Origin of the sequence: Polynucleobacter sphagniphilus (genome assembly GCF_029892205.1) — a bacterium.
GTDB lineage: Bacteria > Pseudomonadota > Gammaproteobacteria > Burkholderiales > Burkholderiaceae > Polynucleobacter > Polynucleobacter sphagniphilus.
The window spans coordinates 1-48,153 of record NZ_JARXVX010000007.1 but is presented as its reverse complement, the minus strand read 5'-3'; the positions used below and the strand labels follow the sequence as shown (position 1 = coordinate 48,153).

Below are 48,153 nucleotides of genomic sequence, written 5' to 3'. Positions count from 1 at the left end.
GCGGTCACGCTGATTCTGAAACAGGTGGTCACGCTCACTCTGAAATGACCGGTCATTTGCCTGAAATGGGTGGTCACGCTGGCCTGAAATACGCAATCGCTTTAGTTTTAATGAAATCAACTATGTCAAGCCGTAAATATGCGCTCCTGAAATTTACATTTCTTGCCTTTATATTGGAGGCGCCTTTACTCATTGCCTATTTATGGATGATGGGAAATGTTTCTCAAGCTCGTTTTAATCCACGTCAGATGTCTGAATGGTTGATTAACTATCAAGGTGGTTTTGTAAGGCGGGGCTTAGTGGGCGAAATCATTCTAAAAATAAGTTCGGTTTTTCCAATCACTACCTCAATCTATGCCATTGTTTTTTGGGCATTTGCAGCCTATGTGGCCCTGTTTCTAGTCATCTATCTAAAGGCAAGAATCCAAGATTGGAGCGTACTGGCCGTAGCAATATTATTGCAGGGCGGTATCTTCCACATGGGCAGCGGCGGTATTTTTTATATACGTAAAGAAGGCATTTTCTTGGTCTTTTTTTCAATCCTATGCCTCATATACTTAAACATTCAAGCCAGCTCCTTAAGGCGGCGATCGATATGGATTGGTTTATTGACCTTCCTCCTGTTAACGATTTTTCACCCTTAATGGTCTTGATGCATGAGGCTTATCTCTTTATGGGCTTTCCTGCTGCTTTCTTATTGCTATGGATTGTTCAAAAGGAAAATCCAGATCTTGGTTATTTAAAGAAGGCCTTAATTTTTCTCGCTCTAGAAGTCGTGGGGCTTTTTGTGTTGTGCTCTATGTTCCATGGAGATGCGTTGCAAAGCCAGGCGATCTGGGATGCCTTGCCATTTCAAGATCGCCTTTTTCTGTCACCCACAGCGCCATACACCCCTCTTGGGCCGATTGATTCGGTGGCATGGTCCTTGGGGCAACATTTAGCTACCATCTACGGCATTTTTAGTACTGGGGGTATTTTTGTTTGGATTTTATTTATCCCAGCAAACGGCTTGGCTTTAATGTATGTCTTGTCGCGCCTTGAGACTGCCAAGACCTCAACGGCTTATGTTCAATTCACCCGTTTAGCGCTGATTGGCTTACTAAGTTCTTCGGCCATGTTTTTCATTGCCAGCGATTGGGGTAGATGGTTAGCTTATCTATCGAATCAAACGGTGCTATTAATGTTCATCCTAGATGTGAGGTTATTCACTGCGCTACCAACAATCCAACCAATTTCGGAAAATTGATAAGTAACGGTTACGGTGACAGTAGTGCCTGAGGTCCCAGTGCCTGTTGCGGATGCAGAAGAGTTTGCATTACCACCAAAAGTAATTAGATTGGCATGTGTGTAATTGTTGGCAATCTGACAGGGATTGCCAGTACCGGTAGCCGTGCCTGAGCAGCTAATGGCCGCTGATGTATTAATAGCCCCCCAGCGAGCTCCCTCGCGGGCAGCATTGGTGATAACTGCCTGGTCATATAGCAGAATGCCATAGTTAATGATGCCAAAAACCAGCACTAAGAGCACTGGCAGAATAAGCGCAAATTCGACTGTCGCAACGCCGTCTTCATTTTGCTTAAAGCAAATCATGGGTTTTTTCATGTCCACCTCTTCATCCATCTAATAGTAGCCTATTTAAGCGCTAGTTCATGAGATGATATTAATTAAATCTTAATAGAGTTCCATCATGAATAAGCCCTTAGGCCTCAATTTACCGACTAACCAAAGTCCTTTAATGAAAGGCATGGATACTACGCACCAGTTGAATGCTTTGGTGCTCAATATCGCCAATCATATTGAAACCAAACAGCTTAAGTCATTACCGTTAATTTCATTAGCGCCTCTGACAGTGCGTTTGCCGTCATCAGGCGCTGCAGTTATTTTCCGTTTTGGCTGTGTAGTGCTTTTTGCCTCCACCGAGGATGATAGGAAGTGGTTACTAGAATTATTAACACCCGCCTGCTCCGGAATGATTGAGGGTTTTGCAGAAGAGTCTTTGCTGATTGTTATTGATCCTGAACATGAAGAGGGTCCGGATGGAGATGACATCTATCTCCATTCTCCCGATCTAGACCGTATCAAGATCGTTGCAGAAATTTTGGCTAAGTCTAATCAGATTGATTTTTTAGAGAGTCGTATCAGTAGTGAGTTCGATAAGATTGAACCGCTTGCGCTCGATTTAGCGGATGATGGCGCTTTCTCAATCAATACGCGCAATCTCATGAAAACCGTTGGTACCATGCTTCTAGCAGAGCAGCGCATGGCCAATCGAGGTGATGTGACCGATCGCTTTAATTCTCTTCTAACTAATCCAGAGTTGCAATTACTGCATGCACGTTTAGAGGATGAATACGAGTTAACTGAGCGATCTTTGCAGATTGAAGCAAAGCTAGCAGCAATTGGCAGAACCGCCAGCACACTGCTAGAAACGATTCGTTACACTAGTTCTCATAAAGTAGAGATCTATATTTTGGTACTGATTTTTATTGAGCTCTTACTCTCGGTCTATGGCTACTTCTTTCACTAGTAATAGTCATGCCGAGTATCTTACTTTCATGAAACAATAGGGCTATGAGCAGTCCTGCAGCCCTCGATTCTTCCGAAATAGAAATTACCCCCGACTATCAGGCGGTGATTGATGCAATTGAGAGGGGCGACCCCTATATCTTTGTGAGTGGCAAAGCGGGAACTGGTAAAACCACCTTAATTGGCTATCTTCGGGAAAATATTCCAGGTAATGTGGTTGTAGTTGCGCCTACTGGGGTGGCTGCTTTGCAGGTTAAGGGGGTAACTATTCATTCCTTCTTTCGCCTGCCGCCGCGCCTCATTTTCCCGGAAGAGGATATTAAGCCCCTCAAAGACAGGCGACTATATAAAGATATCCGCTTATTGATCATCGATGAAGTATCGATGGTCCGCACGGATGTAGTCGATGCGATTGATTTATTTTTACGTGCTAATGGACCCCACAAAAACCAAGCCTTTGGCGGCATTCAGGTCATGTTTGTGGGTGACCTTTTTCAGTTGCCCCCAGTTGTATCGGGCGCCGATATGGAGGTGCTAGCAGGTCGAGGTTACGAGGGGCCTTATTTTTTCTGTTCCATGGCTTTGCATCGTAAGGATGTGACCATGGTGGAGCTCTCAAAAATATTCCGTCAAAAAGACGAGCACTTTGCTGGATTGCTTAATCGCATTCGGATTAATCATGATATTGATGGGGCGCTTGAGACCCTCAATACCCAATGCTTTCGACCGGATCAAGAACAAGATGAGCAAACGATTACCCTAACAACAACCAATGCAAGGGCTGATCAAATTAATGGTGCAGGACTCCGCGCTTTAGCGGTGGACGCCAAATTCTATATTGGTAAGACGACAGGGAAGTTCAATATTGATGAACGCAATTTGCCATCTCCAAACAACCTCGCCCTGAAGGTTGGGGCACGTGTCATGTTCACTGCAACGGATAGTGGTTTTCCAAAGCGCTGGGTCAATGGCACCATTGGTATTGTGCGCGAGTTATTGCCCGATACTGTTAAGGTGACTGTCCAAAATGGACCTTACTCCAATACGGTAGAGGTAAAAGGCCATCAGTGGGAATCCTATCGCTACGACCATGACATGATGAGCGGCAAGATATCCCCACAAATTATTGGTACGTATGTGCAGATTCCTTTGATGTTGGCTTGGGCTGTCACTATTCATAAGAGTCAGGGCAAAACACTTAATAAGGTCAGGGTAGATCTTTCGTCGGGTGCTTTTGCATCTGGGCAGGTTTATGTGGCTTTGAGCCGTTGTACCTCGATTGAGGGAATCAGCTTGCAAAGGCCGATAGAAGCAAAAGATATTAGCTGCGATCTCGAAATTAAGCGCTTCTACCTCAATTGCTTGCCCTCAAATAGTGCAAATAAGCTATAAATACAGTATTGTGCCTATTCAAGTTCGGGTTAGTACAATTTAATTGGTCAAACTTTTTTATTTCGAATTACTAAACTGCATTTAAGCCAATCATGAAAATTCAATTATCTAAAGCTTTATTCTCCATTCTTGCCCTTGCTGGGCTTGCAAGCGCTCAGGCGCAGTCTGTCACTGTCAACCCTATACCAGTTGTGAATGACGACTGGCGTGTTTCTGCATCAATTAATGGATGGGGTAGTGCTTCTTCAGCAACGCTCACCGAAGGTCGTCGCTCAGTAACTAGCACAAACTCAATCAGTCAAAATCTGAGTGATGCCACTGCTGGTGCGCTCTTTAGTGCTGAAGCTCACAAGGGAGATTGGGGCATGATGGCTGACTTGGTGTATTGGTCGCTTAAGGACGGCAGCTCTAGCCGCGCCGCCTATACACCAAATGGTGATGGCACAATCTCGGTTGGTGATAATGCGGCTACTACTCAAACTGCTTTAACCGGTGCTGCCACATACACCGCATATAAATCCGCCAGCCTCTATCTAGATGGCTTGCTTGGTTTGCGCTACATCAGCTCTACTACCGTGATCAATAGCCAAGCTATTGTCAATATTGATGGCACTACTACTGCAGATCGCAATAGAAGTCGCAGTTCCGATCTTCATACAACTGACGCCATTGTGGGTTTCAAAGGCCGTTACCGCATCGCCGATACATCCTGGTTTATCCCTTTCTATGCTGATGGCGGTAAGGGCCCTGGCTCTAATGACACAACCTGGCAATTGCAGGCCGGTGTTGGTGATGCATTCTCGTGGGGTGATGTGACTTTGACCTATCGTGCGTTGGGTTTTGTATTGCCTGATAACCATGGTGGAACCAATTACACTAGCTCGGGCCCTCAGTTGGCGGCTACCATCAATTTCTAATACTGTCGTTGGATTAAGATAAATAAAGCCACCTAGGTGGCTTTATTATTTTCTGGTTTCAGAAACCAGCAGCGAGACCATCGCGACGGTGATCACTTCCGGCGATATAGCCATCAGCGGGATCATCACCTAAGCAAGCAATAGCCTGCGCGCTACCAAAATCCAAGCTATTGGCTGGCATCACTAAAACATCATGACCCATTTGGCGCAATCCCTCAACCACTGCATTGGGCATCGACGTCTCAACGGTCAGTTCGCCAGCATCATCAATCCGCCAACGGGGTGCATCTGAGCAAGCTTGCGGGTTGAGGTATTCATCCACAAAGCGCATCACAAATTGTAGATGTCCTTGCGGTTGCATATTGCCACCCATCACGCCAAATGCCATGCTGGGTTTACTGTCCTTAGTGAGAAACGCCGGCAAGATGGTATGAAAAGGGCGCTTACCAGGGGCAACTTGATTAGGGTGGCCATCCATCAAACTAAAGCTCATGCCGCGATTATGAAACGCTATGCCGCCAGGAGCGACAACTCCCGAGCCAAAGCCCTTGAAATTCGATTGAATATAAGAAATCATCATGCCCGCTTCATCAGCGGCGCACAGATATACGGTGCCACCAGTGTGTGGGTCACCTGCAGCATAGTCACCCGCTTGCTCGTGATTGATTAAGGCAGCGCGACTTGCTAGGTAATCTGGGTTAAGCAATTGAGAAGGGGAAAGACCCATTGTTGCTGGCTCAGAGATAAACGCATATGCATCAGCAAAGGCCATTCTCATTGCTTCAACTTGTAAATGAATACGCTTGGCAGAGTTTGCGGGGTATTGCTTTACATTGGCCGCTTGCAAAATACCCAAGGCCATTTGCGCAACAATGCCAGAGCCATTGGGTGGAATTTCATGTAAGGTGTATTCACCATAATCAAATGCGAGTGGTTCAACCCACTGCGCTTGGTAATTAGCAAAGTCTTCCAGAGTAAATACGCCACCCGTTTTTTGGGCAAAATCGACCATGCTTTTAGCAAGAGAGCCTCTATAGAATGCTTCACCTTCAGTGTTAGCAATCTCTTTTAGGGTTCTAGCTTGTTCTGGATAGCGCCAAATTTGCCCGGCAGCGGGTGCCTTGCCATCAATTAAAAATGATTCGGTAAAGCCGGGCTGATTTTTTAATATCGGAATTGCCTCGCGCCATTGACGTGCAATGACAGGCGAAACCGGAAAACCACTTTCTGCATAAGCAATAGCGCGCTTAAATAATTGCGCAAATGGCAACTTGCCAAATTTGCGCGAAAGTTCAATCCATCCAGCGATCATGCCGGGGACTGTGACTGTATTCCAGCCAATCAATGGCATAGCAGATTGACCGGCAAAATACTCTGGGGTCCAAGCTGCAGGAGCACAACCAGAAGCATTGAGGCCGTGTAACTTTTTGCCATCCCAAATAATGGCAAAGCCATCACCACCGAGGCCATTCATGGTGGGTTCAACTACGGTGAGTGTGATGGCCGTTGCTAGAGCAGCATCAACCGCATTACCACCATTTTGCAAAGCTTCTATGCCCGCCTGGGTTGCTAGTGGTTGTGAGCTGGCTACAGTATTGCGAGCCAAAACTGGGGCGCGACCACCACCAAAGGGAGGAGAAATAATCATCAAGGCTTTCGTTACTTTTTAATCGATCTTCAAATTAGCTAACTTCACTATCTTGGCCCATTTTTCGAATTCAGTATTTGTAATCACCGCTAAGTGCTCGGCATTTTCATAGTGCACACGAATACCTTGGGAAGCGAGGCGAGCCTGATTGTTCTTGTTGGCTGCAATCTTTGCAAGTGCATTGTCTAAACGGTCAACGATTGCTGGTGGAGTGCCCTTGGGTACATACACGGCATAGAGGTTTTCAACATCAAAGTTTTTCATGCCCTCTTGACTTAGTGTGGGCACATTAGGCAACAATGGTGAACGCTCAGCTGATGCCATTGCAATCGCCCTCAGTTTGCCGCTTTGGATGTGTGGCAGTGAAGCAGTCACGCTATCAAACATCATGAGGGTATTGCCGGCAATCAGATCAGGTAAAGCAAAGCTACTGCCTTTATAGGGAACATGCGTGCCGGTTGCGCCAATGCGCTGCATAAATAGAGTGGCCTCTATATGGGATAGGCTGCCATTGCCTTGTGATGCGTAATTGAAATTACCGTTTTTTGATTTTATAAAGGCGATTAATTCGGTTAAATTTTTGGCGGGAACAGAAGGGTTCACCACCAGTAAATGAGGGATAGTTCCCATCAGCGCTACCGGTGTTAAATCCTTGCGCATATCTACTGTTGCATTGGCAAAAAGACTATGTGAGATTGCTTGATTGGTTAGTGCTCCAAAAAAGATCGTATAACCATCTGGGGCAGCTTTTGCAGCAGCCTGCAAGCCGATCATGCCACCAGCACCGGGCCTATTGTCAACCATGACTGATTGCCCAAGTGCTTCACCTAAGTTGGAGGCAATATTTCGTGCAAAACTATCAGTAGAACCTCCGGCTGGAAAAGCAACAATTGCCACGATGGGTTTTTTGGGCCAATCTACATCAGCTCCAATAGCAATACGATAAAAACTAAAGAGTAGGGCGCAGCCTATGAGGGCTGATTTGAGGATTTTCATAGGGATTACTGATTAAATAGGTGATATAGGATGGGAATTGCAACCGCACTCAAGATACCATTCATGCCCATCGCCAGACTGGCATAGGTACCAGCTTCAGGGTGAATGCTAAATGCTCTGGAGGTGCCAATACCATGTGCGCCAATGCCGATGGCAAAGCCACGCTGCCACCAGGCCTTCATGCCTAGGGCATTGAGCACAAAGGGTGCCAAGATGGCTCCGAGAATTCCGGTAGCCACTGCAAAGATTGCCGTTAAAGTAGGTGATACGCCAATCCGCTCTGCAATACCCATGGCAATAGGCGCAGTAACTGATTTAGGGTACATACCACCAATAATGCTGTTATCAGCACCTAATAATTTGGCGATATTAACTGCGCTAAAAATGGACATCAGTCCGCCAGTGACCAGAGCAGCGAGCAATGGCAAAGACCTGCCTTTTAAACTGCTCAAACCTCGATAGATTGGAATGGCTAAAGAAACTGTGGCAGAGCCTAATAGAAAGTGAATAAATTGCGCGCCTTCAAAATAGGTTGAATACGGCATATCAATTAATTGAATGGTGCATGCAACCAAAATGATAGCGATGGCTACTGGGTTGGCTAATGGATTTTGTTTGAAGTGACGATAGATGGTTAAGCCGATTTGGTAGGCGGTCAAGGTTAGGAAGAGTGCAAAGAGTGGGCTACCGGATAGATAAACCCAGATCTCGAAGATGGTGTGTTCTTTACTCATCTCGATCCAATTTCGCATGGAGAAAACGAACCACTACTGCGCTGGAACCAATCGTCAATATGACACTACCAACTAGGGCGCATATGATGGCCAGGGCATTTTCTCGAAGCTGGGGCAGGTACAGCACCACACCTACTGCCGCCGGAACAAATAAGAGGCCAAGATATTGGCTAAACCCATCAGCGACGATTGCTAAGTCAGAGTTAATGCCCTTACGCAAGACCAGCCAGCCCAACAGAAGAATCAAGCCAATCACTGGGCCTGGGAGGGTGGGGAGAACCGACTTTGAAACGAGCTCCCCCAGGCTTTGAAAGAAGAGTATTTGTACAAGTCCGAAGATCATGTATGGATCTTACTTCGGGTCATAATTTGTTGCAACGCAATAAACTAATTCTTAGTTAAGATAAGCACATGAAATACAGGGTTTTTCGGTTCCTTGACCATAAAACTCAAATTATTAAACCTTCAGGAGATCACTCATGACCGAATTAAATGTCAATGGCAAAAAATACAAGGTAGATGTCGACCCGGACACCCCATTGTTATGGGCTATTCGCGAGCAAGTTGGCTTGACCGGGACCAAATATGGTTGCGGCGTCGGTCAATGTGGTGCTTGTACAGTCTTGTTTGAAGGCGTTGCCATGCGCAGTTGCTCTTTGCCGGTATCGGCCGCCGAGGGCAAGAAAATTGAAACCATTGAGAGCTTGGAAAAAAATGGTCAATTGTCTAAGATTCAAAAGGCGTGGGTAGATAACCAAGTTCCGCAGTGCGGCTACTGCCAATCCGGCATTGTGATGGCTACAACAGCTCTATTGCGTACCAACCCAAAACCAACCGATGCTCAGATCGATGAGGCTATTACGAATATCTGTCGTTGCGGTACTTTCCAGCAAGTGCGTCAAGCGATCCATGCTGTCACCAAGGCTTAAGGAAAAATCATGACAACATCAATCAAGAATATTGAAAAAAACGCTATGACAAATACCTCACGTAGAAGTTTTATTGTTGGAAGTACTGCTATTGCAACCGGTCTTGCCATTGGATTTGATTTCTCCATCATGTCTGAAGCCCATGCAGCGATGGGGACTGGGACAACTTCTATGGCACCCCTCTCAACACCAGAGATTGGTGTGTGGGTTGTGGTCAAGCCAAATGATGATGTAGTAGTGCGCATCGTGCGCTCTGAGATGGGTCAGGGAACGATTACTGGTTTAGCGCAAATGGTTGCTGAGGAGCTGGAGTGCGATTGGAGCAAAGTCAGTTATGAGTATCCAAGCCCAGAAGAGAGTCTCAAGCGCAAGCAAGTTTGGGGTAGTTTCTCAACAGGTGGTAGTCGTGGTATTCGTACGTCAGAGCAGTATGTGCGCAAAGGCGGTGCTGCTGCACGCATAATGCTCATTCAGGCAGCTGCAAATGCTTGGGGTGTGCCTGTTTCTGAGTGTGTAGTACTAAAGGGCGTCATTACGCACACTCCTACTGGACGCAAAACCACATTTGGTAAGGTGTCTGTTGCAGCCTCTCAGTTGCCTGTGCCAACCGAGGTGCCATTGAAGGATCCGAAGCAGTGGAAATTAATTGGTAAACCAGTAGATCGAATTGATGGTGTCGCTGATAAGGTGACGGGCCGCCAAATCTACGCCATCGATTTGAAATTCCCTGGCATGCTAGTGGCCAATATTCGTCAATGCCCAGTATTTGGTGGCAAAGTCAAAAGCTACGATGCCACTGCAGCATTAGGTATGAAGGGCGTTAAAAAGGTTGTTCCGGTTGGGGCTGATGCTGTTGCTGTGGTAGCTGATACCTTTTGGCATGCCAAGACAGCCATGGATGCAGTCAAGATTGAGTGGGATGACGGTGGTAATGGTGCCGTCTCAAGTGCCAGCATTCTGAAAAGCCTACAAGAAGGTTTGGTCGCCAATGATACTTTCGTTGGTAACTCTTATGGAGATGTAAAAGCAGCTATTGCTAGCTCCAATAAAAAGGTTGAATCAAGTTACTTCTTTCCATTCTTATCTCATGCCACTCTTGAGCCTCAAACTGCTACTGCCAAGTGGACTCCTGAGCTCTGCGAAGTGTGGGCGCCAACTCAAGACGGTGAGGCAACCTTTGCAGCAGTGATTGCTGCCTCTGGTTTGGCTGCAGAAAATTGCAATGTTTATAAAGTCAATTTAGGTGGTGGTTTTGGGCGTCGTGGCGCGTTTCAGGATTATGCTACCCAAGCCGTGTTGATTGCCAAACAAATCCCTAGTACTCATATCAAGTTGATCTGGACGCGTGAAGAGGATATGACTCATGATCATTATCACCCTGTGATGATGTGTAAATTGACTGGATCCTTTGACGATAAGAAAAATCTAACTGGCCTTGATATGCGCCTATCCGGCCAGTCGATTTTATCGGCTGTACGCCCTTGGATCGTGGATCAAAATAAAGGTAAAGATCCGGCTGTATTTCAGGGTTTAGATGCGAGTGGTGAAGCGGCCATCAATTACACCTTCCCTAATTTGATGGTTGATCATGCCATGCGCAATACGTCGGTTCCTCCGGGTTTTTGGCGTGGCGTGAATGCCAACCAGAATACTTTGTTCTTAGAGGCATTTATGGATGAGTTGGCAGAAGCGGCTGGCGCTGACCCACTCGATTTCCGCCGTAAATATCTCACTAATCCGCGCGCATTGGCTGTATTAAATGCTGTCGCTGATGGTATTGGCTGGTCTAAACCAGCAGCGCCTGGTATTTTCCGTGGATTAGCGCAAGTAAAGGCCTATGGTAGTTATGTTGCTGCCGCATGCGAAATTTCAGTAAAGAATGGTACTGATGTCAAAATTCATCGTATGGTTGCTGCAACTGATCCTGGATTTGTTGTTAATCCAGCGCAAGTGGAAAGACAGATTGCAGGTTCATTTGTGTATGGTTTATCTGCTCTTTTTGAGGAAGAGATCACTATTGAAAATGGCGCTGTAGTACAAAAGAATTTCGATACCTTTAATTCGATTCGTTTGTCACAAATGCCTAAGGTAGAGACTATTTTGATTCAGGGTGGAGGACCAGAGTGGGGCGGCGTTGGAGAGCCAACCATTTGCGTGGCTGCGCCTGCTGTTCTTAATGCAATTGCTAAAGCAACTGGCAAGCGCTACCGTACAGTGCCATTGAAAAAAAGTGGTGTCAAATTGGTTTAACCTCTATATATTCAGTATCTCGAAATAGTTGTGATGAGAATGAGGCGTGTATTGGCAATTGGTTTGCTAATCGCGCCTTATTTTTTTCAAGTAGTCGCAGCTCAAGAGGTCAATACCCAGATCGTGGGAGATTCGATCTCCCATCCCCTCACTAGCGCACCTGCAGATGTTGAGCGGGGGCGAGCCATTGTGACCAGTAGGCATGTGGGATTATGTCTTTTATGCCATAACGGCCCATTTCCAGAAGAGCCTTTTCAGGGAAACCTAGCGCCTGACTTAGGCTTAAGCGTTGCCACAATGAATGCAGGTCAATTGCGGGCGCGTTTGGTGAACCCTGCCCACTTTAACCCCAATACGATCATGCCTGCGTATTACCAAACCGCTGGACTGACTCAAGTTGCACCGAAATTTGTTGGGCAGACTATTTTGAGTGCCCAAGAAATAGAAGATGTCATTGCTTTTTTAGTTACCCTGAACAATCAAACCAAATGAAAATAAAAGGATTACTCTCATGAAGATCAGTCGACGAGGCTGGTTACAAAAAGTAAGCTTACTAGCCTCGAGCTTGCTATTTAATCCAAGTCTAGTGTTTGCCAAAAAACAGGATGCGGAAAAAGCCATTGATTTAATTGTAGGATCTAATTCAGTGCAAGAAGGGCGAGTACAACTGACTATTCCCCCACTGGTAGAGAATGGCAACCTGGTTCCTCTGAAGGTGAGCGTACAAAGCCCAATGACGCAAGATGATTATGTAAAGTCAATCTACGTGATTGCAGAAGGGAATCCCTTGCCTAATATCTTTAGTGCTTATTTATCACCACGTTCAGGCCGTGCCACCGTTTCAACTCGCGTTCGCTTGTCAGATAGTCAGCGGGTCTGGGCAATTGCACAGATGAGTGATGGTAGTTTTTGGCGCGCTTATGCCGATACACGAGTCACTCTATCGGCTTGTACGGAGAACTTATGAGTAAAACTTCGCGTACCTCCATAACAATGCCTACTGAGGTAAAAAAAGGTGCCATCATTGAAATTCGGGCGATTGTTCAACATGACATGGAAACGGGATTTAGATACAACGAGGCTGGTAAATTAATTCCTAGGGATATCATCCGTAACTTTACGTGTACCTATAACGGGGTTGAAGTATTTAAGGCTGATCTTTACCCTGGAGTGGGTGCCAATCCATTAATTACCTTTACAACCATTGCCACTGAAACTGGTACGCTTGAATTTAAATGGACTGGCGATGATGGCTATGAAGCGCTTAATCAGACGCATCTGCAAGTGAGCTAATTGAAGCTAAAAACATTAGCCTCTCTATCTTGGATTTTGCTTTGTAGTGGCCCGCTTGCAAGCTGGGCGGCTAAGGATATTCCTGGGCCTGATAGGCAATCTGGCTACAGCATGATGTCTGCGGAAATACAGGCAATGCAGGATGATCCGAGCTTGAATCCAGCTACGTTCTCGGTTGAAGATGGTCGGAGTATTTGGAGCGAGAAGGTGGGGCCTCACGATAAAGCGTGCGCCGCTTGTCATGGTCAGTCTGGAAAATCAATGCAGGGCGTAGCCACCCAATTTCCTAAAGTGATGCATGGAAAATTGCAGACATTAGAGGGTCAAATCAACCAATGCCGCATATCGCATCAAGACTTACCGCCCTTTGAGTATGAGAGCAAAGAGTTGCTTGCCTTGAGTGCTTTTATTGCTACCCAATCCAAGGGTATGCCAATTCACATTCAGTTGAATAAATCAAATCAGGCCGATTTTGATGCTGGCAAGCTTTGGTTTTATCAGCGCATGGGGCAGCTCAATTTATCGTGCGCGCAGTGTCATGAAGACAGGGCTGGATTAAGGCTGGGGGGTAGCGTGATTCCCCAGGCCCATCCAACGGCTTATCCAATCTATCGTTTGGAGTGGCAGAGTCTGGGTTCTTTAGAGAGACGATTGCGGAACTGCATGAGTGGCGTACGGGCAAAACCATTTGAATATGGCTCGCAAGAAATGGCGCAGCTTGAACTTTATTTAATGTGGCGCGCTAGAGGGATGCCCCTGGAGACTCCAGGGGTGAGGCCTTAATCCGAGAAAACGACTGAAGTAGCGCCATTAATCAATACACGATCATGTAGGTAATAACGCAAGGCGCGCGACAGAACAGTGCGCTCTAAATCACGACCTTTGCGCACCAAATCATCCGGTGTATCACCATGGGTAACGCGAGTGACATCTTGTTCGATAATCGGACCCTCATCTAGATCGCTCGTAACAAAATGAGCAGTGGCACCGATAAGCTTAATCCCGCGAGCATGTGCCTGATGATATGGTTTAGCGCCCTTAAAGCTAGGCAAGAAGGAGTGATGGACATTGATGCAGCGTCCCGATAGCTTGGTAGATAGATCATCAGACAGAATCTGCATGTAGCGAGCCAAAATCACCATATCTGCTTTCGATTGAGCAATGATCTCGAGCAACTTCGCTTCTTGAGCAGGTTTGGTTTCTGGAGTTACGGGCAAATGATAAAAGGGGATATCAGCAAAATCGATGCTCGCGTATACCTCGCGTGGGTGATTGGACACAATGCCACAAATAATCATAGGCAACTCACTAATGCGCCAACGATAAAGTAGATCAACCAAGCAGTGATCCAGTTTGGAGGCCATAATGACAACGCGCTTGAGATCCTTAACGGCACGTAATTGCCAGGTTAACTCGAAGCGTTTAGCGATTTCTACAAAACCCTCCCGTAAGGTTTGTGCGCTCACGCCGCAGCTAAAGCTAACTCGCATAAAAAAGCGTTTAGACGCTTTATCGTCAAATTGCTGAGCCTCTTCAATATCGCCGCCCGCTTGATAAATATAAGTGGATACCGCAGCCACTATTCCAGGGCGGTTAGGGCAGGTTAGCGTGAGGTAGTAATTTTCGATAGTCATAGGATAAAAGCTCAGTTTTACTAATAAGGTTCAATTTTAGACTGTCGTGGGCGGACCTTGCCTTTACTTAGGCTCAATCTTGTAATCAGGGGCATCTGCAGGTCCCAAATAGAGCTCGCTCTTGTCGGTAATCGAAGGCATCAAGATGTCCTGACAAATTGGCTGAGAGCTTAGGACGTTAAAAAAACTGCAATCCTTTTTAGTGGCTGCTGAGGTGGCATGCTCCAGGGGGGATTTTCCGGTTGCAGCAGTTGTCGCCAGGCTAGCTGCTGTAGCGGGATATGCGGCTGCAGCCGAGCCTACGGCAGTACCGGCTGAACTGACGGCAGCAGTTCCGCTGGTCCCCAGGGCTGCAATCGGTGCAAAACAGCCATTTAAAAAGAAACTGCCAGAGAAAAGCAAAAGCCAAGCCCGTAAGCTTGGCTTTTCTATTGAAAGGGGGCTGTTATTTCTTGGGGCAGACAACGTTAAATACTCCAGCCGTCCAGGAACCGTTGGGGACTGGTTCAAAAGGACTGTCCGGTATTTTGTTATCACTTACAACCTTGCCTTTGCCTTTATTGCCAGCAAATTCTTTAAATTCGATTGGGCGATATGTGGCATTGCTGCAGTCATATTGGTTCAGGCCGACTAAGGAATTAACTGCCTCTTTAGTTTCGGGATTCTTGCCTGGTGTTTTTAAATCCAACATCGACATGACCTGTGCCTTATTTCCTTCTGCGGTTGCTGTATCCATATCAACATAGACTGTCATCGCATCATTAGCGCCAAGTTCTTGCCACTTAGCAAAACTATTAGCTGTAGGGATGAGGCAAAGTGAACTGGTAATGAGGGAAATTGTGAGAAATTTTTTCATGGGGCTTCTTATCAATCTAAATAAATGTTGTGTCACTTAAATGCATCCGAAAGCAAAGGCTTCTAGTGTCTATTCTAAACGCCATTTTTGGACCTCACTTGGGGTTAAGCTCCAATTTGCGGCTGATGGTTTCAGGCTTCATTTGTAAGGGTAGGTATTCATTATTGGCCCAAAGTGGGCTCATATTTCGGTAAAGCTTACTTTGCACCCAGCCGGACTGTCCAGATTGATAAATGAAAACGGAGTTTTCTAGATTGGATAAGTCGTAGATGGTTCGCAGGCTTGGCGCTTGTTTTGTCTCATAGGGATTTTCTGCCTTTAAATGCTCAAGGCGTCCAACATTAATCGTAAAACCATCCCCGGGAAAGGGTTGGGAAAGGTTAAAGAAAGCTCCCAGAAAAGGTATTTTGCTAAATGGCCGATGCTCTGATAAGGCAATATGGGCTTTGCCCCACTCCCAATTTTTAGGCTTATCGCCAAACTGCTCACTTAATTGGGCAAGTGCTAGGTCATATGCTTGATTGGAGGCGTCTAGGCAGCTCTCAATTTTTTCTGTGTTTGGGTTGTCGCACCAGGGACTATTTGGGTTTTGAATTAATCTAGTCAAAGGGATAGTGAAATTACGAGGCCCGTAGTTTTCTGTAAACAGATAACCCAAGCGCGAGAAAAGTAATTGAGTTAGTTGATCTTCCCAGGCATTAAAGATTAAGGCTGCCTGGCTATCCATCTTCATATTGCCATCAAAATTGGCAGTGATCTCCCTTACTTGAGGCCCGAGTTGATGAGTCGGCGTACTGGCTTTAAATAGATCCATCAAAGGCATCACCCCTAGAGATAGGGTGTCGGCTTGCATCTTTTTCATGAATGCAAAATCATGTACTGATTTTGATTTAATCAGCTGCACAATCCGATCATAACGAGCGGGAGATTCCCAGTCTCCAGTCAGTGGATTGGGGTCGTTATCAGCAACGATCTTTTGGTTGGCCGTAGCCAGCCACCCTTGTTCGGGATTGGTGCTTGATGGTAGCTGCTCAAAGGGGATATAGGCAGTCCAGTCATATTGCTTGTCCCAGCCTGGGGCAGGGGCCACACCATAAAGACCTTGATGTAAAACTCGTTTAGGCGCAACACCTGCAGCCTGATAAAGAATATTACCTTCGCTATCAGCCATGACTACGTTTTGCATGGGGGCATAGTTTTTGCGTAAAGCTTTCTTAAAAGATTCCGTATCGTTGGCTTGATTCATTTCAAGCAAACCCACAATCGATTGATTCTGAACATCCACTGCCGTCCAGCGTAAGGCTAGAGCAAAATGTTCGGTATCAATTGCTCGATGGGCTCGTGCATAAGCATCTGAGATCACTGGGCCATGACGGGTTTCTTTAACCAAAAAACGTAAGGATGGAGCCCCTTTAATATCAATGGTCTCTTGACGAACTTGAAATGGGAGGGGACCATCTGGGCCGCGATACATTCCTGGGTGTTTCGGATCAAGCTGCTCAATATATAAATCCTGAACATCTGGTCCTGTATTGGTAAAGCTCCAAGCCAGCTTATCTGTATGACCAAGAATGATTGCCGGAACTCCAGGCAAGCTTGCCCCAATCACATTGAGGCCAGGTGCCTCCAAGTGGGCCATATACCATGCGGCTGGAACAGAGAGTCCTAGATGAGGGTCGTTGGCCAATAGGGGTTTTCCGCTCTCAGTTAGCTTTCCTGCAATCGCCCAATTGTTTGAGCCAAGGCCGTCCTTGCCACCGGGGGCGTCAAAGTTGGCCAACTCAGTGGAGGGGAGCTTCTTTTTAAAGCTACTTTCTGTTGGACCAGGATTGGGGTTAAAGACGCCCAGATCGCGATACATTTTTGAAAAATCGACATTGCTGACGGGATCGTCTTGGGTGTATGGCTCAACTACTTCCCAAACTTGTTTAGTGCTTAGAAATTGCGAAAGCTCGAGGCGTTGCAATTCTTTATGCCAATTGCCCCCTAAGTCGAAGGCCATCATCAACATCCAGGCAACACTATCGCTAGCGGACCAATACCCTGGTTTTGAACCCGTCAGCAGATATTCCACTGGAAGCGCCCAACCCAATTGCGCATTACCGGCATTGACGCCATCTGCATATGCTTGTAATAAGCGCTTTGTTCTAACAGGGTAGCGATCAAACTGTTTTTCGGCTGCGTGCTTGATGCCAAGGGTGCGAATAAAGCGATCAATGGGAACGGTATCTTTACCAAGAATTTCGGAGAGACGGCCGCTTGCTAGGCGTCGATTGATCTCCATTTGCCATGAGCGTTCGGTTGCATGTACATAGCCCAAGGCAAAAATAGCATCTGTAGCAGAATTTGCTTTGATATGAGGCACATCGCTGGCATCAAAGCTAATAACAACTGAGTCTCCCAAGGTTTTAATCGTGCGCTTGCCTGATGCGTTTGATTGGGCTGAATATAGGTAAAAAAGAGCTCCAGCAATGGCAATACCTAGTCCACCCAAACAAATCCAAAGAATAGCCGGCAGGACTTTCTTCATGAAGGGCAGGCGTATTGGAAATTTCATGGAGGCTAGTTTAGCGGTTTTGGAGCTGTTCAAGGCCATCATGCAGCTTGCGTGCTAAAATTTTGCTTGTCTTGATTTAAATAGCGCGGCAGTTACTGTTTGTGCGGGCCCGAGTGGTGAAATCGGTAGACACAGCAGATTTAAAATCTGCCGACTCAAAAAAGTCGTGCCGGTTCGATTCCGGCCTCGGGCACCAATCGATTGTTTTTATTCACCATCAAGATGTTGATAAAACGCTCATACCTCCCTCTTTGTTTATTTTTCGCTCTGCCGCCTTTGCTGGCTCAGGGTGCTGAACCGCTTCAGTTTGATTGCCATCGTACTGAGCGTGGCTATTCTGAAGATTACGTTCTAGTCGTTGTGCCAGCGTCCAAGACGCAGTTAAAGCCTAAAGTGTATGTAGATGGTCGCGACTTAGATCAATCCGATGCTGGGGGTCATCAAGAGGTCAAAAGTGTAGTAGTTACTTCGCCTTCGATTCTCATCGCAATTGATGCGAAATTTGATCCAGAAACGGTGGAAGGAGTGTTTTATTCCGCTGGAACTGCAGCGACTCAAATCACCCTTAATCGCACTAATGGAGTGCTTAAAAAAATAGAGACGATTAAAGGCGGAATATTGGGTGCCACGGTAGGTGAGGGCACCAAGACTTACGAAGAACAGTGCTCACCTAGCAAGCTCAATTAATCCGGTTCAGTTACAAACCCCAGTTTGGTTAATCCGGCTCTGCGTGATGCTGCTAGTACTTTGGCAACATATTCATACTTGACGGATTTATCAGCGCGTAGATTGATTTCTGGTTGCGGATCCTTTTTGGCAGCCTCTTCTGCATCTTTATCAAAGGTGGCTAAATCAATCGCGGTGCTATTCCAGTAAATCTGCCCCTTGGCATCAATCGATAGCTGTACTGACTCCGGTTTGACCTCATTGCGCACACTATTGGCTTTGGGTAACTCCACCTTCACAGCCTGTTGAATGACGGGCAGGGTAATCATGAAAATGATTAGGAGAACCAACATGACGTCGACCATCGGCGTCATGTTGATTTCAGCCATGATGCTGTCTTGGGTCGAATCGTCTTGAATATGAAATGACATATTTATTCTCCGGACTGAACGCGGGCACCAGTTACAAAGTAGGCTAATAAATCATTGCCAAAGCGATTAAGATCAGCAACCAATAATTTATTGGCACGGTTTAGGGCGTTAAAGCCGAGTACTGCAGGAATAGCTACTGCTAAGCCTAACGCAGTCATGATGAGTGCTTCACCAATCGGACCGGCAACTTGATCAATCTGGGCGCTGCCTGAGCTGCTGATAGAGATCAGCGCATGGTAGATACCCCATACGGTTCCAAATAAGCCAATAAATGGAGCGGTTGCTCCGGTAGACCCCAAGAAGGTCAACCCTTTTTGTAATTTAGCTGCAACCCCGTCAATACTATTCTTTAAGCTTCTCGCCATCCACTCTGAATAGTTTAGGGTTTGCAATAGCTCTCGATGATTGGTTGCTTGACTCTGATGATGGGCGGACGCTGTGGCTGCTGATTTAGCGATTTGATAATAGGGATTGCCGGCATGATCGCTAAATACGTTGAGACCCTGATCATATGAAGTAGCGCGCCAGAATTGATCTAGTTGTGGGCTTAATTTGCGTAGGTTGCGTAGATCCCAGAAGCGACTGAGCAAAATCACCCAAGTAATGATGGAGCAAGTTAATAATGCCAAGGCAACAAAGCGAGTAATAAAGTCGCCTTCAAGCCATAAATTGGCTATACCAAATGGTGTGTTCATGATTAATTGTTCTTTAAGTTAAATTTAATTAAAAGGTTGGTTGAAATTCGGTTTGCTGAGCCATTTACTACAAAAGGTTTAAAGCGATAACGTTGCCCAATTTCCATGGCAGCACGATCTAATCTGGGGTAATTGCTCGACCTCAATAAGGCAACGTCTTCTACGTTGCCGGCTTGATCAATGATGAGTCTGACCACCACTTCACCTTGTTCGCCTGAGCGTTTTGAGAAAGAGGGGTAGTACGCATCCGCATCTGGTTGGTAGACCACGATCAATTTACCGATATCAGTTTGAATAGGTGTGCCACTTGAACCACCGCTACTTGCTGGGGCGACTGCAGCATTTGGCATGGGGGTGCTACTGCTTGATTGTTGGCTCTGTTGTGCAGGAGCTTTTTGACTGGGCTGCTGATTCTTTTCAGTGGGTTGTTGCTCTACCTTCTTCTGTTCTTGCTTTTTGGGCTCAGGCTTTTTTTGTTCTTCTTGTTTTGGTTTGGGTGGTGGTGCTGCAGGCGGCTGTTGTTGTTGAGCCGATTTGGCAGCATCTGGGCTAACTAAGTTAGCCATTACACGCTCATCATCGGGTTTGGGTGCAGATGGGTTCCAATGCAGTAGCTCAATGATGGCAGGCAGTGCATGGAGCAACACCACAATGGCAATAATGATCCGCTCAGTTTTAGAAAACGGCAGGGATGCGTCAAGACGATGAATGAGATTACTCATTCAAGATCTCGCAATAATTTCGCATCAATGGCATGTGCGTTTAAATCACTACGCATCAATTCTTTAGCCATTTTTAGTAAGGTCTTTTCATCTTTGCTGCTTAAAAAAGTAATCGAACCTGCTTTTACGATTTGATCTTTTTTTTCTGGATTGTTGAGTTGGCGTTTTAGTTGACGAACAACGGCTTCACTAGTGTCTATTAGTGTAATAGATTCACCCAAAATTTGATGAATCGCCTTATTGAGGAAGGGGTAGTGGGTACAGCCCAAGACCAGGGTATCAGCTCCCGCTCTCTGTATCGGCTCTAGGTGCTTAGCCAAGAGGGCCAGGGTCTCGTCCGCATTGGCCTGGCCTGCCTCGATCAAAGGAACTAGACCAGCACCAGCCTGCTTGATTACAGTGCAGTTTGGTGAGATTGCATGCAATAGGGCATTGAACTTATCGCTATTAAGGGTTGCTTCAGTAGCCAACACCCCTAAAACACCATTTTGGGATTGCATGACAGCCGGCTTGATCCCTGGTTCTACTCCCACGATGGGGATGGTGTCCAGTTCGATCCGTATTTGCGCAATTGCTTCTGCTGTGGCGGTATTGCAGGCCACCACGATGGCATCGCATCCTTGTGAAGCCAGATAGGTGCATAAGGCAAGGCTGCGACTGGCAATCCATGCACCTGATCTCTCTCCGTAAGGCGCATGAGCAGAGTCGGCTAAATAAATAAAGTCGTGCTCAGGGAGCTGACGCAGAGCTTCATCCAAAATGGATAAGCCTCCAACGCCAGAATCAAAAACTCCGATGAGTGCCAAGTATTAAGCCGGTAAGAGGGTCGTTAAACGTTTAAGCAATGTGGACTGGAATATTGCCAATCTTTGCTTGCCATTCTTTTGGGCCTGTATCGTGCATTGAGACACCTGTTGAGCTAACAGCAACCGTCACTGGCATATCTTTCACATCAAACTCATAGATCGCTTCCATGCCAAGATCAGCAAAACCAACTACTTTTGCGGATTGGATGGCTTTGGATACAAGGTAAGCAGCGCCTCCTACCGCCATTAAATAGGCTGATTTGTGCTTCTTGATAGCTTCGATGGCCACCGGACCGCGTTCGGCCTTGCCAATCATGGAGATTAAGCCGGTTTTAGCAAGCATCATTTCAGTGAACTTGTCCATTCTTGTGGCGGTGGTCGGGCCTGCAGGTCCTACGACCTCATTGCCAACTGGGTCAACTGGACCGACGTAGTAGATCACGCGGTTTTTAAAGCTTACCGGTAGTTCTTCACCTTTTGCCAGCATATCTTGGATGCGTTTATGCGCAGCATCACGACCAGTCAAAATTTTGCCATTGAGCAAGAGGGTTTCGCCTTCCTTCCAGCCCGCTACTTCTTCGGCAGTTAAGGTATCCAAATTAACGCGTTTGGATTTTTTAGTATCTGGTGTCCAAGTCACATCCGGCCAGTCTGAGAGAGAAGGGATTTCTAATTTGGCAGGACCATCACCATGTAAGTGGAAGTGGACATGACGCGTGGCTGCGCAGTTTGGAATCATCGCCACTGGCAATGATGCTGCATGGGTTGGGTAGTCCATGATTTTGATATCGAGAACAGTCGTTAGACCGCCTAAACCTTGGGCGCCAATCCCGAGTTTGTTGACCTTGTCGTAAATCTCCAGGCGTAATTCTTCGATGCGGTTTTGTGGACCACGAGCAATGAGTTCCTGAATATCTACGGGACCCATTAAAGACTCTTTGGCCATGAGCATGGCTTTTTCCGGGGTGCCGCCAATACCTATACCAAGAATTCCAGGGGGGCACCAACCAGCACCCATCGTAGGCACCGTTTTTAATACCCAATCGACGATCGAATCCGATGGGTTGAGCATCGTCATCTTGGCCTTGTTTTCAGAGCCGCCACCTTTGGCCGCGCAAATCACTTCAACATCATCACCAGGAACGATTTCATAATGAATGACTGCTGGGGTGTTATCGCCCGTATTTTTGCGTTTACCAGCGGGATCACTCAGAACTGAGGCGCGCAACATATTATCGGGATTGAGATAGGCGCGTCGTACACCTTCATTCACCATGTCGCTCACACTCATGGTTGCGTCTGGCCACTGTACATTCATGCCAATTTTTAAAAAGACAACTGCAATACCGGTGTCCTGGCAAAGTGGGCGGTGGCCTTCTGCGCACATTCGACTATTTGTCAGAATTTGGGCGATCGCATCCTTCGCAGCCGGTCCTTGCTCCTGCTCATAAGCCTTACCCATTGCAGAAATAAAGTCCTTGGGATGGTAGTAAGAGATAAATTGGAAGGCATCTGCAACACTTTGAATGAGGTCGTTTTGTTTGATATTTGTCATGGTTTGGACTTTATTAGTAAAGGTTTCCCCTATTTTAAGGGTTTGCCATAGAGCAAATCCCCAGTGTTTTCACTTATCTTCATAACTCTTGAGGGAGCAATCTCGCTATTCTGCTGCAATTTTGCAGAAATAGACCACTGATTATTAGAAAGAGGGCTGTATAGCATGGAACCATCAATGCAAGAAAATCGCGTTTTTAACCCACCGGCAGACTTTGTAAAAAATGCCGCAATTCCCGGCATGGAAGCCTATAAGCAACTTTGCGCCGAAGCTGAAAGAGATTTTGATGGGTTTTGGGGGCGTCTTGCACGTGAAAATATCTACTGGAAAAAGCCATTTACGCAGGTCTTAGATGAATCCAAGGCGCCTTTCTATAAATGGTTTGAAGACGGCACCACTAATGCCTCTTATAACTGTTTAGATCGCAATATTGAAAAAGGCCTTGGATCTAAAACCGCAATTATTTTCGAGGCGGATGATGGTGCCGTTACCAAAGTAAGCTATCAAGAGATGCATGATCGCGTTTGCAAAATGGCAAACGCGCTTCGCAAGATGGGTATCCAGTCTGGCGACCGCGTCATTATTTATATGGCGATGACAATTGAAGGAATTGTTGCCATGCAGGCATGTGCGCGGATCGGTGCCATTCATTCGGTAGTGTTTGGTGGCTTCTCAGCTCAAGCATTGCGCGATCGCATTATCGATGTTGGGGCAGTAGCAGTGATTACTGCAGATGGACAGTTCCGCGGCGGTAAATCATTGCCCTTGAAGGCTATCTGTGATGAAGCCCTCTCAACCGGTGAGTGCGGCAATGTCAAGCATGTCATCGTCAGCAAGCGCACTGGCACTGAGGTTTCCATGACGGCCGGTCGCGATGTATGGATGCAAGAAATTGTTGCTAATGAAGCAACTACTTGTGAACCTGAGTGGGTGAGCGCTGAGCATCCTTTATTTATTCTTTACACCTCTGGCTCAACAGGTAAGCCAAAGGGCGTGCAGCACTCCACCGGCGGTTATCTGCTGTGGGCTATTTTGACAATGAAGTGGACCTTTGATATCAAGCCAGAGGATGTGTTCTGGTGTACAGCGGATATCGGTTGGGTAACTGGCCACTCTTATATTACTTATGGCCCCTTGGCTGTTGGCGCTACTGAGATTGTTTTTGAGGGTGTGCCAACCTATCCAAACGCAGGTCGTTTCTGGGACATGATCCAAAAACACAAAGCAACGATCTTCTATACAGCGCCAACGGCGATTCGTTCTTTGATCAAAGCGTCTAGTAATGATGAGTCTGTTCATCCGAAAAGCTATGATTTATCTTCCTTGCGACTCTTGGGTTCAGTAGGTGAGCCAATCAACCCTGAGGCCTGGATGTGGTATTACGAAAATGTGGGAGGCTCTCGCTGCCCCATTGCAGATACCTTCTGGCAAACGGAAACAGGTGGCCATATGATTTCTCCATTGCCTGGTGCAACGCCGATGATTCCTGGTTCATGCACATTGCCATTGCCTGGCATTATGGCGGCGATCGTCGATGAGGCAGGGCATGATGTGCCAAATGGTAATGGCGGTATTTTGGTTGTGAAGCGACCATGGCCTTCCATGATTCGTACGATTTGGAATGATCCGGATCGTTTCGTCAAATCGTATTTCCCGGAAGAATTGGGCGGCAACCTATATCTTGCAGGGGATGGCGCAATTCGGAATAAAGATACTGGTTACTTCACCATCACAGGCCGAATCGATGATGTCTTAAACGTTTCTGGTCACCGCATGGGAACCATGGAAATTGAATCTTGCTTGGTTGCCAATCCTTTGGTTGCTGAGGCGGCGGTAGTAGGGCGCCCAGATGACATGACGGGTGAAGCGATTTGCGTCTTTGTGGTCCTGAAGGGCGGTCGCCCCACTGGTGATGAAGCCAAGAAAATTGCTACTGAGTTGCGTAACTGGGTTGGTAAAGAGATTGGACCGATTGCCAAGCCTAAGGATGTGCGTTTTGGGGATAACCTACCCAAAACCCGCTCTGGAAAGATTATGCGTCGCCTCTTGCGCGTCATCGCTAAAGGCGAGGAGGTTACACAAGACACTTCCACTCTTGAAAATCCAGCGATTTTGGATCAATTGAAAGAGGCGTTGTAAGCATTTACGCTGCCACTCTCCGTTAACCGTATAATCATGGTCTTCACGGAAGGGTGGATGAGCGGTTTAAGTCACACGCCTGGAAAGCGTGCGTAGGTTAATAGCCTACCGCGGGTTCGAATCCCGCCTCTTCCGCCAAGTATCAAGAAAGCCACCTTCGGGTGGTTTTTTCTTTCGCTCACATACTCTGTCGTTAATGATTTAGATTCTTTTAGTTCAATAACTGTGCGCTCTAGCGATCATAAGGATGTAGAATGGCCCGCATAACTTTGAGCTGTCTTTGTATTTCGCTAAGACTACCGCCCTAGATTTCTATCACGGGGCTCAAATGATTCCATTTAAAGCATTACCTATAGCATCTTGCTTGCTTGCAATTGCTAGCTATTCCGCTTTAGCAAATGCGCAACCAGTTTTAACTTCTCTAGTTCCGGAATCGGGGGCTTATATTGGCCTGGGTTTTGATGCAAACTCCACGCAATTTAATGGCCAGCAACTCCAGGCAACAGGCATTTCAGTGGCGACTCCTCCTGGATCTGTTGGAACTGCTGGAGGGCCTCCTGTTGGTATTGCTATGAGCAATACCAACGCAATTGCCCCGGTTATTCAAGCCGGCTATTTTCAGAAGTTTAAAGATTCAAGCTATTTGTGGGGTGCAAAATTTTCATATAGCTACATGGGGGGCTCTAGCTCTACCACTGGCCCAATTCTTATTCCTCAGTTTGGTACATACCCAAATGGAACCACATTTACGGGCAATGCTGTAGCTAGCTCTTATCAAAAAACTATCCAAAATCAAATTTCCTTTATTCCTTACTTTGGACAGTCTTTTGAGAGAAGCACCATTTACTTTGGTGTTGGTCCTACGATTTCGCAATCCAACACAAAGATCAATAACTTGGTTGGATTTGCTGATATCCGCGGTGTTCCACAGACTAATGTGTCAGGGGCCCCTCAAACCTTTTCGCAATCTCAATGGGTTTATGGTGGTGCAGCGATTCTTGGTGGCACTTATTTCCTTGATCAAACTTGGTTCTTAGACTTTAGTTATAAATATGCGATGACCCAAAATAAAACATCTAATTACTATTCAACCTTTAATAATCCCGGAACGCCTTATAGTTATAGCGGCTCCTTAATTGGTAGTAGTACCGGTACGGCCACCACCCAAAGCCTTGGGATCACGATTAATAAGCTGTTTTGATAGGCTAAAGACTGAGTGCAAAAAGGCTGCTGAACCTCGCATCCCTCCACCTTGCCTTAAGAAAACCACCTGCGGGTGGTTTTTTCTTTATGACTTCCCGTAATATCTCGGTATTAACAAAAAACAAAATCAATCAAAAAATGGAGAAAAAATGATCTATGCAATTTTGTTGATGGACAAACCTGGTACAGCAGATTTACGGATTCAAATTCGCCCAGAGCATCGCGCTTATTTGGCTCAAATTTCTGATCGCATGGCTTTTGCTGGGCCCCTCACTTCAGAAGATGGCAAAACTACGCTCGGCAGTTTGATTGCGATTGATTTTCCAAGTAGGGCAGATGTTGATGCTTGGTTAAAGGATGAGCCTTACACTAAGGCTGGTGTTTATGAAAAGCCAATCATTCATGTTTTTAATAATATGTGGGAGCAAAAGGCAGGTTTTCCGCCAGCATCCTGATCTTTTTTTCGTCTAAGGTATTCACCTCTCAATTAATGCAGGCCGATTTGTATGAAGAAAACGTTCCCCAAGCTTTTTATCACCTTGTTCTTTGCTATCGCAATGAAAGGCGCATTGGCTCAACAGGTCTCTGTACAGGCTCAAAGTGCTGAAACTCCTAAAGCTAATAGTTTGGCCCCCATGCCTACTTCAAATGGCAAGCTGACTTTGGATCCGAATAGTGCTGAGAGTAAGGCTGAAATTGCGAAACAATTAGCCAACCCTTTGGCCAATATGATTTCAATGCCCACTCAGTGGGAGTTCAGTCGTGGCATGGGCAAGAACCAAGCGGGTTCGGATCAAACGCTGCTGCTTCAGCCAGTTGCACCTTTTAGCCTTAGCGGTGGCGATATATTTCTTGTGCGCCCCATCATTGCGAGCACTCGTTTAGTCAATGTAGATGGCAATTCAGGCTATGGCGTTTCTGGTGTGACGATTGAATCCTTCTATGCCCCTAATACCGGCTCATCTTGGATTTGGGGTGTTGGACCTTATGCTTCTTCTCCTTCTGGCAATAGTGGTCTATATGGCACACAGCAAACAGGTGCCGGGGTCACGGCGGTTGTGCTTAATCGTGATGGTGGATTTACTTATGGCTTGCTTGGGTTTCAGTCTTGGAATGTGGGCGGCAATCCAAGCTTTGGAACTCAAAATAACCTATTCGGCCAACCCTTTTTGGTTTATACCAATAGGGAGGCTTGGTCATTTGGCGCAAATATGCAGGCCAATTACAACTATGACGCTCGCAGAACAACAAATCCTTTGAATCTCACAGTAGGTAAGCTCGAGGTATTTGATGGTGTTCCCGTTTCGTTCAGTGCAGGTCCAATCTATTACCTTAGTAACACCCCTGGCGGTCCATCAGGCTGGGGTGCAAGAGCAACTCTCACAATGGTGTTTTTGAAGTAAGGCCGAGTTGCCTTTTTTGCTTGTAGCCCGTCTTTTAAATTTGGATCAAATTGAAGTATCACACTTAATAGCAAGTGGCCAGGTCTACAATTTGGATGATCCTGCCCGGTTTTCTGGACGTTACTTTTTAATTTCAGGCGGTATTGATGGAAACAATGGACAGTCTAAACTTAGAAATCAGAATGATGTTTGGGTGCATTTAGGGGGCTAGTCCAATGGGCCGGTGATCCTCTCTCCTGAAGGTGCAGATCTTGAGTTTTCGAAGTAAATTTATTTACAAAAAGGTATAGAAATGATTTATGTAATTTTATTGATGGATCGTCCAGGTACTGCTGACTTACGTGTACAAGTGCGCCCAGAGCATCGGGCCTATCTTGCCCAGTTGGCCGATCGTATGGCATTTGCAGGACCATTGACCTCTGAAGATGGTCAGACAACCGTGGGTAGCTTATTGGCAATTGATTTTCCCAGTCGCGCAGCTGTAGATGCTTGGTTAAAAGATGAGCCATTTACTAAAGCGGGCGTCTACGAGGCACCGGTTGTGCATGTCTTCAATAATATGTGGCCACAAAAAGTCGGTTTTCCACCAACCTAATTGGGTTTGTTTAACAGAACATCAAAATAGCCACCTCGGGGTGGCTATTTTGTTAATTGCGAAGCTAAATTTAAATGGGCTTAATTTGCAACTTCCTGAATTTGACAATCCCACCAGCAGATTGAAGTGCAATTCTGCCTTGTGAGAAGCGCTCATCTTGCCCATCCGCTACAGTAACCACGCCATTGAGTGTGACCTTAAAATGCGATCCATTGGCAACGATTTCCATTACGTTCCAATGACCACCCGCATGCGGTACAGGGTTAACCTTGGCAATATCAACGATCGCACCTGTGGCATATTCTTGACCTGGGCGCGTATCCCAAATATTGACTTCATAAGCATTCTTAGTGGCGATGATCTGGCTTGGATCCTGGCAGCGAATAAAAATGCCGCTATTGGTAGTGGGCTCGACCCAGAATTCAGCGCGAATAATGAAGTTTTTATAAGATTTCGTGCTGACCAAAAACCCAGTTCCTTTATCGCTCATAACCTGCCCATCGGAAATAATCCAATTTGCGTTGCCTACGAAGTTCCAGTTACTGAGATTGACTCCATCAATTAATTCAATAAAGCCATCTTGACTTTGGGCTTGGCAAGTGGCGATACCAAAGCATAAGGCGAGGGCAGCTAGGCTGCGGGTAAGTAATTTCATAAGGGTCTCCTGAGGGTTATTGGTATTTTTCTAGTCTTGATTGTTGCTGATTTCTGGCTAAATAGACAAGCTCACGCTTTCCCTTAAGTAAGGTCAAGACTAAAAATCATCAAAAAGACGGAAACTAGGCATTTCCGAGTGTGGAATCTAGTAGACTTGAGTTATGAATTCATCAAAATTACACCCAATTTTTGTATTTTCCCTGTTTGCAGTGATTAGTTTGACCGCATGCGGCTCGATTCAATCGGCAGCCGAAGACGATTGCAAGAATGTGGGCTGGCAAGCTGGCACTAAAGGCTACAACGATTGCGTCAAGGCTCGTATTTATGAACGCAAGCTAGATTACTCACTTCCGCCAGGCGATCAGCCATCACCCTCATTGCTTTAGGGTTAACCCGAGCCGTAATCACTTGAGCGCCGTCAAGGACTTAGGTCTAGAATTAGCCCAAAATCACTTTTTAGTTGCTTATCAATCTTCTAGTTTTTTGTAAAAAATTAGAGGTGTTTGACTTACCGATCACCGTAGTGATTTGAAAATTACATTACAAGCATTCAATTGCGCCAAAAATTAGAGATATAAGACCATGAATCATCCAAAGCCCTCCGGAGAAATAAAGGCGGTTGCCCTTGCTACAGCGGATGACTTAAGAGAGACCATTCGTCGCAAGAGTAAGTTAAAAGGTCGTCAGGCCGATGACATCTCCTTGGCAGAGGTACGTTTACTAATTGGTGAGGCTCCTCACCGCCGTGATTTATTAATTGAGTACCTGCATCTGTTAAATGACGAATATCGCGCATTGCACGATCGTCATTTGGTGGCGCTAGCTAAAGAGATGAATATTCCGATGGCTGAGGTGTATGAGGTTGCTACTTTCTATCATCACTTTGAGGTGGTGCGTGGCAATGATCCGGTTGCTGATATTCTGATTCGTGTATGCGACGGTATTGCTTGTGAGTTAGCGGGCGCGCAAAATCTCTTGGCTAAATTGCCAGCTATCCTTGGCAACACTAATATCAAAGTCGCAGCAGCCCCATGTGTAGGCCGTTGTGAGCAGGCTCCTGTGGCCGTAGTGCATCAGTATCCAGTCCTGTTTGCTACATTAGATAAGGTGTCGGCTGCGGTTAAAAATAATTTAACCACTCAGCCTATGGCTAAGGATGATGCCGTCTTTGATCCTGTGGCTTTAGCAGAGCAGGGCGTTTCCCCTCAGGGAGAAATGCAAGCGGTATCACCAAACTATGTGGGCTACGAGTCTTATCGCAAACAAGGTGGCTACGCTTTAGCGAAAGAAATCTTTGAGGGCAAGCAAGATGCCGAGAGCATCATCAAAGCAATGGAAAGCTCGGGCCTCCGTGGTTTAGGTGGAGCTGGTTTTCCAGCAGGTCGTAAATGGCGCATCGTAAAAGATCAAGTTGCTCCAAAGTTGATGGCAGTAAACATTGACGAAGGCGAGCCTGGCACATTTAAAGATCGTACCTATTTAGAGCGCGATCCACATCGCTTCTTAGAAGGTCTCCTGATTGCTGCCAGCGTAGTTGGCATTGATGCTTGCTATATCTATTTGCGTGACGAATACCACGGTTGCCGTGAGTTACTAGAAGCAGAGTTGGCAAAGCTTAAAGCCAATCCACCATTTACGTTACCGAATATCGAATTACGTCGTGGTGCGGGAGCTTATATTTGCGGTGAAGAATCGGCAATGATTGAGAGTATTGAAGGTAAGCGCGGCGAACCGCGGATGCGCCCACCTTATATTGCCCAGGTTGGTTTATTTGGTCGGCCAACCTTAGAACATAACTTTGAAACCCTGTATTGGGTGCGCGATATTGTTCAGCGCGGGCCAGAGTGGTTTAGCTCTTATGGTCGCCATGACCGCAAAGGTTTACGAAGCTACAGCGTGAGTGGGCGCGTGAAGAATCCTGGCGTGAAGTTGGCTCCAGCCGGTATCACTATTCAAGAATTGATTGATGAATACTGTGGTGGCATGCAAGATGGTCATCAGTTCTATGGCTATCTCCCTGGCGGTGCATCTGGCGGTATCTTGCCAGCCACCATGAACGACATTCCGCTCGATTTTGATACCTTGCAACCTTACGGATGCTTTATTGGTTCTGCTGCAGTGATGGTATTCAGTAATAAAGACAAAGCACGTGATATGGCACTCAATGTGATGCACTTCTTTGAGCATGAAAGCTGCGGCCAATGTACGCCGTGCCGTGTTGGCACAGGTAAAGCCGCTAAGTTGATGCAAGCGAAGTCTTGGGACCAAGAAACGCTGGAAGATTTAGCTACTGTGATGGTGGATGCTTCGATCTGTGGTCTAGGTCAGGCAGCGCCAAATCCTATCCGTTGTATTCATAAATATTTCCCACAAGAAGTTGCATAACAGGGAAGAACGAGACAAATATGAACGCACCAACCAATCCAAAAGAACTCGAACTGCAAACCGTTGAGTTCAAGTTAGACGGCAAAACAATTGTTTCCTACGAAGGTGAAACTATTCTTAAGGCTGCCAAGCGACATGGTATTGATATTCCACATCTGTGTTTTAAAGATGGTTATCGTCCCGACGGTAATTGCCGAGCTTGCGTAGTAGAAATTAATGGCGAACGCACCTTGGCGCCGAGTTGCTGTAGAAGTGCTACTCCAGGAATGGAAGTCAAAGCCAATAGTGAGCGTGCAATCAAGAGTCAAAAGCTGGTTTTGGAGATGTTGCTCTCTGATATGCCGGATGAAGGTTTCAAGTGGGTTGGAGACAGCAAGGAAGAAGAGCAGAAGAATCAACATGGCGAGCTCAGCACTTGGGCTGCCCGCATGGATGTCACTGTACGTCCAGAGCTCAAAGCTTTGCGTCGTGAAAAAGTTGCCAATGATATTTCTCATCCAGCAATGGCAGTCAACCTCGATGCTTGCATTCAATGTAATCGTTGTGTACGTGCGTGTCGTGAAGAACAGGTCAATGATGTGATCGGCTACGCCATGCGTGGTGCACATAGCGAAATCGTATTTGATTTGAATGACCCAATGGGCCAGAGTACTTGCGTTGCTTGTGGCGAGTGTGTGCAAGCCTGCCCAACCGGCGCATTAATGCCTAAAGGATTGATTGGCTCACAGACTGTTGATCGCAAAGTGGATTCTGTTTGCCCATTCTGCGGTGTAGGTTGCCAAATTACCTACAACGTTAAAGATGAAAAGATTGTTAGCGTTGAGGGTCGCGATGGTCCAGCTAACCATAATCGTCTTTGCGTTAAAGGCCGCTTTGGTATGGACTACATCCATAATCCACAGCGCTTGACTAAACCGTTGATTCGTAAGACTGGCGTTCCCAAAGATGATTCTTTGCTAGAAGGTAAGCAAGATTGGTCTGACATCTTCCGCGAGGCAACATGGGAAGAGGCGCTCGATTTTGCTGGTGGCAAATTGAAGGCGCTCAAAGACCAGTATGGCAATAAAGTCCTTGCTGGATTCGGTTCTGCAAAAGGCAGCAACGAAGAGGCTTATTTATTCCAGAAATTAGTCCGCACAGGTTTCGGTAGTAATAACGTAGACCACTGTACTCGTCTCTGCCATGCATCATCTGTTGCTGCACTATTAGAGGGTGTTGGATCTGGTGCGGTAAGTAATCAAGTGAACGACGTTGAGCACTCGAGCATGATTTTCTTGATTGGATCCAATCCAACTGCCAATCATCCTGTTGCTGCCACCTGGTTCAAGAACGCTGCTAAACGTGGCGCAAAAATTGTTCTGTGTGATCCCCGTAAAACGGAGATTAGTAAACACGCTTGGCGCACAATGCAGTTCAAACCAGATACTGATGTGGCCATGCTCAATGCCATGATCTTCACGGTAATTGAAGAAGGCTTGGTTGATAAAGACTTTATTCAGAATCGCTCGAATAACTTTGAAGCCTTAAAAGAAAATATCAAGGGCTATAGTCCTGAAGCAATGGCGCCAATCTGCGGCATTTCGGCAGAGACTTTGCGTGAAGTAGCGCGTGAGTTTGCAACTACGAAGTCTGCAATGATTTTGTGGGGCATGGGTGTTAGCCAACACGTACACGGTACAGATAATGCGCGTTGCTTAATTGCTTTAGTCAGTATTACTGGGCAAATTGGTAAGCCTGGCTCTGGATTACATCCACTGCGTGGTCAGAACAATGTGCAGGGTGCCAGTGATGCGGGATTGATTCCGATGATGTTCCCGAACTACCAGCGTGTTGATAATCCAGAAGCGCATGCTTGGTTTGAAAAGTTCTGGGATACGCCGCTGGATAAGAAGCCTGGTTATACCGTGGTAGAAATCATGCACAAGATTACTGCGCCTGATAGTGATCCCGATAAGATTCGTGGCATGTACGTTGAGGGTGAAAATCCTGCGATGAGTGACCCTGATTTAAATCATGCACGTCATGCGCTCGCTTCTTTAGAGCATTTGGTAGTTCAAGATATCTTTATGACTGAAACGGCTCTGCTTGCAGACGTTGTGCTACCAGCAAGTGCTTGGCCTGAGAAGGTGGGTACGGCTAGCAACACCGACCGTATGGTACAGATGGGCAAGAAGGCAATTAATCCTCCGGGCGATGCAAAGCCAGACCTCTGGATTATTCAGGAAATTGCTAAGCGCATGGGCCTGAATTGGAATTACCAAGGCTCTGATGATGGTGTTGCAGCCGTTTATGACGAAATGCGTCAAGCCATGCATGCAGCAATTAATGGCATTACTTGGGAGCGCCTGGAAAAAGAATCCAGCGTGACCTATCCATGTCTTTCCCTTGAGGATCCCGGTCGCCCGATCGTATTTGATGATAGCTTTGCTACTCCAGATGGCAAGGTGAAGCTCGTTCCTGCTGACATCATTCCGGCAAATGAGCGCCCAGATACAGAGTATCCATTTGTATTGATCACTGGACGTCAATTAGAGCATTGGCATACCGGCAGTATGACTCGTCGTGCAACGGTCTTGGATGCTATTGAACCAATGGCCACCGTATCCATGCATGGTGAAGACATGACCCAGTTAGGCGTTAGTGCTGGTGATGTGATTACCGTTCAATCTCGTCGTGGCGAGGTGGGTATTCATGTGCGTAGGGATGATGGCACTCCAAGAGGTGTGATCTTTATTCCGTTTGCTTATTACGAGGCTGCGGCTAACTTGATTACTAACTCCGCCCTAGATCCATTTGGCAAGATTCCAGAATTTAAGTACTGTGCAGTTAAGCTTGCCAAAGGCGGTGATGCTGCAAAGATCATGGGATATGGCACCAATGCGCCAGGCGGATCAAAGGTGATGTCTAATATTTAGTGAATTCACTAAAGGAGTAAGTGTTTTACTACCAATAAACCCCATCCCAAAGATGGGGTTTATTAGTTTTAATCTCCCTCATAATTGACTTTATGAATAATCAACGCGAAACCATTGACGTAGACAGTCGAAATTTGACTGCTTTTGAAACAAGGCTAAACAGAGTATGTCTAGAGAATCCGGATCTCCCAAGATCTTTTGTTCGTAATGCCTTGCTTTCAATGGCGGAGCTTCGCTCCTTATCAAGCCCGTTTATTCCTCGGAGTAGTAAAAAATAGCATAAGGCAACGGCTAAAGCTATTGCCCTTTAGAATTAACCCTCTATGGCAAGCTCAACACCCACTCCTTCCCAAGCTCAAGCTGAGTTACCAGTCCTCATTATTGGAGCTGGACTAGCTGGTTTAACTGTTGCCCTGCACATGGCTGAAACACAGCCAGTGATTTTGATGGCCAAACGTGGCTTGGGTGAGGCAGCCACTGCATGGGCGCAAGGCGGCATCGTTGGAGTAGTTGATAAAGAACACGACAGCATTGATTCACATGTAGCCGATACTTTGGACGCTGGTGCAGGCCTGGTGGTGGAGTCCACTGCTCGTTACATCGCAGAAGAGAGTGCCGATGCTATTAAATGGCTGGTAGAGCAGGGTGTTCCGTTTACTGAAGATAAGTCAGGGCCCATGGGCTTGCATCTCACTCGTGAGGGTGGGCATAGTCATCGTCGAATTGCACACGCTGCTGATGCTACTGGTAAAGCGATCCACGAAGTGTTATTGGATAAAGCCAAGTCTCACAAAAATATTCGCATCTTGGAACATTGGATTGCTCTAGATCTCATTACTAATCGACAGCTTGATGCCAAGACTCAGCGCACTAAACCCAATCGCTGTTATGGCGTGTATGCCTTAGACATTAAAAACAATCGCGTAGAAACGATTGAAGCTAAATCGGTAGTCTTGGCAACTGGTGGTGTGGGTAAGGTATATCGCTACACCAGTAATCCTGATACTGCTACTGGCGACGGTATTGCCATGGCTTGGCGTGCAGGTTGCCGCGTAGGCAATATGGAATTTATTCAATTTCATCCAACCTGTTTGTATCACCCTAGTGATCGCACTTTCCTCATTACCGAAGCCATGCGCGGTGAGGGTGGGTTATTAAAGCTGCCCGATGGCACGCGCTTTATGCCAGAGCATGACGAGCGCAATGATTTAGCGCCACGCGATATCGTGGCACGTGCCATTGACTTTGAAATGAAGAAGCATGGCTTGGACTATGTGCATCTGGATGCTACTCATTTAGGCGAAGCGTTTATCAAGGAACATTTCCCAATGATTTACGCGCGTTGTTTAAGTCTTGGCTTAGATATCACTAAAGAACCCATTCCAGTGGTTCCTGCTGCACATTACACTTGTGGTGGTGTAGTGACCGATCTCAAAGGAAGAACAGATTTACCGGGCCTTTATGCCGTAGGTGAGGCAACTTATACTGGTTTGCATGGCGCCAATCGCCTAGCAAGCAACTCACTTTTAGAGTGTGTGGTGATTGGTAAGGCTGCTGCTGAAGACATCTCCGCATTAAAGACTCCGCTGATGCCAACCCTTCCCCTTTGGGATGAAAGCCAGGTAGATGATGCTGACGAGCAAGTGGTGATTGCCCATAACTGGGACGAATTGCGCTCACTGATGTGGAATTATGTCGGTATTGTGAGAACCAATCGTCGATTGGAGCGCGCACTACATAGAATTAAGCTACTTCGATATGAAGTACAAGAGTATTACGCCAACTTTAAGGTCACACGAGATCTGATTGAGTTACGTAATTTGCTCGAGTGTGCCGAACTCATCGTGAGATCAGCCCTCATGCGTAGGGAGAGCAGGGGATTGCATTACAGCCGTGACTACCCAGGTACTTGGGCAGTCTCATACCCAACGATTTTGACCCCTCAGGCAGAGGGCACCTCAGAATCTACTGATAATTAAACCGATTCAAAGAGTACCTTTTAGAACAGCCCCTTTAATATGATTGCTCAAGCGGGTTTGCCAGCCCTTACCGCTAGCAAGTAGTTTTTCTAAGATATCAGCATCTAACCTCAAGCTGAGCATTTCTTTTGTATTTTTAATTGGAGGGCGATCAACACCTCTTTTGATAAGAGTGTCTCCAATATAGACATGCGCATCTTGAAACCATTGCTCATCGAGTTCGGGCGCATCATCCGGATCAACCCAATTTTTTGATATATGTTTTAACTTCACGTTCATTTATCTCACCGAAAGCTCAACATGCTTTCCGGTTCTAGCAAGCATATCCACAAGAGAGTCTATGGTGAATTTAACGGTTTTTTTATGAACGACATCCGATACTCTTGGACGGCTTATCCCAAGGATGATGGCAGCATCATGTTGCTTCAGTTGCTTTTCGTCAATCCACAAGGATAGTTCAGTCATTAATGACTCTTTAATGACTAGCTTTTCCGAGATGATCTTCTTGGATTTTGCTTGCAGTCTAGCCGCTTCTTTTGGAGAGAATCCAAGGTCGGAAAAAACGTTTCCACCTACGGGGGTGATATGCGTGGCTTTATTTTGACGAGTCATTTTCTTATCCTTTCTGCTATAACTTCCTTATATCTACTGATCGCCATATCCTTATCTTGTTTGCTGGTAACTCGAGTCTTCTTTTTGAAGCAATGCAATACATAAATGGCGTCATTAAACTTTGCTACGTACATCACTCGATACCAACCGTCATCTAGATTGATGCGTATTTCTTTTGTTCCTGCCCCAACTTCTTCAAATGGCCTCCAGTCATCTGGATCCAAGCCAATTTGAACTTGGCTCAATTGATGCCCAGCCTCCTTGCGGGCGTCGGATGAAAAAATCTTTGCATCCTTAATATCCTTGAGGCTAGACCCCCTCCATTGAATGGGCTTTTCTGTTATTTTCATCAATTGTATCAAATTTTATACATTATTGTTTAAATGATCCCCATATGTTCTTTGGGAGACTTAAAAAAGAAGGGGGGTTGTACAACAAGGGGTAAATCGCGTGATTATGATTACCACGTCTAATCTCTAGTTTAGCTAGTAGCGGGCAATGAATCAACTAATGAACTTAGTGGCAATGCGGGATTCTCTAAAGATATTGAGCGAGCACTTATAAGATTCTCATCGAGAAATCTACCGCATTCACATCCTTGGTTAGCTTGCCGAGTGAGATGCGATCAACACCAGTAGCAGCAATGGCACGCATCTGATCTAAGTTAATGCCCCCAGAAGCCTCCAATAATGCGCGGCCCGCAGTCATGGCTACGGCTTGTTTCATTTGATCGGTATTGAAGTTATCAATCAAAATGCTCTTGGCGCCTGCAGCTAAAGCCTCTTCTAATTCAGTAAAGTTTTCTACTTCAATCTGAATATCAACCCCAGAGTTCAGTGCTTGCGCATTCTTTAATGCAGCGGTAACGCTACCAGCAGCAGCAATATGATTTTCTTTAATCAGAATGCCGTGCCACAGAGCAAGACGTTGGTTCTGACCACTACCCACTCGTACTGCGTACTTTTGCGCCTGACGTAAACCGGGAATAGTCTTGCGGGTATCCAATACTGCGCAGCCTTTAGGGTTGGGGCTGGCACCTGCAATAGCATCCACGTGTTGACGGGTAATGCTAGCTGTCCAAGATAGTGTTTGTAAGAAATTAATACAGGTGCGTTCTGCAGAAAGCAGTGCTTGTGAGTCAGCTTGAATATCGCACACCTTGGTATCCGGCTTCATTAAATCACCTTCGATGTAATGCCATGTCATTTTTGCATTTGGATCAAGCTTCTTAAGGGTGCCTTCAAACCAATCAACACCGCACAGTACTGCTTCTTGGCGCACGATGAGGTGAGCCTGAACCGATTTACTAGGGACTAGCTTCGCAGTCCAATCACCAGTACCAATATCCTCCATGAGCGCATCATGAATATTACGTTGACGCGCTTGCTCTAGGGTTTCGTTGTATTCAAACATGGAGAATTCGGATCAATCCAAAAGAAAAAAGAAAAATAATGGAACTAATAATATTAGGCAGCGCCGATATTCTTGACAAAGCCATGTTGCGCTTTTGCTAGTAAGTCAGGGTGATTGGTTGTGAAATCGAGCATGCGCTCTATGCAACCCAGTGCTTCAACCCGAATGGGCTCATCGATAACAATTTCTCCAGAAGCATTTTCTAGGCAATCCAAAATACCCTGGAGACCATTCATGGCCATCCAGGGGCAGTGGGCGCAGCTCTTACAGGTGGCGCTATTTCCCGCAGTGGGGGCTTCAATGAGTTTTTTATTGGGTGCTAGCTGACGCATGCGATGCAAGATGCCGTTGTCGGTGGCCACGATATATTCAGTAGCAGTGCCTTCAACCACGGCCTTGATCATGGCTGAAGTAGAGCCCACCACATCTGCCAGATCTACTACGGCTTGTGGCGATTCAGGATGAACCAAGATCATGGCATTCGGATGCGCTGCTTTCAGTATCTCCAGTTCAGCCGCCTTAAATTCATCATGAACAATACAAGCGCCATTCCATAGCAACATATCTGCACCGGTTTGTTCCTGAATGTATCTTCCAAGATGGCGATCGGGTGCCCACAAGATTTTCTTGCCTTCCACCTTGAGTCGATGAACGATTGCTAAAGCACAGGAGCTAGTGACCATCCAGTCGGCTTGTGCTTTGACGGCAGCGCTCGTATTGGCATAGACCACCACAACACGATCAGGATGTGCAGCACGAAACTTGGCAAAGTCAGCAGCATCGCAACCTAAATCTAATGAGCAGGTAGCCTCTAAGTCGGGCATGAAGACGCGTTTCTCGGGGCTGAGAATCTTGGCAGACTCACCCATGAAGCGAACGCCAGCAACAATCAGATTCTTGGCGGGATGATTCTTGCCAAAGCGTGCCATCTCCAGAGAGTCGGCAACAAAGCCACCAGTCTCGATAGCTAGATCCTGGATATCGCCGTCAACATAGTAGTGAGCCACTAAGGCGGCATTTTTTTCGATCAATAGCTGCTTAATACGGGCAATGACTGCCGCTTTCTCAGGTCCAGCAAGATGGGGTGGGACTTTAGCCCAGGCTTGAGCTGTGCAGGTGATGCCAGCTGAGTCTTGCAAGGGGTAATCAAAAGCAATTGGGGCGCTAACAGTTGAATTCATACGAAATCTTAACCTGTATAGGCATTTTTCTGTAAAACGCTCTAAACCGTTAAAATCTCAGAACTTTTTGATATTTAATGCTGATATTCAGTACCCAAACTATGCACTCAAACCGTACTAAGACCTTCAAGCTATCCGCAATTGCTTTTCTGACGCTGCAGCTTGGCCTCGCATCTCTTGTAAATGCTCAAGTTGATGCGGGCGCATTACAGCGAGGTCTCGAGCAACAATTGCCATTACCTTCGCCGTTGGCATTGCCAGAGCCCGGTAAAGCGGCGCCAAGCGAGCCAAGCGCCAGCAAAGAAGGTGAATTGCGTTTTACGGTTAATTCATTTGTGCTGGAAGGAGTCAATATTCTTCCTGAAGCAGAAGTGCAGTTGGCAATTCGTTCTTGGGTAGGTGTGCCGGTGAGCTTTGATGATTTACAAAGAGCTTGCGATGCCATTCAGACCTTATACCGTAAGAAGGGTTATACGGTTCAAGCAATTTTGCCTCCCCAAAAAATTAAGGACGGGGTAGTTAAGATCCTGATTACTGAGGCAAAGCTTGGAAAAGTTGAAGTGGAGAATCCGCAGGGACCAACACGCTTTAGTAAAGAGCAAGCAGCGGCCTATATTACTTATGCCAACCCTTTGGGCAATCCGCTCAATATGGATGCGGTAGAGCGCGCCATCATCATCCTCAATGAAACTCCAGGGGTGATGGTTTCAAGTCAATTAGAGCCGGGCGAAAAAGATGGTGATACCAATCTGCGTTTGCAGCTGACTCAGCCCGATTTGGTTCAGGGAAGGGTAGAGGCCAATAACTACGGCAGTAGAACTACTGGCGCAAATCAAGGTGTATTTTCGATGAACCTGAATGGCGCATTGGGAATTGGCGACTCGGCATCAGTCAATGGAATTTTCTCCCAGGGGTCTCAATATGTGCAGGGCGCTATCTCGCTGCCTGGCTCCAGAGATGGCTTAAGACTGGGTTTGGCAGGAACCTATTTGCAATATAAAAACGTCAGCAACTATTCGTCCACGGGCGGCGCTGGTGATGCATGGACTACTGGCGTCAGCGCAGCTTACCCGCTCATCCGTTCGCAAGGTGCCAACCTCAATACCAGCTTGAACTACGACATCAAGAGCTACAACAACCGCAATACGATTACTAATACAACCATCAGCGCGTACAACATTAATAATCTATCAGCAGGTTTATCCGGAAATTTTGTGGATGGCTTTGGATATGGGGCTGTTAGCAGTGGTTCAGTAACGGCAATTTTGGGTAACCTCAGCATCTTGGGAACCAGCATGTCGAACTACAGCATGTATGCTGTACCAGATACCACTCCAACGGTTTACCAGCCTATTACCCCCAGCAATTTCAGCAAGCTGACATTTTCTGGTAACCGCAACCAGCAATTGGTTGAAGACGGTACAACAACCCTGTATACCGCCTTATCTGGCCAATTTGCCTCTACCAACCTCAATTCTGCCGAGCAATTTTATTTAGGCGGCCCCTATGGCGTGCGCGCTTACCCAGTGGCGCAATCGGGCGGCGCTCAAGGCGGAATCTTCACAATGGAGTTGCGTCATGAGCTGATGCCTAAAGTAAATATATCGGCCTTCTTTGATGGTGGCGTGGTGCAGCAATACAAATTTACCTACCCAGGCTGGCAAGGCCTTACTAACGCCAACAATACCTATTCACTGATGGGTGCAGGTTTTGGAGCAAAGTGGGATTACGAGGGTTGGAATCTAGGAGCCATAGTTGCCTGGATGGTGGGTAAAAACCCCCTATATAGTCAATATGGCCAACCTGTGAATACCGATGGCAGCACAACCCAACCAAGAGGCTGGATTACCGGCAGTTATAGCTTCTAATACAGCCAAAATACCCAATAAAAAATCACTTAGGGCGATAAACCTAAGTGATAGAGAACAGGACTCAAAAATTCCCGCAAATGAGGGTGGTTTTTGAGTCTTTTTTCTTGAAATTTTCGTACCAAATGTAGCCTAAAAAAACGGTATGTTTTTGCATCAAAATAACAAGCCAATTTCTTATTAGTAAAAGCAAAAAATTGCCATGCTTGACCTTCAATTTGATGCACCTTACTAATAACGACTTCTTGAATGAACTTGGGACATCCGCTGGATTTCTAATGCAAGTTTCAATGTAAATCACTCCAGTCAAAAACAACAAGAACCCAAGGAAGAAGTCTTACATTTTCAAAAATAGGCGGTGTAAGTCAAAATTCTGAGAATCTTTTTTCGATTCAGAATGCAAAAAAAAGATCTGGCTAATCACTGGATTGGTTTATCAAAATCGGGTGGGTGGTCAAAGATGAAAACTCTCAAGACAGCTCAAGCCGATTCTTTCTAGGCGGAAATCTTTTCCCAATTTGGGTGAAATTAGATGGATATTTTGGGGCAGATAAAACCCACTTAGTGAACTCAAAAAACACTTAAAAATAGCCAATAAAAATGACACAAAAATGGCACTTTTTAAATACACATTGAGTGAGAAGCAACATTCTTTTTTCTCGCTCAAATAGAGCCAGCTCCATTCCATTTTTCTACTGAAATAAACCCGCTTTATTTCTTCAATTGGACAAAAATACGAGCGTATTTTTTTAAAAATAATGCCCCTATATGGCCCTGATAACGGAATTGCCTCTTTAGCTCATAAAAGGGCGATTTCCTCTCAAAAGCGATATCTAGAGAATGGCTCTAAAACTGGGTCTTGATTTGACGGGGCTTCCAGGGCTTGACAACTTCAATATTTGCTCTCAAAAAATACTTTATTTAAAATAACGTCTGCGGTGTTTTTCTATATTTACAAAGGGTTTAACGCAGATTCGTATAGATGAAAAACACACACCATTTGTAAAAAATATTTTGGTACTACTGAAAAAAATTCTCTCGCAAGGTAGCATTCATTTGCACACACAAATGTGCAAGGGAATTGCCTTGCTTGCGCGCACGCAAGCGGTTAAGAAATCACTCCAAAATACCGTCAAATCACCGACCCGAAAGATTGCAAAATTCTTCTCATCTCTTGAGATGTTTTCTTCGGTCGTTGCGGTTCAAAATATCACCCAAAATACGATTTGTATTTTTGATGCTTTCATACTCTTGGTCCAATCTTTCCAAGATCGTGTTTTGAAGAAGAAATTTGCTCGAGTGACCCTGTCTTCCAATTTCAAATTACAAAGCATCTCCAAAATCAAATCAAAAGCCATTTTGAGTTTTTTCGTTTTAATTGCATTCCAATGTGAATATGTGGTGGCCCAGCCACTCAATGCATTGCCAACCAACGGAAAGGTAGTGGCAGGTTCTGCAACGATTTCACAGACAACCAATACCATGACCATTAATCAAAGCACGCAACGTGCAGTGATTAATTGGGATAGCTTTAACATTGGTAAAAATGCCTCTGTAAACATCAATACTCCAGGTGCAAATTCAGCGACTTTGAATCGAGTTACTGGCACTAGCGCTTCTCAGATCGATGGAGCCCTCAAATCCAATGGCCAAATCGTCCTGGTGAACCAAAATGGCGTAGTTTTTGGTAGGGGTGCTCAGGTAGATGCTGCAGCCGTTACGGCCAGCACCATGAACATCGCTGATAAAGACTTTATGGACGGTAAATCCACCTATAACGGCAATGGAACCGGCAAAATCATCAATAAAGGCTCGATTCAGGCCAATGAGCCTGATGGCTTTATCGCTTTGCTGGCTCCAGAGGTCCAAAACCAGGGTTATGTCCTAGCCAGGGCGGGTGGCAGCATTGCCATGGCTGCTGGCGACCAAGTGACCCTGAATTTCCAGGGCAATCACAGTTTGGTTGGCGTTACGGTAGATAAGGCGACCCTGAAAGCCCTCATCGTCAATAAGCGGGTAGTTGAGACTAATGGGGGCCTGATTGTCCTCGCCGCGGGTGCGGCTAACCAGCTGATGAGTTCAGTGGTAAAAAACACCGGCAAGATATCTGCCTCCTCCATGGTCAACAACGGTGGTGTCATTGAGCTGGTTGCCAATAATGTCACCCAGGCAGGCACAGTTGAGGCCAATAGCTCTGCAGCTAATGGCAAAGGCGGTCAAGTCAATCTTGTCGCAAACGATATCAAGATCACTAAGAAATCCTCTACGACAGCAACTGGCACAGCTGGTGGCGGACAGGTGAATGTCGGTTTAGCGCAAACCCAAGCTTCTGGTGGTACGCAAGTCAATGCGCAAACGCCTAGTGCAAATACAGCACAACAAAATCAAGCAGTCGTTGCAAGTAATGCAGCACAAGCAGCGAACACAAAACAAATGGCAAACACTGTGACCGTGAAGCAGGGCGCTGTGATCGATGTGTCTGCAACTCAAAACGGTAATGCAGGATCTATCGCGATTTGGTCGCAAGTTAAAACGACTGTTGCTGGAACACTCAAAGCAATTGGTGGTGCACTTGCCGGCAATGGTGGTTTTGTTGAAACAAGCTCCAAAGGACAAGTAAACCTTGCGCCAAAATTGGTTGTTGATACCAGCGCTGCAAAAGGTAGATCAGGTTTGTGGTTCTTGGATCCAATTGATTTGATCATTGACGCATCTGCTGCAAATGTCATTTCACTTGCTCTTGCAAACAACAACGTCAGCATTGCTGTGAATGGCAATGTCTGCCCAAGCCTTGGTGGCTGTACGCAAGCGGGTAGTGGCAATCTTACGATTGCTAGTGGCGCAAATATTCTGAAGCAAGGTCTTACACAAACAACATTGACATTAACGTCATCTGGTATTTTTAATTTGAACGCTGACATTAGCGGACAAAATTTGAGCGTGATCATTAACAGTTCAATTGCATATCTGAACGTTGGCACAACAATCACGGCAACACAAGTGACGGTGCAAGCGCAAACCATTTATGCAAATGGCACCATCAATGCAAGTAATGGCACAACACTAGGAGCTGCCATTCAACTGCTTGCTCAAGCGATTTATGTGTCTGGCGGTTTAACAACATCAGCCAATACAAATTCCAATACAAGCAACACAACAAATACATCTGTAACGTATAACGGCAATGTTATTCGTAAAGAAGACTTACCAACGTTCTTGACTGCGCAAAACAACGCCACATCTGCACTAGATCGAGTGTATTCAAGCACTGCTGCGAATGATTCCAGTGCTAATGCACAAACTAGTCAAAATATTCAGACAAATGTCATCTACCTCAATGCTGTAAATGAGTTAACAATCTACAGCTCTGCCCAAATTCTGGCCAACGGTACGACCGGTGGCCATGTCACCTTATCCGCACAGCAATTTAATGCCCAAAGTGGGTCTTTGATCCAAGCCAACGGTAACAATGGCCCCGGCGGCGTCATAGCAATTAACGGCACTGATATTCATCTCGCAGGAACAGTTGCAGCCAATGGCAGCAATGGTGGCTCTTTTGCAGTAACAGCTAACGCCTTAATATTAGATAACGCAGCAGTAGTGCAAACCAACGGACAAGCTGGTCCTGGTGGCACGACTACGCTCACCTCTAATCAAGACATCCACATTAATCAAGCGCAGATTAGCGCTAATGGTTCTAGTGATGGTGGCTCCATCACGATTGTCAGCAATGCTGGCAACCTTAATATACAAAATACACTCATTCAAACCAACGGCTCTAATGGTCGTGGCGGAAGCATTGGTATTTCTGCATACAACAACGTCAATATCAGCGGCACAGAGATTGACGCAACAGGTTATGCGCAGGGTGGAGCAATCAAGATAGGCAATGATGCAAGCAACGGCACATTGCCTTTTGCTTTATTTACCAGCATCGATGCGACAAGCTCAATCAACGCATCACAACTAGAACTCAATCCAAGCAATGACACTGGTGGTTTTATTGAGACATCAGGCCATACATTGAATCTTTTATCCTCTATTAATGCAGGTAGAGGGGGAATGTGGCTGCTGGATCCTACCGATATCATTATTGATTCAACTACAGCTGGACTCATTCAAACTGCCTTAGCAACAAGTAACGTAACAATTCAAGCAGGTACAACAGTAAGTTGTTCTGTAGCTTGTGTCGACACAGCCTTTAATCCAACACCAACAACAGGTGGAAGTATTTGGGTTGTCAGTCCAATTACTTGGAGCGCCAATACCGCTTTAACTCTGAGTGCTACTGGCAATATTTATATAGATGCCAATATCACTGTTAATGGAAATAATTCTTCTTCCGGTTTAAATCTCTTTTACGGCGGATCCACTTCTTCGGCGGCAGCAACAGCCGGAACCGGTTACTACCTTGGATCAGGGGTAAGCATTACTTTTGCCTCTACCGCATCCTCTCTATATGAGGCCAACAAATCATTTACCTTGATTGATGGATCAACGAATGCAACTCTGACCAGTGCTTTAGGTAACTACGCAATAATTGGTAATGTCACCACAGTTGTTTGCAGCGGTTATTGCTGGGCGAGCTATTTCTTCAACATTGGCTCCAGTGCCTCAAGCGCTACATTTTCTGGAATCTTAGATGGTTTAGGCCATTCTTTTGCCCCAACATCTCAAACTACTGGTTCCCCTGGCAATAACTGTGCTGTGTCTGGCTCTCTTTGCTTTGGTGGCCCTTTGAACTTTAATGGGAGCCTGGGTTTATTCCCATCTATTACTGGCGCTACGATTCAGAATCTAAGCCTATCTGTTTATGCAACCCAGACTGCTGCTTCAAATGTAGATATTATTTTTGGCGGTATCGCTGGCAGGGCGAGCGGCACCAATTCTCTTACTAACGTGAACGTGTCAGGACAATTTGTTCTCAATTATCCTGCTGGTTCAGCTTGTAATAATTGCTCTCTGATTGTGGGCGGTTTAATTGGTGCCGTTACTGGAGGCGCTACAACAATTAATGGGTCTACCAGCAGTATTGCAATGTCCGGAAATAATAACGTTGGTAATTTTGGCATGAATAGTATTGGGGGCTTTGTTGGCACGGTTGGAATTCCTGCAGCATCAGGTGTTGGCCCCTCAGTCGTATCCAGTGGAGTTACCCTCTCGATTAATGGTTCCTCTTTTACAGGAGCTACTATTGGTGGTTATTCATACCATGGATATGCCGCAACTGGAGACATCGTTGGAACTTCGAATTGCTCTAGTGCGGGATGTACAACATTTACCAATGTTTTAGTCACACCAACATCTGCAGATTGTGTTGTGACTGGATGTTTTGTTACTGTCGGTGCTTTTGATGGGTATAGTAATTCGTCCTCTACTAACAGCGCTACTGCATTTGCAGTGGTAAATAATTCTTACACAACGGTTACGGATTATTCTGGTGCTAATAGGTTCGTCAACGCCAGCAATGTTACCAACCTTGGCAGCATTAGTCAGTCCTCAATACCAACGGGACTTTCAAGTCAATATTGGACTATCGGGAATAGCAGCACCTTACAGTTGCTACCTTGGAGCGCCTCGCTAAGCAACCTCACTGCAATCTCAATTAGTGGAACTACTGCAAGCCCAGTTTCTTGGGGGGCATATGGAACGTGGATCAACGGCGTTCAACCCGGAAATGCGAATGTAAGTTTCATTAGTATTGCATCTGGCGCCAATGTTACTACTAGCTCTACTTCGCTTTCATCAAGCCTGCCGCTGACTATCGCAACGAATGCTAGCCTGAATCTTCAGGGGTCATTCACTATAGGATCTTTGGTTTTAGCATCCGGATCGGCAATTACTAGTACTGGTAGCACTTCCACATTAACAGTGTCGGGGAGCACCGTGTTGGGTGGAGACATTACCACTGCCGGAGCTCAAACTTATACAGGATCTTTGTTCGTAGCTGGCAGCTCTCCAACTTTGACTAGTGGCTCTGGTGGAATAAATGCTACTGGTGGTATCTCTTCTGGCGGCATTATTCAATTTACTGGAACAACAACGGGCACCTATATTTATAACGGTGTATCCGGAACTGTATCGAGTTCTTCATCCTCGCCTACTTTAGTTGGTGATATGGAAATTAGCTTTAACTCTGCAACCAATACTTATCAGATTGTCAATTTACTCTCCAATGCGGTGCAATATTTAGTTGTTGCTGGCGGTGGCGGTGGCGCTGGAATTATCGGCGGCGGCGGTGGTGGTGGTGGGGTACTAACCGGATCTGCGACATTGAGTGGTGGCGGTACCGTAACTGTCGGCGCCGGTGGCATCGGTGGTGTGGGTTGGAATTACGCCGGACAGCAAGGGCAGAATGGACAGAACTCAGTTTTAGTTGGGGCAAGCACTATCACTGCAGTTGGCGGTGGCGGCGGTGGTGCATTTGGAGGTCTAAGCAGCTCAAACGCCAACGGTGCTCTTGGTGGTTCCGGCGGCGGAGGTGGTGGTGGGTCAGGTGGTCTAGCTACTACTGGACAAGGTAATGCAGGTGGTGCAGGTGATGGCACTGTCAATCAAGGTGGCGGAGGCGGCGGCGCAGGTAGTGCTGGTTCAAATGGCGTTAATGCTGGCAATGGTGGCAATGGTGGAAATGGAATCTATAACTCAATTTCTGGTTCTTCGGTAGCCTACGGCGGTGGTGGGGGTGCAGGTACTCGAACGAATGCTTCTAATGCGACAGCAACTATTGGCGGTGTTGGTGGCGGTGGCAGCGGAACTCTAGATCAAACTAAAGCCTCTGATGGCAGTCCTAATACTGGGGGTGGGGGTGGAAGTGCAGGCTACGTCAATGGCAATACCCCGCCGGCTTCAACTACAGTACTTGGCGGCACTGGTGGCTCAGGCATTGTTATTGTTTCTTTAGCAAAAAACAGATTAACAATTAATGCTGGAACTGGTGCCGTTTCAATCGGATCAGCCACTAATTTATCCAGCTTAAGTATTTCATCCTCATCCACTACATCAAGTCAGAGTTCTGGTGGCGTTATCAGTGGTCCAACGGCTCTTACCTACAATGGAACTGGAGTTTTAACTCTATCCGGTGCCAACACCTACACTGGCGGCACCACCATCTCAGGTGGCACATTAAGCTTGGGCGCCTCTACAGTGGAAACTGGTAGTGCAGGCTCTTACACCATTACTTCTGGCCCTGTAGG

General features: G+C 46.2%; 43 protein-coding genes and 2 tRNA genes. 25 read left to right on the top strand and 20 right to left on the bottom strand.

Annotation, left to right across the window (positions count from 1 at the left end; translation table 11 throughout):
- Positions 1 to 644, top strand: a 644-nt coding sequence (locus tag M2125_RS10605; RefSeq protein WP_280742957.1) for a hypothetical protein, incomplete at its 5' end; no start/stop codon positions are given.
- Positions 596 to 1,246 (top strand): hypothetical protein, encoded by a 651-nt coding sequence (locus tag M2125_RS10600; protein ID WP_280742956.1) that lies wholly within the window; start codon positions 596 to 598, stop codon positions 1,244 to 1,246. The genes M2125_RS10605 and M2125_RS10600, both read left to right, overlap by 49 nt.
- Here the strand turns inward: M2125_RS10600 and M2125_RS10595 are convergent.
- A complete protein-coding gene (locus M2125_RS10595; RefSeq protein WP_280742955.1) occupies positions 1,165 to 1,602 on the bottom strand; it encodes a TadE family protein in 438 nt (145 codons plus the stop codon). The genes M2125_RS10600 and M2125_RS10595 overlap by 82 nt on opposite strands.
- A gap of 85 nt (positions 1,603 to 1,687) precedes the next feature.
- Here M2125_RS10595 and M2125_RS10590 point away from each other — a divergent pair, with 85 nt between their 5' ends.
- The 3 genes from M2125_RS10590 to M2125_RS10580 all read left to right on the top strand — a co-directional run bounded on the left by M2125_RS10590 (position 1,688) and on the right by M2125_RS10580 (position 4,835).
- Entirely contained in the window at positions 1,688 to 2,527 is an 840-nt protein-coding gene (locus M2125_RS10590; RefSeq protein ID WP_277541432.1) for an RMD1 family protein, read from the top strand.
- Positions 2,528 to 2,571: 44 nt separating this feature from the next.
- Positions 2,572 to 3,918: an ATP-dependent DNA helicase gene (locus M2125_RS10585; RefSeq protein ID WP_076024195.1), complete on the top strand. Its 1,347-nt coding sequence runs from the start codon at positions 2,572 to 2,574 to the stop codon at positions 3,916 to 3,918.
- 92 nt (positions 3,919 to 4,010) lie between these two features.
- Positions 4,011 to 4,835, top strand: coding sequence for a hypothetical protein (locus M2125_RS10580; protein ID WP_280742954.1), 825 nt, complete (start codon positions 4,011 to 4,013; stop codon positions 4,833 to 4,835).
- Between the two features lie 58 nt (positions 4,836 to 4,893).
- Here M2125_RS10580 and M2125_RS10575 read toward each other — a convergent pair whose 3' ends face one another.
- Genes M2125_RS10575 through M2125_RS10560 form a run of 4 tightly spaced genes read right to left on the bottom strand, consistent with a single transcriptional unit; the run spans position 4,894 to position 8,556 of the window.
- Positions 4,894 to 6,483 (bottom strand): gamma-glutamyltransferase family protein, encoded by a 1,590-nt coding sequence (locus M2125_RS10575; RefSeq protein ID WP_076024193.1) that lies wholly within the window; start codon positions 6,481 to 6,483, stop codon positions 4,894 to 4,896.
- Positions 6,484 to 6,501: 18 nt separating this feature from the next.
- Positions 6,502 to 7,479, bottom strand: a complete 978-nt coding sequence (locus tag M2125_RS10570; protein ID WP_280741986.1) for a Bug family tripartite tricarboxylate transporter substrate binding protein — start codon at positions 7,477 to 7,479, stop codon at positions 6,502 to 6,504.
- A 5-nt stretch (positions 7,480 to 7,484) separates the two neighbouring features.
- Complete coding sequence (locus M2125_RS10565) at positions 7,485 to 8,213, bottom strand: LrgB family protein (protein WP_076024191.1); 729 nt, start codon at positions 8,211 to 8,213, stop codon at positions 7,485 to 7,487.
- A complete protein-coding gene (locus tag M2125_RS10560; protein WP_076024190.1) occupies positions 8,206 to 8,556 on the bottom strand; it encodes a CidA/LrgA family protein in 351 nt (116 codons plus the stop codon). Before M2125_RS10560 ends, M2125_RS10565 begins: the two co-directional genes overlap by 8 nt.
- 136 nt (positions 8,557 to 8,692) lie before the next feature.
- Here M2125_RS10560 and M2125_RS10555 point away from each other — a divergent pair, with 136 nt between their 5' ends.
- The 6 genes from M2125_RS10555 to soxA are packed head-to-tail and all read left to right on the top strand — an operon-like array spanning position 8,693 to position 13,468.
- On the top strand, positions 8,693 to 9,142 hold the full coding sequence (locus M2125_RS10555) for a (2Fe-2S)-binding protein (RefSeq protein WP_076024189.1): 450 nt from the start codon (positions 8,693 to 8,695) through the stop codon (positions 9,140 to 9,142).
- A gap of 9 nt (positions 9,143 to 9,151) precedes the next feature.
- On the top strand, positions 9,152 to 11,392 hold the full coding sequence (locus M2125_RS10550; RefSeq protein ID WP_280742953.1) for a xanthine dehydrogenase family protein molybdopterin-binding subunit: 2,241 nt from the start codon (positions 9,152 to 9,154) through the stop codon (positions 11,390 to 11,392).
- 33 nt (positions 11,393 to 11,425) lie between these two features.
- Positions 11,426 to 11,884 carry a sulfur oxidation c-type cytochrome SoxX gene (soxX, locus tag M2125_RS10545; RefSeq protein WP_143742169.1) on the top strand — a complete coding sequence of 153 codons (459 nt, stop codon included), beginning with the start codon at positions 11,426 to 11,428 and terminating at the stop codon, positions 11,882 to 11,884.
- Between the two features lie 19 nt (positions 11,885 to 11,903).
- Positions 11,904 to 12,359 (top strand): SoxY-related AACIE arm protein, encoded by a 456-nt coding sequence (locus M2125_RS10540; protein WP_280741987.1) that lies wholly within the window; start codon positions 11,904 to 11,906, stop codon positions 12,357 to 12,359.
- A complete protein-coding gene (gene soxZ, locus M2125_RS10535) occupies positions 12,356 to 12,685 on the top strand; it encodes a thiosulfate oxidation carrier complex protein SoxZ (protein WP_277541407.1) in 330 nt (109 codons plus the stop codon). Before M2125_RS10540 ends, soxZ begins: the two co-directional genes overlap by 4 nt.
- The gene (gene soxA / locus M2125_RS10530) at positions 12,686 to 13,468 is read left to right on the top strand and encodes a sulfur oxidation c-type cytochrome SoxA (protein ID WP_280742952.1); all 783 of its coding nucleotides are present in this window, start codon (positions 12,686 to 12,688) and stop codon (positions 13,466 to 13,468) included.
- Here the strand turns inward: soxA and purU are convergent.
- From purU to M2125_RS10510, 4 genes are all read right to left on the bottom strand, one after another.
- Positions 13,465 to 14,319, bottom strand: coding sequence for a formyltetrahydrofolate deformylase (gene purU, locus M2125_RS10525; RefSeq protein WP_280742951.1), 855 nt, complete (start codon positions 14,317 to 14,319; stop codon positions 13,465 to 13,467). The two genes, soxA and purU, sit on opposite strands and share 4 nt — an antisense overlap.
- A 63-nt stretch (positions 14,320 to 14,382) precedes the next feature.
- Complete coding sequence (locus M2125_RS10520) at positions 14,383 to 14,784, bottom strand: hypothetical protein (RefSeq protein WP_076024183.1); 402 nt, start codon at positions 14,782 to 14,784, stop codon at positions 14,383 to 14,385.
- Positions 14,765 to 15,175 (bottom strand): surface-adhesin E family protein, encoded by a 411-nt coding sequence (locus tag M2125_RS10515; protein ID WP_280741989.1) that lies wholly within the window; start codon positions 15,173 to 15,175, stop codon positions 14,765 to 14,767. Before M2125_RS10515 ends, M2125_RS10520 begins: the two co-directional genes overlap by 20 nt.
- A gap of 94 nt (positions 15,176 to 15,269) precedes the next feature.
- A complete protein-coding gene (locus tag M2125_RS10510) occupies positions 15,270 to 17,732 on the bottom strand; it encodes a penicillin acylase family protein (protein WP_280742950.1) in 2,463 nt (820 codons plus the stop codon).
- A 107-nt stretch (positions 17,733 to 17,839) separates the two neighbouring features.
- Between M2125_RS10510 and M2125_RS10505 the strand changes: the two genes are divergently transcribed.
- Together M2125_RS10505 and M2125_RS10500 are read left to right on the top strand one after the other, a co-directional pair.
- A tRNA-Leu gene (locus M2125_RS10505) sits at positions 17,840 to 17,928 on the top strand.
- A gap of 26 nt (positions 17,929 to 17,954) precedes the next feature.
- Complete coding sequence (locus M2125_RS10500; RefSeq protein WP_277541402.1) at positions 17,955 to 18,419, top strand: hypothetical protein; 465 nt, start codon at positions 17,955 to 17,957, stop codon at positions 18,417 to 18,419.
- On the opposite strand, the gene M2125_RS10495 is transcribed toward M2125_RS10500, so the two are convergent.
- From M2125_RS10495 to M2125_RS10475, 5 genes are read right to left on the bottom strand one after another with little or no spacing between them, the layout of a single operon-like run.
- Positions 18,416 to 18,829 carry an ExbD/TolR family protein gene (locus M2125_RS10495; RefSeq protein WP_076024181.1) on the bottom strand — a complete coding sequence of 138 codons (414 nt, stop codon included), beginning with the start codon at positions 18,827 to 18,829 and terminating at the stop codon, positions 18,416 to 18,418. The genes M2125_RS10500 and M2125_RS10495 overlap by 4 nt on opposite strands.
- A gap of 2 nt (positions 18,830 to 18,831) precedes the next feature.
- Positions 18,832 to 19,524, bottom strand: a complete 693-nt coding sequence (locus M2125_RS10490; RefSeq protein WP_076024180.1) for a MotA/TolQ/ExbB proton channel family protein — start codon at positions 19,522 to 19,524, stop codon at positions 18,832 to 18,834.
- A 2-nt stretch (positions 19,525 to 19,526) separates the two neighbouring features.
- Positions 19,527 to 20,246: an energy transducer TonB gene (locus tag M2125_RS10485; protein WP_280742949.1), complete on the bottom strand. Its 720-nt coding sequence runs from the start codon at positions 20,244 to 20,246 to the stop codon at positions 19,527 to 19,529.
- Entirely contained in the window at positions 20,243 to 21,052 is an 810-nt protein-coding gene (murI, locus tag M2125_RS10480) for a glutamate racemase (protein ID WP_076024179.1), read from the bottom strand. Before murI ends, M2125_RS10485 begins: the two co-directional genes overlap by 4 nt.
- Before the next feature lie 31 nt (positions 21,053 to 21,083).
- Positions 21,084 to 22,607, bottom strand: a complete 1,524-nt coding sequence (locus M2125_RS10475) for a fumarate hydratase (protein ID WP_280741992.1) — start codon at positions 22,605 to 22,607, stop codon at positions 21,084 to 21,086.
- Between the two features lie 177 nt (positions 22,608 to 22,784).
- On the opposite strand from M2125_RS10475, the gene acs reads away from it, so the two are divergent.
- The 6 genes from acs to M2125_RS10445 all read left to right on the top strand — a co-directional run bounded on the left by acs (position 22,785) and on the right by M2125_RS10445 (position 27,947).
- Positions 22,785 to 24,746, top strand: coding sequence for an acetate--CoA ligase (gene acs / locus M2125_RS10470; protein WP_280785866.1), 1,962 nt, complete (start codon positions 22,785 to 22,787; stop codon positions 24,744 to 24,746).
- A 47-nt stretch (positions 24,747 to 24,793) separates the two neighbouring features.
- Positions 24,794 to 24,884, top strand: a tRNA-Ser gene (locus M2125_RS10465).
- A 190-nt stretch (positions 24,885 to 25,074) separates the two neighbouring features.
- Positions 25,075 to 25,947, top strand: a complete 873-nt coding sequence (locus M2125_RS10460; RefSeq protein ID WP_076024176.1) for a hypothetical protein — start codon at positions 25,075 to 25,077, stop codon at positions 25,945 to 25,947.
- Positions 25,948 to 26,098: 151 nt separating this feature from the next.
- On the top strand, positions 26,099 to 26,404 hold the full coding sequence (locus tag M2125_RS10455; protein ID WP_076024175.1) for a YciI family protein: 306 nt from the start codon (positions 26,099 to 26,101) through the stop codon (positions 26,402 to 26,404).
- A 51-nt stretch (positions 26,405 to 26,455) separates the two neighbouring features.
- On the top strand, positions 26,456 to 27,352 hold the full coding sequence (locus M2125_RS10450; protein WP_076024174.1) for a hypothetical protein: 897 nt from the start codon (positions 26,456 to 26,458) through the stop codon (positions 27,350 to 27,352).
- A 292-nt stretch (positions 27,353 to 27,644) separates the two neighbouring features.
- Positions 27,645 to 27,947, top strand: coding sequence for a YciI family protein (locus M2125_RS10445; protein ID WP_076024172.1), 303 nt, complete (start codon positions 27,645 to 27,647; stop codon positions 27,945 to 27,947).
- A 70-nt stretch (positions 27,948 to 28,017) separates the two neighbouring features.
- Here the strand turns inward: M2125_RS10445 and M2125_RS10440 are convergent, their stop codons facing one another.
- A complete protein-coding gene (locus M2125_RS10440) occupies positions 28,018 to 28,602 on the bottom strand; it encodes a 3-keto-disaccharide hydrolase (RefSeq protein WP_277541398.1) in 585 nt (194 codons plus the stop codon).
- A gap of 163 nt (positions 28,603 to 28,765) precedes the next feature.
- Between M2125_RS10440 and M2125_RS10435 the strand changes: the two genes are divergently transcribed.
- From M2125_RS10435 to nadB, 4 genes are all read left to right on the top strand, one after another.
- Entirely contained in the window at positions 28,766 to 28,990 is a 225-nt protein-coding gene (locus M2125_RS10435) for a hypothetical protein (RefSeq protein WP_076024170.1), read from the top strand.
- A 196-nt stretch (positions 28,991 to 29,186) separates the two neighbouring features.
- Positions 29,187 to 30,989, top strand: coding sequence for an NAD(P)H-dependent oxidoreductase subunit E (locus M2125_RS10430; protein ID WP_280742948.1), 1,803 nt, complete (start codon positions 29,187 to 29,189; stop codon positions 30,987 to 30,989).
- A 20-nt stretch (positions 30,990 to 31,009) separates the two neighbouring features.
- Positions 31,010 to 33,904 carry a formate dehydrogenase subunit alpha gene (gene fdhF / locus M2125_RS10425; RefSeq protein WP_280742947.1) on the top strand — a complete coding sequence of 965 codons (2,895 nt, stop codon included), beginning with the start codon at positions 31,010 to 31,012 and terminating at the stop codon, positions 33,902 to 33,904.
- A 323-nt stretch (positions 33,905 to 34,227) separates the two neighbouring features.
- The gene (gene nadB / locus M2125_RS10420; RefSeq protein ID WP_280742946.1) at positions 34,228 to 35,883 is read left to right on the top strand and encodes an L-aspartate oxidase; all 1,656 of its coding nucleotides are present in this window, start codon (positions 34,228 to 34,230) and stop codon (positions 35,881 to 35,883) included.
- A gap of 6 nt (positions 35,884 to 35,889) precedes the next feature.
- Here nadB and M2125_RS10415 read toward each other — a convergent pair whose 3' ends face one another.
- The 5 genes from M2125_RS10415 to nadA form a co-directional block, all read right to left on the bottom strand.
- Positions 35,890 to 36,162 carry a BrnA antitoxin family protein gene (locus tag M2125_RS10415; protein ID WP_280742945.1) on the bottom strand — a complete coding sequence of 91 codons (273 nt, stop codon included), beginning with the start codon at positions 36,160 to 36,162 and terminating at the stop codon, positions 35,890 to 35,892.
- Entirely contained in the window at positions 36,163 to 36,495 is a 333-nt protein-coding gene (locus M2125_RS10410) for a helix-turn-helix domain-containing protein (RefSeq protein WP_280742943.1), read from the bottom strand.
- Positions 36,492 to 36,845 (bottom strand): type II toxin-antitoxin system RelE/ParE family toxin, encoded by a 354-nt coding sequence (locus tag M2125_RS10405; RefSeq protein ID WP_071465982.1) that lies wholly within the window; start codon positions 36,843 to 36,845, stop codon positions 36,492 to 36,494. The genes M2125_RS10410 and M2125_RS10405 overlap by 4 nt, the downstream gene beginning before the upstream one ends.
- Before the next feature lie 208 nt (positions 36,846 to 37,053).
- Positions 37,054 to 37,908, bottom strand: coding sequence for a carboxylating nicotinate-nucleotide diphosphorylase (gene nadC, locus M2125_RS10400; RefSeq protein WP_280742942.1), 855 nt, complete (start codon positions 37,906 to 37,908; stop codon positions 37,054 to 37,056).
- A 53-nt stretch (positions 37,909 to 37,961) separates the two neighbouring features.
- Positions 37,962 to 39,089, bottom strand: a complete 1,128-nt coding sequence (gene nadA, locus M2125_RS10395) for a quinolinate synthase NadA (protein WP_280742941.1) — start codon at positions 39,087 to 39,089, stop codon at positions 37,962 to 37,964.
- Positions 39,090 to 39,190: 101 nt separating this feature from the next.
- On the opposite strand from nadA, the gene M2125_RS10390 reads away from it, so the two are divergent.
- A complete protein-coding gene (locus M2125_RS10390; RefSeq protein ID WP_280742940.1) occupies positions 39,191 to 40,957 on the top strand; it encodes a ShlB/FhaC/HecB family hemolysin secretion/activation protein in 1,767 nt (588 codons plus the stop codon).
- A 1,068-nt stretch (positions 40,958 to 42,025) separates the two neighbouring features.
- The coding region (locus tag M2125_RS10385) for a two-partner secretion domain-containing protein (RefSeq protein WP_280742939.1) at positions 42,026 to 48,153 on the top strand (6,128 nt) is incomplete at its 3' end.

Excerpts from the sequence above, each read along its gene's own strand:
- M2125_RS10600 (WP_280742956.1), top strand. The coding sequence starts at position 596 with ATGGATTGGTTTATTGACCTTCCTCCTGTTAACGATTTTTCACCCTTA.
- M2125_RS10595 (WP_280742955.1), bottom strand. The coding sequence starts at position 1,602 with ATGAAAAAACCCATGATTTGCTTTAAGCAAAATGAAGACGGCGTTGCG.
- M2125_RS10590 (WP_277541432.1), top strand. The coding sequence starts at position 1,688 with ATGAATAAGCCCTTAGGCCTCAATTTACCGACTAACCAAAGTCCTTTA.
- M2125_RS10585 (WP_076024195.1), top strand. The coding sequence starts at position 2,572 with ATGAGCAGTCCTGCAGCCCTCGATTCTTCCGAAATAGAAATTACCCCC.
- M2125_RS10580 (WP_280742954.1), top strand. The coding sequence starts at position 4,011 with ATGAAAATTCAATTATCTAAAGCTTTATTCTCCATTCTTGCCCTTGCT.
- M2125_RS10575 (WP_076024193.1), bottom strand. The coding sequence starts at position 6,483 with ATGATTATTTCTCCTCCCTTTGGTGGTGGTCGCGCCCCAGTTTTGGCT.
- M2125_RS10570 (WP_280741986.1), bottom strand. The coding sequence starts at position 7,479 with ATGAAAATCCTCAAATCAGCCCTCATAGGCTGCGCCCTACTCTTTAGT.
- M2125_RS10565 (WP_076024191.1), bottom strand. The coding sequence starts at position 8,213 with ATGAGTAAAGAACACACCATCTTCGAGATCTGGGTTTATCTATCCGGT.
- M2125_RS10560 (WP_076024190.1), bottom strand. The coding sequence starts at position 8,556 with ATGATCTTCGGACTTGTACAAATACTCTTCTTTCAAAGCCTGGGGGAG.
- M2125_RS10555 (WP_076024189.1), top strand. The coding sequence starts at position 8,693 with ATGACCGAATTAAATGTCAATGGCAAAAAATACAAGGTAGATGTCGAC.
- M2125_RS10550 (WP_280742953.1), top strand. The coding sequence starts at position 9,152 with ATGACAACATCAATCAAGAATATTGAAAAAAACGCTATGACAAATACC.
- soxX (WP_143742169.1), top strand. The coding sequence starts at position 11,426 with ATGAGAATGAGGCGTGTATTGGCAATTGGTTTGCTAATCGCGCCTTAT.
- M2125_RS10540 (WP_280741987.1), top strand. The coding sequence starts at position 11,904 with ATGAAGATCAGTCGACGAGGCTGGTTACAAAAAGTAAGCTTACTAGCC.
- soxZ (WP_277541407.1), top strand. The coding sequence starts at position 12,356 with ATGAGTAAAACTTCGCGTACCTCCATAACAATGCCTACTGAGGTAAAA.
- purU (WP_280742951.1), bottom strand. The coding sequence starts at position 14,319 with ATGACTATCGAAAATTACTACCTCACGCTAACCTGCCCTAACCGCCCT.
- M2125_RS10515 (WP_280741989.1), bottom strand. The coding sequence starts at position 15,175 with ATGAAAAAATTTCTCACAATTTCCCTCATTACCAGTTCACTTTGCCTC.
- M2125_RS10510 (WP_280742950.1), bottom strand. The coding sequence starts at position 17,732 with ATGAAATTTCCAATACGCCTGCCCTTCATGAAGAAAGTCCTGCCGGCT.
- M2125_RS10500 (WP_277541402.1), top strand. The coding sequence starts at position 17,955 with ATGTTGATAAAACGCTCATACCTCCCTCTTTGTTTATTTTTCGCTCTG.
- M2125_RS10495 (WP_076024181.1), bottom strand. The coding sequence starts at position 18,829 with ATGTCATTTCATATTCAAGACGATTCGACCCAAGACAGCATCATGGCT.
- M2125_RS10490 (WP_076024180.1), bottom strand. The coding sequence starts at position 19,524 with ATGAACACACCATTTGGTATAGCCAATTTATGGCTTGAAGGCGACTTT.
- M2125_RS10485 (WP_280742949.1), bottom strand. The coding sequence starts at position 20,246 with ATGAGTAATCTCATTCATCGTCTTGACGCATCCCTGCCGTTTTCTAAA.
- M2125_RS10475 (WP_280741992.1), bottom strand. The coding sequence starts at position 22,607 with ATGACAAATATCAAACAAAACGACCTCATTCAAAGTGTTGCAGATGCC.
- acs (WP_280785866.1), top strand. The coding sequence starts at position 22,785 with ATGCAAGAAAATCGCGTTTTTAACCCACCGGCAGACTTTGTAAAAAAT.
- M2125_RS10460 (WP_076024176.1), top strand. The coding sequence starts at position 25,075 with ATGATTCCATTTAAAGCATTACCTATAGCATCTTGCTTGCTTGCAATT.
- M2125_RS10455 (WP_076024175.1), top strand. The coding sequence starts at position 26,099 with ATGATCTATGCAATTTTGTTGATGGACAAACCTGGTACAGCAGATTTA.
- M2125_RS10450 (WP_076024174.1), top strand. The coding sequence starts at position 26,456 with ATGAAGAAAACGTTCCCCAAGCTTTTTATCACCTTGTTCTTTGCTATC.
- M2125_RS10445 (WP_076024172.1), top strand. The coding sequence starts at position 27,645 with ATGATTTATGTAATTTTATTGATGGATCGTCCAGGTACTGCTGACTTA.
- M2125_RS10440 (WP_277541398.1), bottom strand. The coding sequence starts at position 28,602 with ATGAAATTACTTACCCGCAGCCTAGCTGCCCTCGCCTTATGCTTTGGT.
- M2125_RS10435 (WP_076024170.1), top strand. The coding sequence starts at position 28,766 with ATGAATTCATCAAAATTACACCCAATTTTTGTATTTTCCCTGTTTGCA.
- M2125_RS10430 (WP_280742948.1), top strand. The coding sequence starts at position 29,187 with ATGAATCATCCAAAGCCCTCCGGAGAAATAAAGGCGGTTGCCCTTGCT.
- fdhF (WP_280742947.1), top strand. The coding sequence starts at position 31,010 with ATGAACGCACCAACCAATCCAAAAGAACTCGAACTGCAAACCGTTGAG.
- nadB (WP_280742946.1), top strand. The coding sequence starts at position 34,228 with ATGGCAAGCTCAACACCCACTCCTTCCCAAGCTCAAGCTGAGTTACCA.
- M2125_RS10415 (WP_280742945.1), bottom strand. The coding sequence starts at position 36,162 with ATGAACGTGAAGTTAAAACATATATCAAAAAATTGGGTTGATCCGGAT.
- M2125_RS10410 (WP_280742943.1), bottom strand. The coding sequence starts at position 36,495 with ATGACTCGTCAAAATAAAGCCACGCATATCACCCCCGTAGGTGGAAAC.
- M2125_RS10405 (WP_071465982.1), bottom strand. The coding sequence starts at position 36,845 with ATGAAAATAACAGAAAAGCCCATTCAATGGAGGGGGTCTAGCCTCAAG.
- nadC (WP_280742942.1), bottom strand. The coding sequence starts at position 37,908 with ATGTTTGAATACAACGAAACCCTAGAGCAAGCGCGTCAACGTAATATT.
- nadA (WP_280742941.1), bottom strand. The coding sequence starts at position 39,089 with ATGAATTCAACTGTTAGCGCCCCAATTGCTTTTGATTACCCCTTGCAA.
- M2125_RS10390 (WP_280742940.1), top strand. The coding sequence starts at position 39,191 with ATGCACTCAAACCGTACTAAGACCTTCAAGCTATCCGCAATTGCTTTT.